Annotated in this window: 58 protein-coding genes and 1 pseudogene (2 of these 59 running past the window's edge); 32 read left to right on the top strand and 27 right to left on the bottom strand. The window is 66.2% G+C overall.

Annotated elements, in window-relative coordinates:
• Positions 1–266: the 5' portion of a delta-9 fatty acid desaturase DesA gene (gene desA / locus IB273_RS22810; protein ID WP_081515215.1), read on the bottom strand. The gene continues 916 nt to the left of window position 1, outside the view; the window shows 266 of its 1182 coding nt (coding positions 1–266); it begins with the start codon at positions 264–266; the stop codon falls past the left edge of the window.
• A gap of 178 nt (positions 267–444) precedes the next feature.
• On the opposite strand from desA, the gene IB273_RS22805 reads away from it, so the two are divergent.
• From IB273_RS22805 to IB273_RS22775, 7 genes are all read left to right on the top strand, one after another.
• Positions 445–2718, top strand: coding sequence for a putative bifunctional diguanylate cyclase/phosphodiesterase (locus IB273_RS22805; RefSeq protein ID WP_192225095.1), 2274 nt, complete (start codon positions 445–447; stop codon positions 2716–2718).
• 140 nt (positions 2719–2858) lie between these two features.
• Positions 2859–3041 carry a sulfur starvation response protein OscA gene (gene oscA, locus IB273_RS22800; RefSeq protein WP_017520779.1) on the top strand — a complete coding sequence of 61 codons (183 nt, stop codon included), beginning with the start codon at positions 2859–2861 and terminating at the stop codon, positions 3039–3041.
• 168 nt (positions 3042–3209) lie between these two features.
• Positions 3210–4220, top strand: coding sequence for a sulfate ABC transporter substrate-binding protein (locus IB273_RS22795; RefSeq protein WP_192225094.1), 1011 nt, complete (start codon positions 3210–3212; stop codon positions 4218–4220).
• A gap of 124 nt (positions 4221–4344) precedes the next feature.
• Positions 4345–5163, top strand: a complete 819-nt coding sequence (gene cysT, locus IB273_RS22790) for a sulfate ABC transporter permease subunit CysT (protein WP_017520777.1) — start codon at positions 4345–4347, stop codon at positions 5161–5163.
• Positions 5164–5173: 10 nt separating this feature from the next.
• Positions 5174–6046 (top strand): sulfate ABC transporter permease subunit CysW, encoded by an 873-nt coding sequence (gene cysW / locus IB273_RS22785; protein WP_081515211.1) that lies wholly within the window; start codon positions 5174–5176, stop codon positions 6044–6046.
• Positions 6047–6060: 14 nt separating this feature from the next.
• Positions 6061–7050, top strand: a complete 990-nt coding sequence (locus tag IB273_RS22780; protein ID WP_045215470.1) for a sulfate/molybdate ABC transporter ATP-binding protein — start codon at positions 6061–6063, stop codon at positions 7048–7050.
• 271 nt (positions 7051–7321) lie between these two features.
• Positions 7322–8071: a sulfite exporter TauE/SafE family protein gene (locus IB273_RS22775; RefSeq protein ID WP_192225396.1), complete on the top strand. Its 750-nt coding sequence runs from the start codon at positions 7322–7324 to the stop codon at positions 8069–8071.
• 101 nt (positions 8072–8172) lie between these two features.
• Here the strand turns inward: IB273_RS22775 and IB273_RS22770 are convergent, their stop codons facing one another.
• Positions 8173–8736 carry a TetR/AcrR family transcriptional regulator gene (locus IB273_RS22770; protein WP_192225093.1) on the bottom strand — a complete coding sequence of 188 codons (564 nt, stop codon included), beginning with the start codon at positions 8734–8736 and terminating at the stop codon, positions 8173–8175.
• A 107-nt stretch (positions 8737–8843) separates the two neighbouring features.
• On the opposite strand from IB273_RS22770, the gene IB273_RS22765 reads away from it, so the two are divergent.
• Both IB273_RS22765 and IB273_RS22760 read left to right on the top strand, forming a co-directional pair.
• Positions 8844–9572 carry an SDR family oxidoreductase gene (locus IB273_RS22765; protein WP_192225092.1) on the top strand — a complete coding sequence of 243 codons (729 nt, stop codon included), beginning with the start codon at positions 8844–8846 and terminating at the stop codon, positions 9570–9572.
• A 35-nt stretch (positions 9573–9607) separates the two neighbouring features.
• On the top strand, positions 9608–10198 hold the full coding sequence (locus IB273_RS22760) for a 2-hydroxychromene-2-carboxylate isomerase (RefSeq protein WP_192225091.1): 591 nt from the start codon (positions 9608–9610) through the stop codon (positions 10196–10198).
• Between the two features lie 307 nt (positions 10199–10505).
• Here the strand turns inward: IB273_RS22760 and IB273_RS22755 are convergent, their stop codons facing one another.
• Positions 10506–10907, bottom strand: a complete 402-nt coding sequence (locus IB273_RS22755) for a hypothetical protein (RefSeq protein WP_192225090.1) — start codon at positions 10905–10907, stop codon at positions 10506–10508.
• A 128-nt stretch (positions 10908–11035) separates the two neighbouring features.
• Here IB273_RS22755 and IB273_RS22750 point away from each other — a divergent pair, with 128 nt between their 5' ends.
• Positions 11036–11839, top strand: a complete 804-nt coding sequence (locus IB273_RS22750) for a helix-turn-helix domain-containing protein (RefSeq protein ID WP_081515206.1) — start codon at positions 11036–11038, stop codon at positions 11837–11839.
• Between the two features lie 6 nt (positions 11840–11845).
• On the opposite strand, the gene IB273_RS22745 is transcribed toward IB273_RS22750, so the two are convergent.
• Positions 11846–12370 (bottom strand): DUF962 domain-containing protein, encoded by a 525-nt coding sequence (locus IB273_RS22745; protein ID WP_081515205.1) that lies wholly within the window; start codon positions 12368–12370, stop codon positions 11846–11848.
• A gap of 74 nt (positions 12371–12444) precedes the next feature.
• Here IB273_RS22745 and IB273_RS22740 point away from each other — a divergent pair, with 74 nt between their 5' ends.
• The 3 genes from IB273_RS22740 to IB273_RS22730 all read left to right on the top strand — a co-directional run bounded on the left by IB273_RS22740 (position 12445) and on the right by IB273_RS22730 (position 14881).
• The gene (locus tag IB273_RS22740; protein ID WP_192225089.1) at positions 12445–13134 is read left to right on the top strand and encodes a Crp/Fnr family transcriptional regulator; all 690 of its coding nucleotides are present in this window, start codon (positions 12445–12447) and stop codon (positions 13132–13134) included.
• A gap of 203 nt (positions 13135–13337) precedes the next feature.
• Positions 13338–13835 carry an outer membrane beta-barrel protein gene (locus IB273_RS22735; protein WP_192225088.1) on the top strand — a complete coding sequence of 166 codons (498 nt, stop codon included), beginning with the start codon at positions 13338–13340 and terminating at the stop codon, positions 13833–13835.
• A gap of 287 nt (positions 13836–14122) precedes the next feature.
• Positions 14123–14881 (top strand): hypothetical protein, encoded by a 759-nt coding sequence (locus IB273_RS22730; protein WP_192225087.1) that lies wholly within the window; start codon positions 14123–14125, stop codon positions 14879–14881.
• Between the two features lie 4 nt (positions 14882–14885).
• On the opposite strand, the gene ppk2 is transcribed toward IB273_RS22730, so the two are convergent.
• Positions 14886–15767 carry a polyphosphate kinase 2 gene (gene ppk2, locus IB273_RS22725; RefSeq protein ID WP_225610278.1) on the bottom strand — a complete coding sequence of 294 codons (882 nt, stop codon included), beginning with the start codon at positions 15765–15767 and terminating at the stop codon, positions 14886–14888.
• A gap of 240 nt (positions 15768–16007) precedes the next feature.
• Positions 16008–16973, bottom strand: coding sequence for a magnesium transporter CorA family protein (locus IB273_RS22720; RefSeq protein ID WP_081515200.1), 966 nt, complete (start codon positions 16971–16973; stop codon positions 16008–16010).
• 89 nt (positions 16974–17062) lie between these two features.
• On the opposite strand from IB273_RS22720, the gene IB273_RS22715 reads away from it, so the two are divergent.
• From IB273_RS22715 to IB273_RS22705, 3 genes are all read left to right on the top strand, one after another.
• Entirely contained in the window at positions 17063–17344 is a 282-nt protein-coding gene (locus IB273_RS22715) for a hypothetical protein (protein WP_081515199.1), read from the top strand.
• An 81-nt stretch (positions 17345–17425) separates the two neighbouring features.
• Complete coding sequence (locus IB273_RS22710) at positions 17426–17659, top strand: TIGR02647 family protein (RefSeq protein WP_081515198.1); 234 nt, start codon at positions 17426–17428, stop codon at positions 17657–17659.
• Positions 17660–17751: 92 nt separating this feature from the next.
• On the top strand, positions 17752–20601 hold the full coding sequence (locus tag IB273_RS22705; protein ID WP_192225086.1) for a class I adenylate cyclase: 2850 nt from the start codon (positions 17752–17754) through the stop codon (positions 20599–20601).
• A gap of 43 nt (positions 20602–20644) precedes the next feature.
• On the opposite strand, the gene rnk is transcribed toward IB273_RS22705, so the two are convergent.
• The 4 genes from rnk to IB273_RS22685 form a co-directional block, all read right to left on the bottom strand.
• Positions 20645–21049, bottom strand: coding sequence for a nucleoside diphosphate kinase regulator (gene rnk / locus IB273_RS22700; protein WP_081515196.1), 405 nt, complete (start codon positions 21047–21049; stop codon positions 20645–20647).
• A gap of 181 nt (positions 21050–21230) precedes the next feature.
• Positions 21231–21437 (bottom strand): DUF1289 domain-containing protein, encoded by a 207-nt coding sequence (locus IB273_RS22695; RefSeq protein ID WP_081515195.1) that lies wholly within the window; start codon positions 21435–21437, stop codon positions 21231–21233.
• A complete protein-coding gene (gene cyaY, locus IB273_RS22690) occupies positions 21415–21750 on the bottom strand; it encodes an iron donor protein CyaY (protein WP_024762102.1) in 336 nt (111 codons plus the stop codon). Before cyaY ends, IB273_RS22695 begins: the two co-directional genes overlap by 23 nt.
• Entirely contained in the window at positions 21747–22808 is a 1062-nt protein-coding gene (locus IB273_RS22685) for an AraC family transcriptional regulator (RefSeq protein WP_081515194.1), read from the bottom strand. Before IB273_RS22685 ends, cyaY begins: the two co-directional genes overlap by 4 nt.
• 153 nt (positions 22809–22961) lie before the next feature.
• On the opposite strand from IB273_RS22685, the gene lptM reads away from it, so the two are divergent.
• The 6 genes and pseudogenes from lptM to IB273_RS22655 all read left to right on the top strand — a co-directional run bounded on the left by lptM (position 22962) and on the right by IB273_RS22655 (position 26610).
• The gene (gene lptM / locus IB273_RS22680) at positions 22962–23102 is read left to right on the top strand and encodes an LPS translocon maturation chaperone LptM (RefSeq protein ID WP_081515193.1); all 141 of its coding nucleotides are present in this window, start codon (positions 22962–22964) and stop codon (positions 23100–23102) included.
• Between the two features lie 145 nt (positions 23103–23247).
• A pseudogene (locus tag IB273_RS22675) lies at positions 23248–23424 on the top strand (diaminopimelate decarboxylase); the annotation flags it as partial.
• A 13-nt stretch (positions 23425–23437) separates the two neighbouring features.
• A complete protein-coding gene (gene dapF / locus IB273_RS22670; RefSeq protein ID WP_081515191.1) occupies positions 23438–24268 on the top strand; it encodes a diaminopimelate epimerase in 831 nt (276 codons plus the stop codon).
• 11 nt (positions 24269–24279) lie between these two features.
• Complete coding sequence (locus tag IB273_RS22665; protein WP_081515190.1) at positions 24280–24981, top strand: DUF484 family protein; 702 nt, start codon at positions 24280–24282, stop codon at positions 24979–24981.
• Between the two features lie 34 nt (positions 24982–25015).
• Entirely contained in the window at positions 25016–25921 is a 906-nt protein-coding gene (xerC, locus tag IB273_RS22660; protein ID WP_151188708.1) for a tyrosine recombinase XerC, read from the top strand.
• Positions 25918–26610 carry an HAD family hydrolase gene (locus IB273_RS22655; protein WP_081515188.1) on the top strand — a complete coding sequence of 231 codons (693 nt, stop codon included), beginning with the start codon at positions 25918–25920 and terminating at the stop codon, positions 26608–26610. Before xerC ends, IB273_RS22655 begins: the two co-directional genes overlap by 4 nt.
• Positions 26611–26793: 183 nt before the next feature.
• On the opposite strand, the gene sutA is transcribed toward IB273_RS22655, so the two are convergent.
• From sutA to glnK, 4 genes are all read right to left on the bottom strand, one after another.
• Positions 26794–27126: a transcriptional regulator SutA gene (sutA, locus tag IB273_RS22650; RefSeq protein ID WP_045215410.1), complete on the bottom strand. Its 333-nt coding sequence runs from the start codon at positions 27124–27126 to the stop codon at positions 26794–26796.
• A 78-nt stretch (positions 27127–27204) separates the two neighbouring features.
• The gene (locus IB273_RS22645) at positions 27205–27630 is read right to left on the bottom strand and encodes a secondary thiamine-phosphate synthase enzyme YjbQ (protein ID WP_081515187.1); all 426 of its coding nucleotides are present in this window, start codon (positions 27628–27630) and stop codon (positions 27205–27207) included.
• Positions 27631–27737: 107 nt separating this feature from the next.
• Positions 27738–29072 carry an ammonium transporter gene (locus IB273_RS22640; RefSeq protein WP_081515186.1) on the bottom strand — a complete coding sequence of 445 codons (1335 nt, stop codon included), beginning with the start codon at positions 29070–29072 and terminating at the stop codon, positions 27738–27740.
• A gap of 42 nt (positions 29073–29114) precedes the next feature.
• Positions 29115–29453 (bottom strand): P-II family nitrogen regulator, encoded by a 339-nt coding sequence (gene glnK / locus IB273_RS22635; RefSeq protein WP_003457590.1) that lies wholly within the window; start codon positions 29451–29453, stop codon positions 29115–29117.
• Positions 29454–29856: 403 nt separating this feature from the next.
• On the opposite strand from glnK, the gene IB273_RS22630 reads away from it, so the two are divergent.
• Together IB273_RS22630 and IB273_RS22625 are read left to right on the top strand one after the other, a co-directional pair.
• Entirely contained in the window at positions 29857–30144 is a 288-nt protein-coding gene (locus IB273_RS22630; protein ID WP_081515185.1) for an accessory factor UbiK family protein, read from the top strand.
• Between the two features lie 38 nt (positions 30145–30182).
• Complete coding sequence (locus tag IB273_RS22625; RefSeq protein ID WP_192225085.1) at positions 30183–31673, top strand: YifB family Mg chelatase-like AAA ATPase; 1491 nt, start codon at positions 30183–30185, stop codon at positions 31671–31673.
• On the opposite strand, the gene IB273_RS22620 is transcribed toward IB273_RS22625, so the two are convergent.
• Positions 31670–32158: a RidA family protein gene (locus IB273_RS22620; protein WP_081515183.1), complete on the bottom strand. Its 489-nt coding sequence runs from the start codon at positions 32156–32158 to the stop codon at positions 31670–31672. The genes IB273_RS22625 and IB273_RS22620 overlap by 4 nt on opposite strands.
• 28 nt (positions 32159–32186) lie before the next feature.
• Positions 32187–32417, bottom strand: a complete 231-nt coding sequence (locus IB273_RS22615) for a DUF1127 domain-containing protein (protein ID WP_081515182.1) — start codon at positions 32415–32417, stop codon at positions 32187–32189.
• A gap of 185 nt (positions 32418–32602) precedes the next feature.
• Between IB273_RS22615 and IB273_RS22610 the strand changes: the two genes are divergently transcribed.
• Both IB273_RS22610 and IB273_RS22605 read left to right on the top strand, forming a co-directional pair.
• Positions 32603–34051, top strand: coding sequence for a PLP-dependent aminotransferase family protein (locus tag IB273_RS22610; RefSeq protein ID WP_192225084.1), 1449 nt, complete (start codon positions 32603–32605; stop codon positions 34049–34051).
• An 82-nt stretch (positions 34052–34133) separates the two neighbouring features.
• Positions 34134–34937: a TlpA disulfide reductase family protein gene (locus IB273_RS22605; RefSeq protein WP_081515180.1), complete on the top strand. Its 804-nt coding sequence runs from the start codon at positions 34134–34136 to the stop codon at positions 34935–34937.
• A gap of 13 nt (positions 34938–34950) precedes the next feature.
• Here IB273_RS22605 and IB273_RS22600 read toward each other — a convergent pair whose 3' ends face one another.
• Together IB273_RS22600 and IB273_RS22595 are read right to left on the bottom strand one after the other, a co-directional pair.
• Entirely contained in the window at positions 34951–36927 is a 1977-nt protein-coding gene (locus IB273_RS22600; protein WP_151188713.1) for a methyl-accepting chemotaxis protein, read from the bottom strand.
• Between the two features lie 426 nt (positions 36928–37353).
• Positions 37354–37830 (bottom strand): Bro-N domain-containing protein, encoded by a 477-nt coding sequence (locus IB273_RS22595; protein WP_192225083.1) that lies wholly within the window; start codon positions 37828–37830, stop codon positions 37354–37356.
• A 606-nt stretch (positions 37831–38436) separates the two neighbouring features.
• On the opposite strand from IB273_RS22595, the gene IB273_RS22590 reads away from it, so the two are divergent.
• A complete protein-coding gene (locus IB273_RS22590; RefSeq protein WP_192225082.1) occupies positions 38437–38922 on the top strand; it encodes a fimbrial protein in 486 nt (161 codons plus the stop codon).
• A 58-nt stretch (positions 38923–38980) separates the two neighbouring features.
• On the opposite strand, the gene IB273_RS22585 is transcribed toward IB273_RS22590, so the two are convergent.
• Together IB273_RS22585 and IB273_RS22580 are read right to left on the bottom strand one after the other, a co-directional pair.
• Positions 38981–40033, bottom strand: coding sequence for a haloacid dehalogenase-like hydrolase (locus IB273_RS22585; RefSeq protein ID WP_412548094.1), 1053 nt, complete (start codon positions 40031–40033; stop codon positions 38981–38983).
• 184 nt (positions 40034–40217) lie between these two features.
• Positions 40218–41126 (bottom strand): AraC family transcriptional regulator, encoded by a 909-nt coding sequence (locus IB273_RS22580; protein ID WP_192225081.1) that lies wholly within the window; start codon positions 41124–41126, stop codon positions 40218–40220.
• A 229-nt stretch (positions 41127–41355) separates the two neighbouring features.
• Between IB273_RS22580 and rclC the strand changes: the two genes are divergently transcribed.
• Positions 41356–41928 carry a reactive chlorine resistance membrane protein RclC gene (gene rclC, locus IB273_RS22575; RefSeq protein WP_192225080.1) on the top strand — a complete coding sequence of 191 codons (573 nt, stop codon included), beginning with the start codon at positions 41356–41358 and terminating at the stop codon, positions 41926–41928.
• A gap of 26 nt (positions 41929–41954) precedes the next feature.
• Positions 41955–42173, top strand: coding sequence for a DUF2790 domain-containing protein (locus IB273_RS22570; protein ID WP_081515174.1), 219 nt, complete (start codon positions 41955–41957; stop codon positions 42171–42173).
• A gap of 18 nt (positions 42174–42191) precedes the next feature.
• Here IB273_RS22570 and IB273_RS22565 read toward each other — a convergent pair whose 3' ends face one another.
• Positions 42192–43112 (bottom strand): LysR substrate-binding domain-containing protein, encoded by a 921-nt coding sequence (locus IB273_RS22565; RefSeq protein WP_081515173.1) that lies wholly within the window; start codon positions 43110–43112, stop codon positions 42192–42194.
• Positions 43113–43251: 139 nt separating this feature from the next.
• Between IB273_RS22565 and IB273_RS22560 the strand changes: the two genes are divergently transcribed.
• The gene (locus IB273_RS22560) at positions 43252–44646 is read left to right on the top strand and encodes a NorM family multidrug efflux MATE transporter (protein ID WP_192225079.1); all 1395 of its coding nucleotides are present in this window, start codon (positions 43252–43254) and stop codon (positions 44644–44646) included.
• Here IB273_RS22560 and IB273_RS22555 read toward each other — a convergent pair.
• Positions 44643–46319, bottom strand: coding sequence for a putative bifunctional diguanylate cyclase/phosphodiesterase (locus tag IB273_RS22555; protein WP_192225078.1), 1677 nt, complete (start codon positions 46317–46319; stop codon positions 44643–44645). The two genes, IB273_RS22560 and IB273_RS22555, sit on opposite strands and share 4 nt — an antisense overlap.
• Positions 46320–46613: 294 nt before the next feature.
• On the opposite strand from IB273_RS22555, the gene rep reads away from it, so the two are divergent.
• Together rep and IB273_RS22545 are read left to right on the top strand one after the other, a co-directional pair.
• A complete protein-coding gene (rep, locus tag IB273_RS22550) occupies positions 46614–48623 on the top strand; it encodes a DNA helicase Rep (protein WP_081515170.1) in 2010 nt (669 codons plus the stop codon).
• Positions 48624–48819: 196 nt separating this feature from the next.
• The gene (locus tag IB273_RS22545) at positions 48820–49395 is read left to right on the top strand and encodes a xanthine phosphoribosyltransferase (RefSeq protein WP_081515169.1); all 576 of its coding nucleotides are present in this window, start codon (positions 48820–48822) and stop codon (positions 49393–49395) included.
• 167 nt (positions 49396–49562) lie between these two features.
• On the opposite strand, the gene IB273_RS22540 is transcribed toward IB273_RS22545, so the two are convergent.
• The 5 genes from IB273_RS22540 to IB273_RS22520 all read right to left on the bottom strand — a co-directional run.
• On the bottom strand, positions 49563–51401 hold the full coding sequence (locus tag IB273_RS22540; protein ID WP_318652504.1) for an acetyl-CoA hydrolase/transferase C-terminal domain-containing protein: 1839 nt from the start codon (positions 51399–51401) through the stop codon (positions 49563–49565).
• 197 nt (positions 51402–51598) lie between these two features.
• A complete protein-coding gene (locus IB273_RS22535) occupies positions 51599–52027 on the bottom strand; it encodes a c-type cytochrome (RefSeq protein WP_081515168.1) in 429 nt (142 codons plus the stop codon).
• Between the two features lie 172 nt (positions 52028–52199).
• Entirely contained in the window at positions 52200–52748 is a 549-nt protein-coding gene (locus tag IB273_RS22530; RefSeq protein ID WP_024762080.1) for a cupin domain-containing protein, read from the bottom strand.
• 163 nt (positions 52749–52911) lie between these two features.
• Positions 52912–53991, bottom strand: coding sequence for an alanine racemase (gene alr / locus IB273_RS22525; protein ID WP_192225077.1), 1080 nt, complete (start codon positions 53989–53991; stop codon positions 52912–52914).
• An 80-nt stretch (positions 53992–54071) separates the two neighbouring features.
• Positions 54072–54222, bottom strand: partial view of a RidA family protein gene (locus tag IB273_RS22520; protein ID WP_081515166.1) — the 3' portion only. The gene runs 203 nt beyond the window's last position; the window shows 151 of its 354 coding nt (coding positions 204–354); its start codon lies beyond the right edge, outside the window; the stop codon is at positions 54072–54074.

Raw genomic sequence — 54222 nt, 5'->3', positions numbered from 1 at the left:
TACACCGGGCTGTGCGGGTCTTCGGCGGTTTCGCACTTGGCGTGGTGCTTGCGGTGGATGGCGGTCCACTCGCGGGTGTTCATGGCCGTGGTCATCCACAGCCAGAAACGGAAGAAATGCTGCAGCGCCGGATGCAGCTCAAGCGCGCGGTGCGCCGAGTAGCGGTGCAGATAGACGGTGACGCTGACGATGGTGATATGCGTCAGGACCAGGGTGACTGCCACCAGTTGCCAGGGCGACAGGTCAAGGAAACCGTTGTACCACATAGGCGATACTGTACCTCGGAAGGGGGTAGAACTACGCCCTGCTGGGCGCGCTGTACCGGGAAAAGACAGCCGCATTATCACCAAGCAGGTCCGGATTACCATCCGGTCTTTTAGATACGAATGTGGCCACGTGGCCATCATTTATACTGCACAGCCAATAAATCCAACCCACTACCGCATGAATCCTCGCCTCAGCGCCTTGCGCATCAGTCTGTTGTACCTGGCCCTGGGCTCCCTCTGGGTGCTGCTCAGTGACCAATGGTTACAAAAGCTGCTCATCGATCCCGCTTCGCTGATGCACTGGATGGAGGTGAAGAAGTACCTGTTCCTGGCTATCACCTCGCTCGTGCTGTTCTTCCTGCTCTGGCGGCACTTTCGCCGGCAGCACGCCGCCTTCGCCGCGCTGGCCGACAAGGAGCAACGCCTGAGCCGCGCCTTCGCGGTGGTCGAGGACGGCATCTGGGACTGGGACCTGGAAACCCAGCGCGTCCATTATTCCTCCGGCTACGCCAACCTGCTCGGCCTGCCCCTGGAGCACCTGAGCGATGACCTGCTGCTGTGGGAAAATCGCCTGCATCCGGAGGACCGCGCGCGCGTCCTGGCCCTTCACCAGGATTGCCTCCAGGGCCTGAGCACGCGTCTGGAGTGCGTCTACCGCATCCGCCACAGCGACGACACCTACCGCTGGGTTCGCAGCAGTGGCCGCCTGACCCGCGGTGAGGACGGCCGCCCGCTGCGCCTGACCGGCGTCAATCGCGACATCACCCATCAGCGCAGCAACGAAGACCACCTGCGCCAGGCCGCCGCGGTATTCGAGGCGACCCAGGAAGGCCTGCTGGTGACCGACGCGCGCGGCGTGATCGTGCACACCAATCCGTCCTTCTCGCGCATTACCGGCTACAGCGCCGAGGACGTGCTCGGCGGCGAGCCTTCGCTGCTCAAGTCCGGCCGCCAGGACGACGCCTTCTACCAGCGCATGTGGGCCGCCCTGCACGAGAACGGCGTGTGGAGCGGCGAAATCTGGAACCGCCGCAAGAGCGGCGAGGTGTACCCGCAATGGCAGCACATCCGCGCCGTGCGTAATGACGAGGGAGAACTGACCCACTACGTCGCTGTGTTCTCCGACCTCAGCAGCCTCAAGCGCTCGCAGCACGAACTGGATTTCCTCGCCCACCACGACCCGCTGACCGGCCTGCCCAACCGCCTGCTGCTGCGCGAGCGCATCGAGCAGGCGCTGGCCCGTGCCGAGCGCGAACAGAGCGGTGGCGCACTGCTGAGCATCGACCTCGACCACTTCAAGCACATCAACGACAGCCTCGGCCACACCATCGGCGACCTGCTCATCCGCGCGGTGGCCAAGCGCCTGGAAGACTGCCTGGACGAACGCTGCTCCCTGGCGCGACTGGGCGGCGACGAGTTCGCCGTGGTTCTCGAAAGCCAGCAGCCGCACCACGCCAGCAGCCTCGCCCAGCGCCTGCTGGAAGCGATGAGCGCGCCCTTCGAGGTCAATGAACAGATCATCTACATGTCGGTGAGTCTGGGCGTCAGCCTGTTCCCCGAGGACGCGCGCAACGTCGACCACCTGCTGCAGCACGCCGACGCCGCGCTGTTCCAGGCCAAGGCCAGCGGGCGCAACCTCTACGCCTTCTATACCCCCGAGCTGACCGCCCGCGCGCGCTCCCACGTGCAGGTGGAATCGGCGCTGCGCCACGCGCTGGACCACGACGAACTGCGCCTGTACTTCCAGCCGGTGCACGACCTGGCCACCGGCCGCATGGTCGGTGTCGAGTCGCTGGTGCGCTGGCAGCACCCGAGCCAGGGACTGATTCCGCCCAGCGAGTTCATCCCGGTGGCCGAGGAAAGCGGCCTGATCACCGCCATCGACGCCTGGGTACTCGACCAGGCCTGCCGGCAGATGCGCCAGTGGCTGGACGCCGGCGCCGACCTGGACTTCATCGCGGTCAACGTCTCCAGCCGGCTGTTCGGTCGTGGCGGCCTGGAAGAGCGTGTGGCCCTGGCGCTGGAGCAGAGCGGCCTGGAGCCGCATCACCTGGAGCTGGAAGTCACCGAAAGCGCGGTGATGGAGAACTTCGACCAGGCCCTGGAGCTGCTCTGCCAACTGCGCCTGCTGGGCGTGCACCTGGCCATCGACGACTTCGGCACCGGTTACTCCTCGCTGATGCGCCTCAAGCGCATGCCGGTGCACAAGCTGAAGATCGACCAGGGCTTCGTCGCCGGCCTGCCGGACGAATCCGAGGACGCCGCCATCGCCTGCGCGGTGATCGCCCTGGGCCAGAGCATGGGCCTGCAGGTGGTCGCCGAGGGCATCGAGCGGCCCGACCAGGCCGCCTTCCTCCTCACCCACGCCTGCGATTTCGGCCAGGGTTACTGGTACGGCGCCCCGCAGCCGGCCGACGTCCTGCTCGCGCAATTGCCGCGCGACCCCGCATGAAATCGCGCTAAAAACTTTCTGATATATAAAAATTCTTAAACAGTATTTTTAAGAATATCCAGCTCCTGCCTAAGATGCGCTCACACCGCACGCGCCGTCGATGAAACGGCCGGTGGTAAACCCACTAGGAGCAGATACCCATGAGCGCAACCCTCCGTAGCCTGGACGGCCAGGACGAAGCCAACATCCTGCGCGAAGTGCAGAGCGCCCTGCGTGGCCTGCGTTTCGGCGCCGTCGAGATCACCGTGCACAACGGCCAGGTCGTGCAGATCGAGCGCAAGGAAAAATTCCGCCTGCAGCAGAGCCCCGGCAAGCCTGCCTGAGCCGACGCGCCCCTTTATCAAGGGACATGACTGGACCACCGGAGCGTCGCCATGACCGCCCTGCCCCACCGGTACTGCAGCAGCCAGCCACGAATGCGTGGCTGAGATCGCCCCCGAAAGACCCTGCCAAACAAACATAAAGAACTGCATTTTTTTCAGGAGCTGCACATGTCCATCCGCCGTTTCGCCCTGGCCGCACTGGCCAGCGCACTGATATCCACTGTGGTCGCAGGCCCCGTCTCCGCCGCGACCCAACTGCTCAACGTTTCCTACGACCCGACCCGCGAGCTGTACCAGGCCTACAACGCCGCCTTCATCAAGCACTGGAAGGCCCAGGGTGGTGACGACCTGACCGTGCAGCAATCCCACGGTGGCTCGGGCAAACAGGCCCGCGCCGTGATCGACGGCCTGAAGGCCGACGTGGTGACCCTGGCCCTGGCCGGCGACATCGACGAACTGAACAAGCTGGGCAAGCTGCTGCCCGCCGACTGGCAGGCCCGCCTGCCCGACAACAGCACCCCCTACACCTCGACCATCGTGTTCCTGGTGCGCAAGGGCAACCCCAAGGGCATCAAGGACTGGGCCGACCTGACCAAGCAGGGCGTGGAAGTCATCACCCCGAACCCGAAGACCTCTGGCGGCGCCCGCTGGAACTTCCTGGCCGCCTGGGCCTGGGCGAAGAAGGAATACGGTAGCGACGAGAAAGCCCAGGAATACGTGCAGAACCTGTACAAGCACGTGCCGGTTCTGGACACTGGCGCCCGCGGCTCGACCATCACCTTCGTCAACAACAACATTGGCGACGTGCTGCTGGCCTGGGAAAACGAAGCCTTCCTGGCCAAGAAGGAACAGGGCGGCGAGAACTTCGAGATCATCGTTCCGTCCGTGTCCATCCTGGCCGAGCCGCCGGTGGCCGTGGTCGACAAGACCGTCGACAAGAAAGGCACCCGCAAGGTCGCCGAGGAATACCTGAAGTACCTGTACAGCGAAGAAGGCCAGCGCATCGCCGCGCAGAACTTCTACCGCCCGCGTGATGCCAAGGTCGCTGCCGAGTTCGCCAACCAGTTCCCGAAACTCAACCTGGTGACCATCGACAAGGACTTCGGCGGCTGGAAAGTCGCGCAGCCCAAGTTCTTCAACGACGGCGGCATCTTCGACAAGATCTACCAGGCGCAGTGATGCGCCACCCGCCCGGCCCTGCGCCGGGCGTCCCGATCCGCGCAGGCCGGTGCACAGCCTGGGCGAAAAGGAAAACCCCCGCCCCATGGCGGGGGCTCAACGCGTTCATGAGAAAGGACAGACAATGTCGCGACGCATCTCCCCGGTCATACCCGGCTTCGGGCTGACTCTGGGCTACACCCTGGTGTATCTCAGCCTGTTGGTGCTGATTCCGCTGGGGGCCATGTTCCTCAAGACGACCCAGCTCTCCTGGGATCAGTTCTGGACCATCATCACCGCGCCGCGGGTAATAGCCGCGCTCAAGCTGAGCTTCGGCACCGCGCTGATCGCCGCCCTGATCAACGGCGTGATCGGCACCCTGCTGGCCTGGGTGCTGGTGCGCTACCGCTTCCCGGGACGCAAGATCATCGACGCGATGATCGACCTGCCGTTCGCCCTGCCCACCGCCGTGGCCGGCATCGCGCTCACCGCGCTGTACGCGCCCAACGGCCTGGTCGGCCGCTTCGCCACCGAGATCGGCCTGAAGATCGCCTACACCCCACTGGGCATCACCCTGGCGCTGACCTTCGTGGTGCTGCCGTTCGTGGTGCGCACCGTGCAGCCGGTACTGGCCGATATCCCGCGTGAAGTGGAAGAAGCCGCCGCCTGCCTGGGCGCCAAGCCGCTGCAGGTGTTCCGCCATGTGCTGCTGCCGGCGCTGCTGCCGGCCTGGCTGACCGGCTTCGCCCTGGCCTTCGCCCGCGGCGTCGGCGAGTACGGCTCGGTGATCTTCATCGCCGGCAACATGCCGATGAAGACCGAGATCCTGCCGCTGCTGATCATGGTCAAGCTGGACCAGTACGACTACACCGGCGCCACCGCCATCGGCGTGCTGATGCTGGTCGTCGCCTTCGTCCTGCTGCTGCTGATCAACCTGCTGCAACGCCGCATCGAAACACCCTGAGGAGCGCGCCATGAGTACCGCAAGCCTTTCCGCCGCGGCCGCTGCCAACGCTGCTCGCCGGGGTAATGTCTGGGGCCGCCGCGCCCTGATCGCACTGGCCTGGCTGGCCTTCGCCCTGTTCCTGCTGCTGCCGCTGTTCGTCGTTCTGAGTGAAGCGCTGAAGCAGGGCTTCGGCACCTTCTTCGAAGCCATCCTGGAACCCGACGCGCTGGCCGCGCTGAAGCTGACGCTGATCGCCGTGGGCATCTCGGTGCCGCTGAACCTGGTGTTCGGCATCGCCGCCGCCTGGTGCGTGACCAAGTTCGAGTTCCCCGGCAAGAGCATCCTGGTGACCCTGATCGACCTGCCGTTCTCGGTCTCCCCGGTGATCGCCGGCCTGATCTACGTGCTGCTGTTCGGCGCCCAGGGCTACTTCGGCGAGTGGCTGTCGGACCACGACATCCAGATCGTCTTCGCCGTGCCCGGCATCGTCCTGGCCACCCTCTTCGTCACCTTCCCCTTCGTCGCCCGCGAACTGATCCCGCTGATGCAGGAACAGGGCACCCAGGAGGAAGAGGCCGCGCGCCTGCTCGGCGCCAACGGCTGGCAGATGTTCTGGCACGTGACCCTGCCGAACATCAAATGGGGCCTGATCTACGGCGTGGTGCTGTGCACCGCGCGGGCCATGGGCGAGTTCGGCGCGGTGTCGGTGGTCTCCGGGCACATCCGCGGCGTCACCAACACCCTGCCGCTGCACGTCGAAATCCTCTACAACGAATACAACCACGTCGCCGCTTTCAGCGTCGCCACCCTGCTGCTGCTGATGGCCCTGGTCATCCTGCTGCTCAAGCAGTGGAGCGAGTCGCGCCTGTCCCGTACCAAAGTCAAAGCTGACGATGAATAAGTGAGAGCCACGCCATGAGCATCGAGATCCGTAACGTCAGCAAGAACTTCAACGCCTTCAAGGCGCTGAACGACATCAACCTCGACATCCACAGCGGCGAGCTGGTCGCCCTGCTCGGCCCGTCCGGCTGCGGCAAGACCACCCTGCTGCGCATCATCGCCGGCCTGGAAACCCCGGACGTGGGCAACATCGTGTTCCACGGCGAGGACGTCTCGCAGCACGACGTGCGCGATCGCAACGTCGGCTTCGTGTTCCAGCACTACGCACTGTTCCGCCACATGACGGTGTTCGACAACGTAGCCTTCGGCCTGCGCATGAAGCCCAAGAAGGAGCGCCCGAGCGAAGCGCGCATCGCCGAGAAAGTCCACGAACTGCTCAACATGGTGCAGCTGGACTGGCTCTCCGACCGCTACCCGGAGCAGCTCTCCGGCGGCCAGCGTCAGCGTATCGCACTGGCCCGTGCACTGGCGGTGGAGCCTAAGATCCTGCTGCTCGACGAACCCTTCGGCGCCCTCGACGCCAAGGTGCGTAAAGAGCTGCGCCGCTGGCTTGCACGCCTGCACGAGGAGATCAACCTGACCTCCGTGTTCGTCACCCACGACCAGGAAGAAGCGATGGAAGTCGCCGACCGCATCGTGGTGATGAACAAGGGCGTGATTGAGCAGATCGGCTCCCCTGGCGAGGTCTACGAGAACCCGGCCAGCGACTTCGTCTACCACTTCCTCGGCGACTCCAACCGCCTGCACATCGGCGGTGACGAGCACGTACTGTTCCGCCCGCACGAAATCTCGCTGTCGCGCTCCGAAGTGGCCGAGCACCGTGCCGCCGAAGTCCGCGACATCCGCCCGCTGGGCGCGATCACCCGCGTGACCCTCAAGGTCGACGGCCAGGACGAGCTGATCGAGGCCGAAGTGGTCAAGGACCACGACAGCCTGACCGGGCTGGCCCGTGGCGAGACGCTGTACTTCAAGCCGAAGGCCTACCAGCCGGTGGCGAATATCTGATCGGGCGGGGCTTCCGCACCATGCTCCTGCGCGGGGGCCTGCCCTCTCCCTAACCCTGGCTGCGCGCCCCGCTCCGAAGGGAGAGGGAACCGTTCGGCGAGCGCTGGAACTCCAGTGCCCGCCGCTTGACGCTGAAGGGTGATGATGCAGAGGACAGCTCCCTCTCCCTTCGGATCGGGGCGCGCAGCCAGAGCTGGGGAGCGGGACCGCGCTTTCCCCTGACTGCCAAACCCTCGTATCCTGCCGACCTTGCTTTCAACAAGGCCCGGCCATATTCGACGCCCTCCCCCAGCACCTCGAACTGATCGTTCTCACCTTCCTCCTCGCCGGCCTGGTGAAGGGCGTGGTGGGCCTCGGCCTGCCCACGGTCGCCGTCGGGCTGCTCGGGCTGGTGATGCCGCCGATGCAGGCAGCCGCGATTCTCGTCGTACCCTCTACCGTCACCAACATCTGGCAGCTCGCCGCCGGGCCGCGCTTCCTCGGGCTGCTCAAGCGGATGTGGGGCATGCTGGTCGGCATAGTCATCGGCACCCTGCTGGTGGGCTGGCTGCTGGCAGGGCGCAACTGGCCGGCGGCGACACCGCTGCTGGGTGTGGCGCTGATTCTTTACGCGCTGCTGGGACTGTCGAACAAGCGCTTCAGCGTGGCACCGAAACACGAGCGCTGGCTGTCGCCGCTGATCGGCGTGATCACCGGCGGCGTCACCGCCGTGACCGGCGTCTTCGTGATTCCCGCCGTGCCGTTCCTGCAGGCTCTCGGGCTGGAGAAGGATGACCTGGTGCAGGCACTGGGATTGTCCTTCACCGTCTCGACCCTGGCCCTGGCGATCACCCTCAGCCAGCACGGCTCGCTGCTGCAGGCGGATGTGCTCGGCCTGTCGCTGATGGCGCTGCTGCCGGCACTGGCGGGCATGTACCTGGGCACCTGGCTGCGCTCGCGGATCAGCCCGCTGGCGTTCCGCCGCTGCTTCTTCGGTGGGCTGCTATTGCTCGGTGCAGACCTTGCCATCCGCGGTCTCTGACCCGCGCTGATTGGCTTGCGTAGGGCGCATAACGCCTACGGCGTTATCCGCCATCCCGGCGGATAACCCGTGCCGGGTTATGCGCCCTACGGGATAGCACCTCACTGCTCGTCGAGATGACGGAGCAAAAACTCCCGGCTCGACTCGATGATCGCCTTCTGCGTCTTCTCGCTGGCAACCATCCGCGCCACCACCAGCGCGCCGACGCATTGCGCCAGCAACGCCCAGGCGTCTTCCGGCGAACCCAGCGTCTCGCCCCAGGCCTGCTGCAACTCCAGCAGCGCATCCTCGGCGCTCTGCCGCACGGACTCATCGGCGCGAGCGATCTCCGCGCCCAGCGCCGGAATCGCACAACCGGCGCCAGCGTCCTGCACGTGGGTAACGCTCAGGTAGCGCTTCAGGCCGCGCTCCAGGCGCGCACGATCGAGCACCTTGCCCTTGGCCGCGAGGCGCTCGACGCTCTGCTGCAACTCGCGCTCGACGATGGCGGCGAACAGTTCGTCCTTCGACCCGAAGTGGTTGTAGAACGCCCCGCCGGACAAGCCCACCGCCTTCATCAGCCCGTCCACCCCGGAGGTGGCGAAGCCGCCCTGCTTGGCGAGCGCGCCGCTGCTATCGAGCAGGCGCTGGCGGGTTTCTTCCTTGTGGGTGGCTGAGTAGCGCATCGGGACGACTCCGGCGAAGCGGTTGACGATGTCTCGCAGATTAACATAACGTTCGTTTACCTAACGACCGTTTACCAACTTTCGCGCACCCCGCAGAGGAAACGAGCATGTCGAACAAGAAAGTCGTCCTGGTCATCGGCGCCGGCGATGCCACCGGCGGCGCCATCGCCCGCCGCTTCGCCCGCGAGGGCTACGTCGCCTGCGTCACCCGGCGCTCGGCCGACAAGCTGCAGCCGCTGGTGGAGCAGATCCGCGCCGAGGGCGGCGAGGCCCACGGTTTCGCCTCCGACGCGCGCAAGGAAGAGGCGGTGATCGAGCTGGTGGAAACCATCGAGCGCGACATCGGCCCCATCGAAGCCTTCGTCTTCAACATCGGCGCCAACGTGCCCTGCAGTATCCTCGAAGAGACCGCGCGCAAGTACTTCAAGATCTGGGAAATGGCCTGCTTCTCCGGCTTCCTCACCGGCCGCGAAGTGGCCAAGCGCATGGTCAAGCGCCAGCGCGGCACGATCCTCTTCACCGGCGCCACCGCCGGCCTGCGCGGCGCCTCGGGCTTCGCCGCCTTCGCCGGAGCCAAGCACGGCATCCGCGCACTGGCCCAGAGCATGGCCCGCGAGCTGGGACCGATGGGCCTGCACGTCGCCCACGTTGTCGTCGATGGCGCCATCGATACCGAATTCATCCGTGAGACCTTCCCCGAGCGCTACGCGCTGAAGGACCAGGACGGCATTCTCGATCCCGAGCATATCGCCGACAGCTACTGGTACCTGCACTCCCAGCCGCGCGATGCCTGGACCTTCGAACTGGACCTGCGCCCCTGGATCGAGCGCTGGTAATCCGCCCATAACGACAACAAGAAAGAGAGCCACTCATGAGCAAGAGCGTCGAGTTCTATTTCGATTTCGGCAGCCCGACTTCCTACCTGGCGTATACCCAGCTGCCAGCGATCTGCGCCGAGGCAGGAGCCGGGCTGGTCTATCGCCCGGTGCTGCTGGGCGGCGTGTTCCAGGCCACCGGCAATGCCTCGCCCATCGCCATCCCGGCCAAGGGCCGCTACACGATGATCGACATGTTGCGCTTCGCCCGCCGCTACGGCGTGCCGCTGAAGATGAACCCGTACTTCCCGATCAACACCCTGACCCTGATGCGCGCCGCCACCGGCGTGCAGCTGCGCCAACCGGAACGCTTCGACGCGCTGCTGGCTTGCGTGTTCAAGGGCATGTGGGTGGACGCGCTGAACCTGGGCGACCCGGCGGTGCTCGGCCCGTTGCTGGCCGAGGCGGGTTTCGACCCCCAGGCGCTGCTGGCGCTGACCGCTGAGCAGGAAGTGAAGGACGCGCTGAAGGCCAACACCGAGGCGGCAATCAAACGCGGGATGTTCGGCGCACCGACCATGTTCGTCGGTGACGAGATGTTCTTCGGCCAGGACCGCCTCGATTTCGTCCGCGAAGCCCTGGCGTAAATCAGTTCGCACCCGAAGAGCTGCCGACGAGCAGCAACGTAGGATGGTGTGGAGCGCAGCGATACCCATCGATTCCGTGCACCGACCGCATGGGTATCGCTTCGCTCCACGCCATCCTACAAAGCGTTATCGACGAAGCCCGGCGTAAGGCGGTTCGCGAGCAAGAACTGGCGTCCCCCTCGCCCCTACGAAGAGCACTCCGGCGCTGACCTGTAGCACCGTAGGGCGCATAACCTGGAACAGGTTATCCGCCGGCTCCTGTCCGGCGGATAACGCTGACGCGTTATGCGCCCTACGGGTTGCGCAGTCACAAGGCCAGGACAGCCGACCGGCGCAGGCCGAAGAACTCCAGCTCCGCCAGCAACAGGACCACCAGCGCCTGGCCGATGACGAAGGCGTAGCCCAGGGCGGTCGGCTGCACGTAGCCGGTCACCAGCAGGGCGATGCTCTCCACCACCCACAGCGCGTTCAGGGCGATGACCGCCCAGACGCCGGTGCGCGACAGAACGCTCTGATTGCTCATCCAGTAGAGCACCAGCGCCAGCGGCAGGAGCACGATGCCGGCCACCAGCAACAGCACGAAGGGCAGGCCCAACAGTTCGCCCAGCGGTTGCGCGGCGAGGGCCATCAGCAGGCCCATGGCGCCACCGGCGATGGCATCGACTTTCAGGGTCAGGCGAAGCAGCGGGGAGGATTGCAGCAGAGTCATGGCGAAGCTCCTTCACGGGTCGCCACCGGTTGGCGGCGTGTGGCTGAAGAATCCGCCCGGGACGTAGGGGCGTCGATTACCTGCCAGGTAATGGCCGTTACCGGGCAGCAGGTCTATCGTTCGAAGCCATGAACAGATCAGCCCACGAAAACCCGGCCCAACCAGTCGGCGCCCTGCTCCGCCAATGGCGCCAGCGCCGCCGGCTCAGCCAGCTCGACCTCGCCTGCGACGCGGAGATTTCCACGCGCCACCTGAGCTTCGTCGAAACCGGCCGCGCCCTGCCCAGCCGCGAGATGCTCCTGCACCTGGCCGAACAGCTGGACATCCCCCTGCGCGAACGCAACCGCCTGCTCAGCGCCGCCGGCTACGCCCCGGTGTACTCGGAGAAGGGCCTGGACGACCCGGCATTGACGGTAGCCCGGCAGGCCATCGATCAGTTGCTCAAGGCCCACGAGCCAAACCCGGCGATGGTGGTAGACCGCCACTGGAACCTGCTGGCGTCCAACCGCACGGTGGACATTTTCCTGATCGGCGTCGACCCGGAACTGCTGCAGCCGCCGATCAACGTGCTGCGCATGAGCCTGCACCCCAAGGGCCTGGCACCGCGCATTCTCAATCTCGGGCCGTGGAAGGCGCATGTGGTGGAGCGCCTGCAGCGCGACTTCGAAGCCAGCGGCGACCCCGCGTTGGCGGCGTTGCGCGACGAAGTGGCAGGCTACCCGGCACCGCCCTACGACGAGGCGGCCAGCGGCGACATGGTGCTGATCCCGGTGCAGCTGCAGACAGAGCTGGGCGTGTGCAGCCTGATCGGCACCATCACGGTGTTCGGCACACCGGTGGATGTGACACTGTCGGAGCTGGCCCTGGAAACCTTCTTCCCGGCCGACCCCGACAGCGCGCGCATCCTGCGCCAGCTCAGCGGTACGGAATAAGGCGGATCAGGCAGTCGCCTTCTTCTCGCGGATGCAGGTGGGGCCGGCGCGCTCTTCCACGGCGTGGCGCACTTCATCGCGCAGGCCCAGCAGGAAGGCCGCTTCGGCGGCGACGAACAGCGGGCCGACGATCAGCCCGGTGAGGTCATCGACGAACGCCGGCTTGCGCCCTTCGTACCAGTGGCCGACGAACTGGATGATCCAGCCCACGACGAACAGGCCGATACCCCAGGTGAGCCAGTAGGCGGTGCTGCCGGCGGCAAAGCCGGCGCCCAGCCACAGCGACAGCGCCAGCAGCGCGGTCATCAGCAGGCCGAAACGCAGGTCCAGGCGCAGGTAGAAGACCACCGAGGCCAGCGCCAGCAACGTGGCGGGCGAGACCAGCAGGCCGGCCAACTCGAAACCGGGGCGCGACAGCAGGGTGGCGATGGCCAGCACGATCATCGGAATCCCGATGAAATGGCTGACGATGTTCCGCCGGTCACGGTGGTAGGCGGCATATTGGGCAAGGTGATCGACCAGAGTTTTCATTGTTGTTCTCCCGCAAGGTACTGGCATGATGGCGATCTGTGCCTTGCCACTCTGTCAGCTAGCCGACATTGCCCATGACCGACGCCAAGCCCTACCTCGCCTGCCTGCAAGATGGCCGCTGGTTCCAGACCCTCCCCGAGGGGCTGCGCCAGGCCCTGTGCGACGCGGCCGTGGTGCGCCGCCTGCCCGCCGGCCAGCGTCTGTTCGCCCGTGGCGATGCGCCGTGCGGCCTGTATTGCGTGGTGGAAGGCGCGATGCGCGTCAGCGTGGTCGGCGAGACCGGCAAGGAAGCCTTACTGGCCCTGGTGGAAGCGCCCAACTGGTTCGGCGAGATCTGTCTGTTCGACGGCCAGCCGCGCACCCACGACGCCTACGCCGAGGGCGCCACCGTATTGCTGCAGGTGCCCCTGGCGCCGCTGCAGGCGCTGCTGGCGCAGCACCCGGAATTCTGGCGAGATTTCGCCCTGCTGATGAGCCACAAGCTGCGCATCACCTTCGCCGTGCTGGAGGAGCTGTCGCTGTTGCCGGCCGCGCCGCGCCTGGCCCGGCGTCTGCTGATGATCGCCGAAGGCTACGGCGAGTCAGCCACCGCCAAGCGCGAGCTGCACCTGCCGCAGGAGCAACTGGCGGCCATGCTGTCGCTGTCGCGGCAGACCACCAACCAGATCCTCAAGGAGCTGGAAGCCCAGGGCATCGTGCGCCTGAGCTATGGCGGCATCGAGATACTGGACCGCGAACGCCTGCGCCAGGCCGCCCACGCCTGACGCTCGCCGACAGCCTCCAGAACGGCAGCCTCTAGAACAAAAGCCAGACGACTCTCGACAAGCTTCGATGGTCGCGCACGCCACCACCCCGCTCTAATGCCCCCGCCGCTGCGCCGGAGTCGAAAAGCCCGCGCCAGAGCGGCACCCAACCCTCCGCAAGACAGCAAGGCGGCCGGCCTCCACGCCGGCCGCAAGGGAATCCTATGCGCCTTTCGAAACTCCTCTGCGCCCTCGCCCTGACCGCCCCGGCCCTGGCGATGGCCGACGACAGCGGCCTCTACGTCGGTGGCGGCGTCACCCGCCTCGAGATCGACGACCGCTCCTTCGATGACCAGGACGACAGCTACAAGCTGTACGCCGGCTACCGCCTGAACAACTACCTGTCTCTGGAAGGCGCGGTGGTCGACTTCGGCAACATGAGCGACGGCAAAAAGCACTTCGACGGCGAATCACTGCAAGCCAACGTGCACCTGGGCTTCCCCATCGGCCAGCGCATCCGCCTGTACGGCATTGCCGGCGTGCATGCCTGGCACGCCGATGACGACGCCGCCGGCAAGTCCGACGACGTGGACCCGCTCTACGGCTTCGGCGGCGAACTGGACGTGATTGGCGGCCTGGGCGTGCGCCTGGAGCAGGAATACCTGGACGTCGGCGACATCGACCTCGACCAGACCACCCTTTCCGCCTACTGGCGCTTCTGACGCCAGCCTGCCCCTCAAGCCCGGCGGAAGGTCCGGCTCTCTCCCCAGAGCAGTCCTCCCCCTCCTGACCTTCCGCCGGCACCTTCACCCGTACAGAGCCCCCCGTACAAAGAATCCCCCGCACCCCGGCGTCGTCCGCACCAGGCATCACCTGCACAAATCACTCTTTCGGTCGGTTGCAGCGGCTTCGTTCGCGGCTAGCCTAGGGATAGCTGCGTTTCTGGCGCCAAAAAGACACACATCCGGCGAATCGCGCGGCTCACAATAACAATAAGGACGCCTCCGCCATGTTCGATATCGTTCGTGGGTTCATGCTGTGCTGTTTCGGACTCTTCGCCCTCGCCGCCCAGGCCAACCTCCCCAGCGAGGAACTGCAGCTGCAGACCCTGCAGGTCTATACCTGCCGCTCGATCAACAGCCTGTTGCTGTTGCGCGGCGAAGGCTTCCAGGAAGGTCACGCCGCCCAGCTGGAGAAGGACCTGGCCACGCTGGACAATACCGTCAAGGCCTACCCCAAGGCTGACGATGCCCTGCGCAAGGCCCATGCGGAGTTCGTTACCCAGATTCGCAACGGCGTTTCCTACGGCCCCAAGGAAGAAGATATGCCCTGGCGCTACAACCAGGACCTGAGCCGCTCCCTGCGCGATCTGCTCACCCAGATCGAACGTTTCGTCCCCGCCACCGCCGACGCCAGCCAGATTCCGTTGTGGGAGCTGCCGGTGCGCGTGGAGTACCTCGCCACCCAGTACCTGGGGCGCGCCTATATCAGCGGCCTGGAGCTGGCCCGCGAGCAGCCGCAGGAATACCTCGGCCAGGACGAGGGCGTACTGGTGCCGCTGCTGACCCAGCGTATCGACCAGCTGCCCGACAGCGACGCGACCAAGAAACTGCGCACCCGCTGGGAGTACCTGAGCAAGGCGCTGCTGGACATGAACAGCAAGAGCAACAGCGGCGTCAGCGCTTCCGGCCGGCCCTGGGCGCCGATCATCGTCGATCGCAACGCCCGCGCGGTCTCCGGCCAGCTCATGCTGATCAGCCAGCAGTAGCGCCTCAGGCCGGGATGCCTTCCGGCTCTGGTATCTGCACCGGGACCATTGCCTGCGCCGGGCGCTCCAGCTCATCGCGGTCCATCAGCGCGGCACGGCCCGTCAGCAGTGCATCCGGGGCACGGGCGATCTTCGGGTTCTTGTCCGGGTAATCCAGGCTGTGCAGGAAGTGCCGCAAGCAATTGAGCCGCGCGCGCTTCTTGTCGTCGGACTTGACCACCACCCAGGGCGCGTCGGCGGTGTCAGTGTGGAAGAACATCGCCTCCTTGGCCTGGGTGTAGTCATCCCAGCGGTCCAGCGACTGAATGTCGATCGGCGACAGCTTCCAGTGCTTGAGTGGATCGTCGCGGCGCGAGACGAAGCGGCGCAGCTGCTCCTCGCGGCTCACCGAAAACCAGAACTTGAACAGGTGGATGCCATTGCGCACCAGCATGCGCTCGAGCTCCGGCGTCTGCTGCATGAACTCCAGGTACTGGCGCGGCGAGCAGAAGCCCATCACCCGTTCGACCCCGGCGCGGTTGTACCAGGAGCGGTCGAAGAAGACGATTTCACCGGCCGTGGGCAGGTGCTGGATGTAGCGCTGGAAATACCACTGGCCGCGCTCGGCGTCGCTGGGCTTCTCCAGCGCCACCACGCGGGCGCCGCGCGGGTTGAGGTGTTCGGTGAAACGCTTGATGGTGCCCCCCTTCCCGGCAGCATCGCGGCCCTCGAAGAGCAGGACGATGCGCTGGCCGGTCTCTTTCACCCAGTTCTGCACCTTCAGCAGCTCGATCTGCAGTTCGGCCTTGGCCTTCTCGTACTCCCTGCGCTGCAGGCGCTTGCGGTAGGGATAACTGGCGGGCAGCTGGGCGGAGCCAGAGTCCTCGTTGCTGCCGCGCGGGGCCATGGCGACGGTCAGCGCGACCGGGCCCTGACTCTGCGCCTGGATCTGCGCGCCGCCCTCGGTGGTCACTTCGGGCAGCGCCGCGGCGGCGGGCTTGCTGGCTTCGGGTTGCGGCAGGCTCTCCTGGGAAATGGGCTGCCGGGGCTTGGGCTGCTGGGCCATGGTCTCCTCCTGTGAGACGTGGGGACGGCCCTCCACTGTGCTACCCGTGCCGCAAGCCTTTCTTGACCCGCATCAACCCGCCTAGAGCCAGCCTTTGTACTTGAACCAGTAGTAGGGAATGATCGCCGAGATGACCATCGCCACCAGCGCCATGGGGTAGCCGGCCAGCCATTGCAGCTCCGGCATGTGCGCGAAGTTCATGCCGTACACCGTGCCCACCAGGGTCGGCGGCAGGAACAGCACGGCAGCGATGGAGAACACCTTGATGATGCTGTTCTGCTCGATGTTGATCAGACCCAGGGTGGCGTCCAGCAGGAAGGTGATTTCCCCGGCCATCTTCGTCTGGTACTCGCTGAGCGAGCGTACATCGCGCTCCACCGACTTCATGCCCAGCTTCACCTCGTCGCTGATCCAGCCGTTGCTGCCCTGACGGAAGTACGACAGCGGCCGGCTGATGCTCAGCAGGCTCTCGTTGAGCTTGGACAGCAGCGAGTTCTTGCGCCCCAGTTGCTTGACAACTTCCTGCAGGTCGGCCTTCTCGCTGGCCGGGCCCTCGCGGAAGATGCTGGTGCCCAGGCTGTCGAGCTGCTTCTGGACGATCTCCAGCACGTCGGCGATGCGGTCCACCACGCTGTCCATCAGGGTCACGAACAGCTGGTCGCTGCGACCCTCGCAGCCGCCGCGCTGGGTGCGCGTCTCGAAGGTACGGAAGGCCAGCAGGTCGGTATAGCGCACCGTCACCAGCCAGTGCGGGGTCAGCACGCAGGTGACTTCCGAGACAGTGGGATTGTGCTCGCGGATGCCACCGACCACGCTGGTGGTCATGTACAGCGCACCGTTGCTCTCGTAGAAGCGCGAGGAATCTTCGATCTCGGCCATCTCCTCGCGGGTCGGCACATCCACCGCGATGATCGACTCCAGCAACTGCTCCTCTTGCGCCGTGGGCTGGAACAGATCGATCCACAGCGTGTCCTTGGGCATGCCGTGGCACTCGCTGCCGTTGTGGCGCACCAGGCGGTCGCCGACAAGGGTGTAATAGGTGATCATGTCGCCCGACGATCCTTTTACGCACCTGAAGTTGCCCCGCAGGTTGGCCAACTTCGGGCGGCTTCACAAGTCCGCCGGAGAGCAATGTGATGACAGACCCAGACGATGGCGAAGAGTCCTTCGCCGAAGACACCCTGATCCAGGCCATCGAGAACCAGATCGAAAGCGAGAGCCCGGCGGCCGCCCGCGCGGTGTTCAACAAGCTGACCCTGGTCGGCTACGAACGCGAGGACGCCCTGCACCTGATGGCCCTGGTGCTCGCCCACGAGATCGAGGCGATGCTGGCCGAGGACCGCCCGTTCAACGGCGAGTGGTACGAACAGGCCCTGCGCGCGCTGCCGACCCTGCCCGATGGCACTGTTGCCGAATGAGACAGCGGCATAACAGCGCTTGCCGAACCGGTCTGACTTGAGACTACACTGAAGCCTCATTGACCATCGGGAGTTAGGCGAATGGCTTTCACGAAAGAAATGGTTGAGGAACTGGACCTGCTGGCGCTCTTTGACCTGGAGAACAGCCAGGCGGGATTGAAAGTCCACCACGATGCTTCCGCCGAAGCCGTGGCGGCTGCCGGCCGGCTTCACGCCAAGGGCCTGATCGACAAGCAGGACGGCGGCTATCTCACCGGTCTGGGGCTTGACGCCGCCGAGCACGCCCAGGTCCTGCTCGGCATCCTGCGCAGCTGACCTCAAGTTCCCCCGCGAGCGGGCGATAAACTGGCACACTTCCGAGCGCCGCATTCCCTGATGCGGCGCCGCTGGCCAGACAGCAGTACGCCATGACGCTCACCCCCGAGATCCGCCCGGACATCGACGACGGCATCGACCGAAAGGTGCTGACGCAGCTGCGTCAACGCTTCCTCAAGGTCAACGCCGCGCGGCTGCATCGGGCCAGCGAAGCGCTTTCCACGCGCCAGCAGCTTGTTCTGAAGCTGTTGCCACTGCTGCTGGACGTGAACCATCCGCTGCTGCCCGGCTACGTGTCGGCCAGCACACCCGCCGGGCTGTCGAACTTCGTCCCGGGCGACGACATCCTCGCCGAAGCCCAGCGCCTGACCCGCTCCTTCAGCTACAAGACCCGACGCGGCAACCCGCCGCTGCCGATCCACGGGCTGTTCCTGATGGGCAGCCTGGGCACCGTCGCCCAGGCCGAGCAGAGCGACCTGGACCTCTGGGTCTGCCACGCCTCCGACCTCACCGAGCGGGAGCTGGCGGAGCTGCGCCGCAAGTGCGAGCTGCTCGAACAATGGGCCGCCACCCAGGGCGCCGAGGTGCACTGCTTCCTCGTCGACCCGCAGCACTACACCCAGGGCGCCCGCGAGGCCCGGCTGACCTCCGACGACTGCGGCACCAGCCAGCACTACCTGCTGCTGGACGAGTTCTACCGCACCGCCATCTGGCTCGGCGGCCGCACGCCGCTGTGGTGGCTGGTGCCGGTCTACGAAGAGAGCCGCTACGCCGAGTACTGCCAGACGCTGCTGAACAAGCGTTTCATCCGCGCCGATGACGTCCTCGACCTCGGCCACCTGGCGCGCATCCCGCCGGGCGAATTCATCGGCGCCGGCATGTGGCAGCTGTTCAAGGGCATCGAGTCGCCCTACAAGTCGGTGCTCAAGCTGCTGCTCACCGAGGTCTACGCCAGCGAACACCCGCAGGTGTCCTGCCTGAGCCTGCGCTACAAACAGGCGATCTACGCCGGGCGCCTGGATGTGGAGGAGCTGGACCCCTACGTCATGCTCTACCGCCGCCTGGAGGAATACCTCAAGGAGCGCGGCGAAACCGAGCGCCTGGAGCTGATCCGCCGCTGCCTCTACCTGAAGGTCGGCAAGAAGCTCAGCCGCCCGCCGCGCCAGGGTCACAAGAGCTGGCAGCGCAAGGTGATGGAGCGCGTCTCGGCGCCCTGGAAGTGGGACAGCCGCGCCTTCGCCCAGCTCGACAGCCGCAGCCAGTGGAAGGTCCGCCAGGTACTGCTGGAGCGCCGCGCGCTGGTCAACGAACTGACCCACAGCTACCGCTTCCTCTCGCAGTTCGCCCGCCTGCAACACGCAGCCAGCGGCATCAACCCGCGGGACATGGGCATCCTCGGCCGGCGTCTGTATGCCGCCTTCGAGCGCAAGGCCGGCAAGGTCGAATTCATCAACCCGGGCATCGCCCCGGACATGGCCGAAGACATCCTCACCCTCGCCCAGCTGCCCGGCGGCGAGGCCGGCAAGCCACCGTACTGGGCGCTGTTCGGCGGCAACCTGTCGCTGCAGGAAATGGCCGACTTCGCCCCGCTGCGCCGCGCCCGCGACCTCATGGAACTGCTCACCTGGAGCCACCGCAACGGGGTGATCGATGCCACCACGCGGCTGTCCCTGCAACCGGGCAGCAGCGACCTGACCGAGTTCGAGCTGCAGAACCTGCTGGGCTGCCTGCAGCAGGCCGTTCCGCTGCCGCTCGACGAGGTGCCGGAAAGCGCCCTGCTGCGCAGCGCGGTGCCTTCGCAGGTATTGCTGCTGGTGAACGTCGGTGTCGACCCGCTGCGCCAGCACAGCCAGATGAACGTGCACATGACCACCGAGCGCACCGACTCGCTCGGCTATTCCGGCGTGCGCGACAACCTGGTGCTGACCCTCGACCAGATCACCCTGAACAGCTGGAACGAACTGCTGGTCAGCCGCTACGCAGGCCCGCACGCGCTGCTCGACTGCCTGCGCGAATTCCTCAACAGCGTGCCCTCCGACGCCCCGCCGCCGCGCCTGCTGGTGCGCTGCTTCTGCCGCAACCGCGCCACGGCCATCGCCCAGCGTGTGGAAGACCTGTTCCGCGACGCCCATGCCCAACTCGCCAGCGGCAAGGGCGGGCGCTACCTGTTGCAGGTGCGCCAGCACTTCCACCTGCTGCACCTGGTGCCGGGCAGCGTCAGCCATCGGGTGATCGACGGGTTGCCGGCGCTGGTCGAGCACCTGGGCGACACCCAGGACGACAGCGGCTTCCTGCAACTGGACCGGCACGCGCTGGAGGGCGACGACCTCGCCATGATCCTGCCACTGGGCCGGGCCAATACCGTTCAGGTGTTCTACCGCCTGGATGAAGGCAGCGCGGAAATCACCATCCTCGACGAGCGCAACGCCCTCTGGCGGCGCCGCCAGGAATACGACACCGAGGAAGGCCTGCTGCTACCGCTGCAGCGCTTCCTGCAATCGGTGCAGTACCGCCGCAACGCGGTGATTTCGCTACTGGAAGCGCAGGGCCCGGTGGGCGCCGACATCCTCTTCTACGAAGTGGTGACCAACGGCCACCAGCGCGCCCAACGCATCGAGCGACGCAACGCGCCACAACCGCTGGAAGCCCTGCCGTTCTACAACGTGCAGGCGATCGTCGAACCGGGCGAAGGCCAGCGCGCGCGCACCACGCTGTTCTGCAACCACCGCGAATTCTCGGAACTGGAGTTCGGCAACGAGCTGTTCCAGGCCGCCGCCCGGCACATCCTCGACCGCCGACGCGGGCAGGAGCGCTACCCCTGCTACATCACCGACCTGGACCTGTCGGCCATGCGTGAGGGCGGGGAACTGCAGACGGTGCACTTCCTGCGTTACAAGCAGAGCCTGGAGCAGGCGCTGAACCGGGCGCTGGCCGAGGCCTGAAGGCCAGCCGGACGCCCGGAGAGGGAGGTTCCCGAAGGGGAACTCAGCGATCGAAGTCGCCGGCCGCTTCCGGCTGGTATTCCACTTCCAGCAGGGTCAGCTTCAGCGTCTTGCCGCTGGGTACCGGCCAGTCGATGCTCTGGCCGGTGGTCAGGCCGAGCAGCGCAGTGCCGACCGGAGCAAGAATCGAGACCTTGCCTTCACCGCCGACGCCAGCCGGGTAGACCAGGGTCAGGTGGTATTCCTTGCCGCTGCCTTCTTCGCGGCAGCGCACGGTGGAGTTCATCGTGACCACGCCCGGCGGTATCTCGTCGTGGCCGACCACCGTGGCGCGGGCCAGTTCGGCCTCCAGCGCCTCGGCCGCGGGGCCGTACTCATCCAGGCTGTCGAGCATGCGCTCCAGACGTTGCAGGTCGAGTCGAGTCACGGTGATGGGAGTCGTGGTCATGATGGTTGGCAGTCTCCTTACAGGAGAGCCCCGGACGCTCGCGCGTTCGGGGCCCTGGGTGTTCTGGCAGTAAAGACGTTCGGGGATCGAACGTAATGAAATCCGAAAAAAGAAAAACCCCGCCCAAGGCGGGGTTTTCCCGGACACTAACACAGCACAGAAAATAAGCAACACCGACCAGTCACCACTTCGGCCGATGGTTGTTTCGGCGCTTTTCGCAGTCCGCCAGAATCGCCAGGCGCCGCTCGCCGTCGGCCTCGTTCCACTCCAGGATCTCGCCCAGGGTGCGCCCGCAGCCGACGCAGATGTCCGCGTCGTCCAGGCAACAGCGCCGGCAGCAGGGCGAGGCGACGCTGGCCCGCGGCTCAGATGCCGGGGAAGTCGACATCCTCACCTGCCTGCTCCAGGGTCGCGCGATTGAGCAGCGCGCCCAGCGGTTCGCGGGTGCTGTCGCAGATCCACAGCGAGCCGGATTCGTCGTAGTCGAAATGGAAGCCGCCGGAGCGCGCCGCCACCCACAGCTGGCGCAGCGCCGGCTGGCGGCTGAGGATCAGCTGGGTGCCGTTCTCGAAGCGCACGGTCAGCACGCCGCTGGAGTTCTCCAGGTCCAGGTCCAGGTCGCTGTCGTCGAAGGCGTCCTCCACCGTTACCTGTACAGCGTCCACCAGGTCATGGAAGCGGGCTTCGCTCAAAGTGCTCATGCATCGTCCTCGGGATCAGTCAAAGGCACCAGTTTACGCCGGTATTCGCCCAGACTCTGCCCCGTCCAGCGCCGGAATGCGCGGGCGAGCGAGCCGGCTTCGCTGAAGCCCAGCAGGTAGGCGATGTCGGCGGTGTCCAGCGCCGGGTCGCGCAGGTAGTGCAGCACCAGTTGCTGGCGGGTTTCGTCCACCAGCTGGCTGAACGACAGGCCGGTGTCGCGCAGCCGCCGCTGCAGGGTGCGCGGGCTCAGCGCCAGGGTCTGCGACAGGCGCTCCAGGTCGGCGCCCTGCTCCGGCAGCTGGCGCGCCAGCTCCAGGCGCGCGCGGTCGAGCACGGTGTCGCCCTTGTTGATTTCCACCAGCAGGCGTTCGGCGTAGGCATCCAGGGTGCGCTGCACCTGGGCGTCGGCCTGGCCGAGCGGTAGCGAAAGCAGGCGCCTGGGGAAGACCAGGGCATTGTCCGGCTGATCGAACAGCACCGGGCAGCGGAAGATGCGCTCGTGCTCGCTGACATCCGCCGGAGCGCTGTGGCTGAAACGCACCTCGAACGGCACCTCGTCCACGCCGCTGACCCAATGGCCGAAACTGACCCAGCCGGCCAGCGTCTCTTCGCTCATCTGTCGTTGCTGTTGCGGCAGCAGCGGCTCCCAGCTGTGCTTCACCAGCGCCTCACAACCGGCGCGCGGCGGCTCGTCGGCCAGCTCGACGCGGCCCAGGTTGCCCACCAGCGAGGCATAGCGCGCCTGGCGGTGCAGGGCGTCGGAGAGCGTCGCGCAACTCATGATCAGGTAGCCGAGCACGCCGTAGTAGCCGGGGCGCACCGCCTCGCCCAGGTGCAGGCCGAGGTTGTCGTCGCCGCTCAGGCGCACGCCGGCGCCCACCAGCTCCAGGTAGGCGCTGGCGGCGATGCGCTGGTCGCGCTGGGCGAGGATCGAGGGCTCCAGGTGCACCGTCGCCAGCAATTGCGCCGGGTCCACGCCCTGGCGCTGCAGATGCTCCACGAGGCCCTGCAGGTAGGCCACCGACACCGAACTGGGCAGGGGATCGCGATAGTCCATCAGGCATTCCATTTTTTGCCCGCCATCATAGGGCCACCGGCCCTTTCGGCGCGAGCCGCAAGCCCCGCCGGGCGGGAGTCCGCTTGAATAGGCAAGCCGGCGGGGGGTCGGTATACTCCGGACCCATTGACGCTTTATTACAAGGATTCCGCCATGAAGCGACTGCTGCTTCCCTTCGTCGCGCTCGCCGTCTTCACCGCCGCGCTGGCCGGCTGTGGCCAGAAAGGCCCGCTGTACCTGCCGGACGACCAGAAGGCCAAGAGCGAGCACAGCAAGGACCGCTACGGTCTCTGAGGGCGTTCCCATGGACGCCTTCGACGTCCGCGACGGGCAACTGTTCGCGGCAGACCTGCCGTCGCCGGCAATCGCCGGGCGCCTCGGCATGCCGCAAAGCGGTAACGGCGAGCTCCTCGCCCGACTCCGCAACCCCGTCCGCGAAGAAGGCGGCCTGCTGGCCGTGCGTTCGGCCGGCGCCTATGGTTTCGTCATGAATTCCAACTACAACACCCGGGGCCGCGCCGCCGAGGTGCTGGTGGATAGCTCGGCCGCGCACTGGGTGCGTCGCCACGGAACACGACCAGAGCTGTTCGCCGGCGAAAGCCTGCTGCCGGACTGAGGCCGAGACGACGATGCTTCTGCGTTTTACCAAGATGCATGGGCTGGGCAATGACTTCATGGTCCTGGACCTGGTCAGCCAGCACGCCCATGTGCAACCACGCCACGTCAAACAGTGGGGCGACCGCAACTTCGGGGTCGGCTTCGATCAGCTGCTGATCGTCGAGCCGCCAAGCACGCCGGACGCCGACTTCCGCTACCGCATCTTCAACTGCGACGGCACCGAGGTCGAACAGTGCGGCAACGGCGCGCGCTGCTTCGCCCGCTTCGTGGTCGACAAGCGCCTGACCGCGAAGAAGACCATCCGCGTGGAAACCAAGGGCGGCATGATCGAGCTGACCATCGCCAACGATGGCCAGGTCACCGTCGACATGGGCCCGCCGCGCCTGCAACCCGAGCAGGTGCCGTTCCAGGCCGGTGCCGAAGCGCTGAGCTACCCCCTCGAAGTGGATGGCCAGCAGTACCAGCTGGCGGCCATCTCCATGGGCAACCCGCACGGCGTGCTGCGCGTGGATGACGTGGACAGCGCTCCGGTGCGCACCCTGGGGCCGAAGCTGGAAATCCACGAAAGCTTCCCGCAGAAGGCCAACATCGGCTTCCTGCAGATCGTCAATCCGCACCAGGCGCGCCTGCGCGTCTGGGAACGCGGCGCCGGCGAGACGTTGGCCTGCGGCACCGGCGCCTGCGCCGCCGCGGTCGCCGGCATCCGCCAGGGCTGGCTGCAATCGCCGGTACAGATCGACCTTCCCGGCGGACGGTTGTCCATCGAGTGGGCAGGACCGGGTCAGCCCGTTATGATGACCGGGCCCGCCGTGCGGGTGTTCGAAGGCCAGGTACGTCTATAACCGGGACGCTTATGACCGATACTCCGCAGGACCCCACCGTTACGCTCGAAGCCGAACAGGTCGCCGACTATCTTCGCCGGCACCCTGAATTCTTCGTCGATCATGACGAGCTGATCCCGGAGATGCGCATTCCGCACCAGCCGGGCGACGCCGTGTCGCTGGTGGAGCGCCAGGTACGCCTGCTGCGCGAGCGCAACATCGAGATGCGCCATCGGCTGTCGCAGCTGATGGACGTGGCCCGCGACAACGACCGGCTGTTCGACAAGACCCGCCGCCTGGTGCTCGACCTGCTCGACGCCACCAGCCTCGAGGAAATCGTCAGCACGACGGAAGACAGTCTGCGCCACGAATTCCTCGTGCCTTACGTCAGCCTGATCCTGTTCAGCGACAACAACCTGCCGGTGGGCCGTTCGGTGAGCAGCGCCGAGGCGCACCAGGCGATCGGCGGCCTGCTGTCGGGCGGCAAGACCGTCTGCGGCGTGCTGCGCCCCCACGAGCTGGCCTTCCTGTTCTGCGAAAGCGAACGCGAGCAGGTCGGCTCCGCCGCCGTGGTGCCGCTGACCTTCCAGGGCCTGCACGGTGTGCTGGCGATCGGCAGCCCCGACCCGCAGCACTACAAGAGCTCGCTGGGCACCCTGTTCCTGGGCTACGTCGCCGAAGTCCTCGCGCGGACCCTGCCGCGCTTCTCCACGCCACTGCGCTCGGTGCGCTGATCCCGCCGGGCCTTCACCGCTGGGAGCTGATCGCTTGTCGCTCGAAGCCGATCTGGATGCCTACCTGGAACACCTGCGCAGCGAACGCCAGGTGTCCGTCCATACCCTCGACGGCTATCGCCGCGACCTGCTGCGCCTCGCCGCGCTCTGCGAAAAGTCCTCGCTGAACGAGTGGCCCGCGCTGCAGGTGCGCGACCTGCGCATGTTCGTCGCCCGCCTGCACCAGCAGGGCCTCGCCAGCCGCAGCCTGGCGCGCCTGCTGTCGGCCACGCGCGGGCTGTACCAGTACCTGATCCGCGAAGGCCGCTGCCGGCACAACCCCGCCGACGGCCTCGCCGCGCCCAAGGGCGCACGCAAGCTGCCGCGTACCCTGGACACCGACCGCACCGCGCAACTGCTCGACGGTGGTGTCGAGGACGATTTCATCGCCCGCCGCGACCAGGCGCTGCTGGAGCTGTTCTATTCCTCGGGCCTGCGCCTCTCCGAACTGGTCGGCCTCGACCTGGAGTGGCTGGACCTCAAGGACGGCCTGGTGCGCGTGCACGGCAAGGGCAACAAGGTGCGCGAACTGCCGGTCGGCCGCGCCGCGCGGCAGGCCATCGAAAACTGGCTGCCGCTGCGCGCCCTCGCCTCGCCACAGGACAACGCCGTGTTCATCGGCCGCAGCGGCAAGCGCCTGACGCCCCGCGCGATCCAGCTGCGCGTGCGCGAAGCCGGCGTGCGCGAGCTGGGCCAGCACCTGCATCCGCACATGCTGAGGCACTCCTTCGCCAGTCATATGCTGGAGTCCTCCCAGGACCTGCGCGCAGTGCAGGAGCTGCTCGGCCACGCCGACATCGCCACCACGCAGATCTACACCCACCTGGACTTCCAGCACCTCGCCACGGTCTATGACCAGGCGCACCCACGGGCACGCCGTAAACCCGGAGCAGAAGAATGAGTATCCGTCTGGTCACCTTCGACCTCGATGACACGCTGTGGGACGTCGCCCCGGTGATGAACAGCGCGGAAGCCACCCTGCGCGACTGGCTGGCAGTGAATGCCACGCAGTTGGGCCCGGTGCCCATCGAACACCTGTGGGCGATCCGCTCGCGGCTGATGGAGCAGGACCCGATGCTCCGGCACCGCCTGAGCGAACTGCGCCGACGCATCCTGTTCCACGCCCTGCTCGACGCGGGTTATCCACAAGCCGAGGCCAGCGACCTGGCCGAAGCCGGGTTCCAGACCTTCCTCCACGCGCGACACCAGGTGGCGCTGTTCCCCGAGGTGCATCCGACCCTGGAGCAACTAGCCAACCGCTTCATCCTCGGCGTGCTCACCAATGGCAACGCCGACGTGCGCCGCCTGGGCCTGGCCGATTACTTCCAGTTCGCCCTGTGCGCGGAAGAACTCGGCGTCGGCAAACCTGATCCACACCCGTTCCAGGAAGCACTCAAGCGCGGCGGCGTGGCGGCGGAACACGCCGTGCACATCGGCGACCACCCCAGCGATGACATCGCCGGCGCGCGTCGCGCGGGCATGAAGGCGATCTGGTTCAACCCGGCGCGCAAGGCATGGGACGGCGAAGAGGCGCCCAGCGCGATCATCCACAACCTCTCCGAGCTGCCCGGCGTTCTAGCAAATCTGTAGGTGCGGACCAGACCCTAGGGCGCATAACCCGGAACGGGTTATCCGCCGATTGCGTCGCGGCGGATAACGCTGGCGCGTTATGCGCCCTACGATTTGTAGGAGCGGCCGCCAGACATACGCGGACATGAAAAAGCCCCGCCGCTCCTCACGGAACGGCGGGGCTTTTTCATGTCGCGTCAGATATCAGATAGGGCGGCTGCCGTATTTGCTATCCGGCTTCTTGGGCGGGTCGGCCACGACGTTCGGCTCGATCTCCTGCACCTTGCCACCGCGAGTGAGGAATTCCTCCATCGCGCGAGCCAGTGCATCACGATCCTTCTGCTTGGCTTCGACCGAGGGCAGTTCCTCTTCTTCCGCAGCGGCCTTGGCTTTCTTGCCACCGCCCTTGGGAGAAGGGGCTTCATCCCCATCGCCGCTGTCTGCTTCGGCGTCGCTGTCGTCCGCTGCGGCGAGTTCCTCGCCATCGTCCTCGTCAGCGCCGTCCAGCTCGTCCTGTTCCAGTTCTTCGTCGCTCATTGTTCAACCTCTGTGGTGCTGCAAAGCACGTTAGTTATAGCCCAGCTGCGCGCTTTGACGAACGCCGCCGGAAAAAATTCATACAAGCTCGCCCTGCCAGGTCGCCACGATCTTTCGCGGCCCGCCGTGGTCGCGGTGCTCGCCCAGATAGATACCTTGCCAGGTGCCCATTGCCAAGCCTCCCTCCTGTATCGGCAGCGTCAGCTGACAGCCCAGCAGGCTCGACTTGAAATGCGCCGGAAGGTCGTCCGGACCTTCGTAGTCATGTTCATAGCCGCTCTCGCCCTGGGGCACCAGGCGATTGAAGAATCGCTCGAAATCGCGGCGCACCGAGGGGTCGGCATTCTCATTGACCGTCAGCGAAGCGGAGGTGTGCTGCAACAGCAGGTGCAGCAGGCCGACCCGGCACTTCGACAACTCCGGCAGCGCAGCCAGGATCTCGTCGGTGACCAGGTGGAAACCTCGCGGGCGAGGGCGCAGGGTGATGGTCTTCTGCTGCCACATGGCGGGCAATCCTTGCGTCGCTAACGGTGATGCGCGCGCATTCTAGCGTGCTGATCGAAAAAACAAAGGGCGCCCGAGGGCGCCCTTCGTCGAACTTGCGCGAACCCTTACAGGTTGTAACCGCGCTCGTTGTGCAGGGAGAGGTCCAGACCCACGGTTTCCTCTTCCTCGGAGACGCGCAGGCCCATGACCAGGTCCAGGACCTTGAGGATCACGAAGCTGACGATACCGGTGTAGACGATGGTGAAGGCCACGCCCTTGAACTGGGTGAACAGCTGCGCGCCGATGTCGGTCACGGTGCCGAAGCCGCCCAGTGCCGGGGCTGCGAACACGCCGGTGAGCAGGGCGCCGACGATACCGCCGACAGCGTGCACGCCGAAGGCGTCCAGGGAATCGTCGTAGCCGACGGCGCGCTTGAGGCTGGTGGCGGCAAAGAAGCAGATCACGCCAGCGGACAGACCGATGACGATGGCGCCCATCGGGCCACAGGTACCGGCAGCCGGGGTGATGGCGACCAGGCCGGCAACCACGCCCGAAGCGATGCCCAGGGCGCTCGGCTTACCGTGGGTGATCCACTCGGCGAACATCCAGCCCAGGGCGGCGGCGGCGGTGGCGATCTGGGTGACCAGCATGGCCATGCCGGCGGTGCCGTTGGCGGCAGCGGCGGAACCGGCGTTGAAGCCGAACCAGCCGATCCACAGCAGGGCGGCGCCGATCAGGGTGTAGCCCAGGTTGTGCGGGGCCATGGCAGCGGTCGGGTAGCCCTTGCGCTTGCCGAGGACGATGCACGCCACCAGGCCAGCGATACCGGCGTTGATGTGCACCACGGTGCCGCCGGCGAAGTCCAGCACGCCCCAGTCCCACATCAGGCCACCGTCACCGCTCCAGACCATGTGGGCGATCGGTGCGTAGACCAGGGTGAACCACAGCGCGGTGAAGATCAGCATGGCCGAGAACTTCATGCGCTCGGCGAAGGCGCCGACGATCAGGGCCGGCGTGATGATCGCGAAGGTCATCTGGAACATCACGAAGACGCTCTCAGGGAACAGCGCGGCGGCGGAAGTCAGGCCGCTGGTGGTCAGGCCGCTGAGGAAGGCCTTGTCCAGTCCGCCGACGAAGGAAGCGAAGTTGACCACGCCCTTTTCCATACCGACGGTATCGAAGGCCAGGCTGTAGCCGTAGACGACCCAGAGGATGCTGATCAGCGCGGTGATCGCGAAGCACTGCATCATGATCGACAGGACGTTCTTGGCGCGCACCATGCCGCCGTAGAACAGCGCCAGGCCAGGGATGGTCATCAGCAGCACCAGGGCGCTGGAAATCAGCATCCAGGCGGTGTCGCCGCTGTTCAGGACGGGGGCCGCAGCCTCGTCGGCCAAGGCCAGACCGGGCATTGCGAGGGGCAATAGGGCGCCTAGCCCTGCGTATTTGCGCAGAGTCATTGTTGTTTCTCCTGGGGCGTGGGGGTTCGGTGTGGGCTTGGCTTAGATCGCGTCGGTGCCGGTTTCGCCGGTACGGATACGAATGGCCTGTTCCAGATTTACGACAAAGATCTTGCCGTCACCGATCTTCCCGGTGTTGGCGGCCTTGGTGATGGCTTCAATAACACGATCCAGCTGGTCATCGGCGATGGCGACGTCGATCTTCACCTTCGGCAGGAAATCGACAACGTATTCCGCGCCACGGTACAGCTCGGTGTGACCCTTCTGCCGGCCGAAGCCTTTGACTTCGGTCACAGTGATGCCCTGCACGCCGATCTCGGACAGCGACTCACGAACGTCGTCCAGCTTGAACGGCTTGATGATGGCTGTGACTAGCTTCATGTAACTCTCTCCCGTGTTTTGGTGGACCCGCCCCAGGAAGAACGAACCCGGAGACAAGTCTAAGCGCAGTGTCTGGCTTTTGTAATGCGCCGGCCGCCCTACCTCAGCACTCCGACTGCCTTGATCGAAGCAATCCACCGCCTCGCCTGCCGCACCGGAACTGCATCGGTGCACGCCATATCTGCCCCAAAGCATGAAGCTTGCCAGTTCGTGAAAATGCCCGTGGCATCAGGCACTTGGCCTGAAACAGGGCTTTCTGGCGAATCGCCAGCGCTGCCCTGGCGCACCGAAAGCGCGCACGCAGAGCGGGCACACTGCTCAAAAAGCGTGCAACCCGGCGCGCCGCAGCCAGCGCCGGCTGCGTGATAGACTGCGCTCTGATTCAATCCGGAACCCATGAACCATGCTGCCGCCCAAAGCCTTCCTCGATGCCATCAGCCAACAAGCCGGACGTCTGTTCGGTGGCGAATCGCCCCTGCCGAAGGCCGAGCTGGAAGCCCAGTTCAAGGTTCTGATGCAGAGCGCCTTCAGCAAGCTCGACCTGGTCAGCCGCGACGAATTCGACAGCCAGATGGTCGTCCTCGCGCGCACCCGCGCCCGTCTCGAGGCGCTGGAAGCGAAGGTCGCGGAGATGGAAGCCAGGCTCTCGCCCGCCGACACCGCCGCACCTGCCCCCGCCGCCGAAGAATAAGTCCCGCCTGGCGGGCGGCATGCGATCAGGAGTGATCCATGTCCCTCGCCATCGTCCATAGCCGCGCCCAGGTCGGTGTGGAAGCGCCCGGCGTCACCGTCGAGGCGCACCTGGCCAACGGCCTGCCGTCACTGACCCTGGTCGGCCTGCCCGAAGGCGCCGTGAAGGAGAGCAAGGACCGCGTGCGCAGCGCCCTGCTCAACTCGGGCTTCGACTTCCCCAACCGCCGCATCACCCTGAATCTCGCCCCGGCCGACCTGCCCAAGGACGGCGGGCGCTTCGACCTGGCCATCGCCCTGGGCATACTCGCCGCCAGCGGCCAGCTGGCCGATGCCGCCGGGCTGGATGGGCTCGAATGCCTGGGCGAACTGGCTCTCTCCGGTACGCTGCGGCCGGTCCCCGGTGTACTGCCCGCCGCGCTGGCAGCCCGTGCTGCCGGACGCGCGCTGGTGGTGCCGAAGGAGAACGCCGAGGAAGCCAGCCTCGCCAGCGGCCTGACCGTCTACGCCGTCGGCCACCTGCTGGAGCTGGCCGCGCACTTCAGCGGCCAGGAACGCCTGCGCCCTTACGAAGCCAACGGCCTGATGCGGGTGACACCGCCCTACCCCGATCTCTCGGAAGTGCAGGGCCAGGCCGCCGCCAAGCGTGCGCTGCTGGTGGCCGCCGCCGGCGCCCACAACCTGCTGTTCAGCGGGCCGCCCGGCACTGGCAAGACACTGCTCGCCAGCCGCCTGCCCGGCCTGATGCCGCCGCTGGATGAAGACGAGGCGCTACAGGTGGCGGCGATCCATTCCGTGGCCGGGCGCGGGCCGCTGACCCACTGGCCGCAGCGGCCTTTCCGCCAGCCGCACCACACCGCCTCAGCGCCAGCACTGGTCGGCGGTGGCAGTCGTCCGCAGCCGGGGGAAATCACCCTGGCCCACGAAGGCGTGCTGTTCCTCGACGAGCTGCCGGAATTCGATCGCAAGGTCCTGGAAGTGCTGCGCGAGCCGCTGGAAGGCGGCGAGATCGTCATTGCCCGCGCCAATGGCCGCGTGCGCTTCCCGGCGCGCTTCCAGCTGGTGGCGGCGATGAACCCCTGCCCCTGTGGCTATCTGGGCGACCCCAGCGGCCGTTGCCGTTGCTCGCCGGAGCAGGTCCAGCGCTACCGGGCCAAGCTCTCCGGGCCGCTGCTGGACCGCATCGACCTGCACCTCACCGTCAGCCGGGAAAGCACCAGCCTCGCACCCAGCGGGCCGAGCACCAGCAGCGCCGAACTGGCTGTGCAGGTCGCCGCCGCGCGCCAGCGCCAGCTTACCCGGCAGGGTTGCGCCAACGCCTTTCTGACCCTGAAGAAGATGCACCAATATTGTGCATTGAGCCCGGAAGACCAGGCCTGGCTGGAGAAGGCCGGCGAGCGCCTGAACCTGTCACTGCGCGCCCTGCACCGGATTTTCAAGGTCGCCCGCACCCTCGCCGACCTGCAGCAGGCAGACGACATTGCCCGCCCGCACCTCGCCGAGGCGCTGCAGTACCGCGCGGGGCACTAGCCCGGCAGGTCGTGCGCGACGGCGAGCAGATTCAGCTCGACCGTGGCGTTCTTCGGCAACTGATAGACGCCAACCGAAGTGCGCGTGTGCACACCGGCCGCGCCCAGCACCTCGTACAGCACCGCCGATGCGCCGTCGGCCACCTCGCTCAGTTGGGTAAAGTGCTCTGCCGACTGTACGAACACGTTGAGCTGCAACACTCTGCGCACCCGGTCGAGATCACCCAGCGCCTGCCGCAGCAAGGCCAGTGCGCGCATCACGCAGACCTTGGCTGCCAGTTGGGCATCGGCCATTGAGACTTCACTGCCCGCCCGGCCGATGACGACGATTTCATCACCCACCCGCGGAATCTGCCCACTGACGTGCACCTGGTTTCCTTCGATGAGGAAAGGCACGTAGTTGCCGCCGATCTTCATTTCACCGCTGAAGTCGTAGCCGAGTTCGGCGGCGATCCTTTCAAACGCAGCAGCGCGCGTCTCGCTCATAAACACTCCCTGATGGGTCAGTTTCCGGTCAGCAGCGCCAGAACGGCCGCATCGCTTCGATCACCGCCTGCTCGCGGGTGACGCCGATATCCTTCAGCTGCGCATCGGACAGCTCCAGCAGCTGCTTGCGGGTACGCACGCGGCGCCAGAACTGCTGCCAGCGGCTTTCCTGCGGAGCGCGCGGAGCTTCACGCACGCCGGGGATCTCCAGCAGTTCCTGTTGGTAAAGGGTCAGCCGCACATCGCTCAGGCCGCTCATGTCGTCACTCCTCCAGTCGAGCTCTTTCGAACGTGGGACTAGCGTGACGAATCGGCGGAAATCATTACAGATTCAACGCGGTTAAGTTTTTTCCATACAGACTCGAGCGAAATCCTTCTGAATGGCGTATTTTTTCCCGATCTGTACTGCATTCCGCCGAGTCTGTCCGGCACGGGAGATCTGTCATGAAACGCTACGCGCAGCTGGCCGCCACCCTCGGCGACCGCATCGAGCAGGGCCTGTACCGTCCCGGCGACCGCCTGCCCTCGGTGCGCGCGCTGAGCGAGGAGCACGGCGTCAGCATCAGCACCGTGCAGCAGGCCTACCGTGTGCTGGAGGACTCCGGGCTGGTTGAGCCCAGGCCGAAGTCCGGCTACTTCGTACCCGAGCGCCGCGAGTTGCCACCGATGCCGGCCATGACCCGCCCGGCGCAACGGCCGGTAGACGTGTCGCAGTGGGACCAGGTGCTGGAACAGGTACGCCGCGCGCCCGGCGGCGATTTCGTTCAGCTCGGGCGTGGCACGCCGGACATCGCCAGCCCCTCGCTCAAGCCGCTGCAGCGGGCGATGGTGCACGCCGCGCGCCGCACCGACCTGCAGAGCCTCGGCTACGAAGGCATCCAGGGCTCGCTGCCGCTGCGCGAGCAGATCGCCCGGCTGATGCTGGATTCCGGTTGCCAGGTGCCGCCCAGCGAGATCGTCATCACCACCGGCTGCCAGGAGGCGCTGGCCATCACCCTGCGCGCCATCTGCGAGCCGGGCGACATCATCGCCATCGACTCACCCAGCTTCCACGGCGCCATGCAGGCGCTCAAGGCCTATGGCCTGAAGGCGCTGGAAATCCCCACCGACCCCACCAACGGCATCAGCCTGGAGGCGCTGGAACTGGCCATGGAACAGTGGCCGGTGAAGCTCATCCTGCTCACCCCCAACTGCAACAACCCGCTGGGCTACATCATGCCCGACGCGCGCAAGCGCGCTTTGCTCACGCTCGCGGCACGCTATGACGTGCCAATCCTCGAGGACGATGTCTACGGCGAGCTGGCCTACGCCTATCCGCGCCCCCGCAGCATCAAGTCCTTCGACACCGACGACCGCGTATTGCTGGCCAGTTCCTTCTCCAAGACCGTGGCGCCCGGCCTGCGCACCGGCTGGGTGGTGCCGGGGCGCTACCTGGACCGCATCCTCCACTTCAAGTACATCGCCAGCGGCACCTGCGCGCCGCAACCGCAGATGGCGCTGGCCGAGTTCGTCGGCGGCGGCCACTACGAGCCGCACATCCGCCGCATGCGCGCGCAGTACCAGCGCCACCGCGACCTGATGACCGAATGGGTCGGCCGCTACTTCCCCGAGGGCGCGCGGGTCACCCGGCCGCGCGGCGGTTTCATGCTCTGGGTCGAGTTCGACCCGCTGTTCGACAGCGTGCGGCTGAACCAGGAGCTGCGCCGCGACAACGTGCAGGTGGCGGCGGGCAACATCTTTTCCGCCTCGGGCAAGTACCGCAACTGCATCCGCATGAACTACTCCCACCGTGACCTGGCGGTGATCGAGGATGCCGTGCGCAAGGTCGGCGCCTGCGCCAAGCGGTTGACCGCCGAGCTGCGCGAGCAACAGGCCGAGCCACTGCCCGCCTGAGACGAAACATTTATCCACAGCCCGGCGCTGCCCCGTGGCGGCGCCCTGCTGTACCTTGGTTTCCTTTTGCCAGGCACCCGCTTTGACCAGTCTCACCCTCGGCCCGCTGGCCCTTCCCCTGCCCCACGTGCTGCTCTACCTCGGCTTCTTCGGCGCCCTGCTGGCCGGCTGGCTGGCCGGGCGCAAGCGCGGCGCCAACCCCGAAGGCGCGCTGTTCGCCATGTTCCTCGGTGGCCTGCTGGTGGCGCGGCTGGCCTTTGTCGCGCGCTACTTCGAGCAGTACGCGGCGACGCCGCTGAGCATCGTCGACATCCGCGATGGCGGCTTTCTCGCCCTGCCGGGAGTGATCGCCGCCGCATTGATCGGCGCGCTGCTGGCCTGGAAGCGGACAGAGCTGCGCCGCCCGCTGGCCGTCGCGGCCGTGGTCGGTGTGTGCCTGTGGGGTGGCGGCAAGGCCGTGACCTCGGCGCTGGACCGCAGCCAGCAGATTCCTGAACTCACGGTGATGGACCTGCGCGGCGCCGCCGTGGACCTGCGCGCACTGGATGGCCGGCCCATGGTGGTGAACCTCTGGGCGACCTGGTGCCCGCCGTGCCGACGCGAGATGCCGGTGCTGGAGGCCGCCCAGCAGCAGCGCAGCGATGTGCGCTTCCTGCTGGTCAACCAGGGCGAGAATGCCGAAGCCGTGCAGCGCTTCCTGCGCGACCAGGGCCTGAGCGAAGCGGCGGTGCTGCTCGACAGCGGCAACCGCCTCGGCCAGGCCACCGGCTCCTACGGCATGCCAACCACGCTGTTCTACGACGCCCAGGGGCGCCTGAAGCACAGCCAGATGGGCGAACTGTCCGCCGCCAGCCTGGAGTACGGGCTGGGCCAGCTCAAGGACTGACCCGCCCGGCGCTTCAGCGGAAGCGCCCGACCTCGTCGCGCAGGCCGGCGGCCAAGCTGTCCAGCTCGCGCACGGTCTGCGCCAGATCGGCCACCACCTGACGCTGTTCGCTGTTGGCCTGGGCGATGCCCTGCAGGTTGCTGCTGAGCAGCGTCGCGGTGCGGCTCTGCTCCTGGGTCGCGGTGGTGATGGCGGCGAACTGCTCGCCGGCCGCGCTGCTCTGCTGGGAGATTTCCGCCAGTGCCGCGGCGACCTTCTCGTTCAATGCCAGCCCGTGCTGCATCAGCTGGCTGCCCTGCTCGATGGTTTCGGTGGCACTGCCGGTGTCCTGCTGGATGGCGCCGATCATCTGCGAGATTTCCGTGGTGGCGGCCTGGGTGCGCGCCGCCAGGCTGCGCACTTCATCGGCGACCACGGCGAAGCCGCGACCCTGCTCGCCGGCACGGGCGGCCTCGATGGCGGCGTTGAGCGCCAGCAGGTTGGTCTGCTCGGCAATCGAAGTGATCACCCCGACGATGCTGCCGATCTCCTGGGAGCGCGCGCCGAGGCGGTTGACCCGCTCCACGGTCTGCTGCAGCGCGCCGGCAATCTGCGCCAGCGAGGCGGAGGCATCGTCCATGGAATGCAGGCCGATGCGCGTCTGCCTGGTGTTTTCGCTGGCCATGCGTTCGGTGCTGCGCATGTTGTCGGCAATGTCCATCGAGGTGGCGCTGAACTCTTCCACCGCGCCGGCCATGCTGTTGATCTCGCCGGACTGCTGCTCCATGCCGGCATAGGCGCCGCTGGAAAGACCCGACAGCGAACGCGAGCAATGCCCCACTTCCTCCGCCGCGCCGCGCACCCGCGAGACCATGCTGGAGAGTGCCTCGCCCATCTGGTTGAAGCTGCGCGCCAGGTCGCCGATCTCGTCACGGCTGGCAACCGACAGGCGCGCGCCCAGGTCGCCGGCGCCCAGTGCATGGGCCTGGCGCACCAGGTCGCCCAGCGGACGCAGGCGGCGTTGCAGCAGCCAGGTGGTGGCGATCACCGCCAGCAGCATGGCGATCAGGCTGCCCATGGCCAGTTGGCCACCGACGCGCCAGGTCACCGCGCGGATCTCGTCCTTGGGCATGCTCGCGACGACGGTCCAGGGGCCGCCGGCGAAGGGCTGCGCCACGCTGTAGAAGTCATCCTGGCCGTCGCTCCAGAAGCGGCCACGGCCGGGGTTGTCCAGCAGGCTGGCGAGGCTGTCGGCGGCGCGCTCGGGGTTGCGCGCGCCGGCCGGCGGCACCAGCCAGTGGTGTTGTTCGTCCAGCAGCGCCAGCGAGCCCCCCTGACCGAGGCGGAAGCGACCGAGGTTGTCGAACTGGCGTTTCTGCGCGTCGGTGTAGTCGAAGCCGACGAACAGCACGGCGATCACCCGCCCGCTGCCGTCGCGCACCGGGGTGTACTGGGTCATGTAGAAGCGATCGAACAGCAGCGCGCGGCCGACGTAGCTCTCGCCACGCATCAGCAGCGGGTAGGCCGGGCTGTTGTGGTCCAGCACGGTGCCCATGGCGCGGCTGCCGTCCTGCTTCATCAGCGAGGTGGTGATGCGCACGAAATCTTCGCCATCGCGCACGAACACGGTGGCGACGCCGGCGGTGAGCTGGCGGAATTCGTCGACCAGGGTGAAGTCGCCATTCAGGCGGGTATCGCCCAGGTACAGCGCCGGGGCTTGCAGCGCGGCGACCGGCACGCGCTCATCGGTGTGCGCTTGCAGGCCGGCAGCGAAGCGCTTCTCGAACAGGCCGGCGAGGCGCTGGGTGCTCTCGCGCAGGGTGCCGTGGAAGGTTTCCAGCTGGTCCGCCAGCAGGCGCGCTTCGCTGGCAAGGTGTTCTTCGCGGGTAGTCAGGGTAGCGCTGTCTAGCGAGCGCAAGGCAAACAGCGTGCTGCCGCTGATCAACAGGATCAGGAGCACGGCCAGGGCCATCGCCAACTGCAGGGCGATGCGGGATCGGGGCTGGTTCATTTTTCTGCTTCTGCACGCAACGGCGGGCCGTCGCCCGTGGTTCGAGGAGCGGCCTGCTTCGGTTCGAGGGGAGTGCCGGCGTGGTTCGCCGGTCTGCACAGGCTATCGGCGGCGCGTGACAATACTTGAGTCATTCACCCGGATTTGGCTTGGGGCGGGGGCTCCAGTCCGGGCAACGGCGCTCCTGCAGTGTGAATCCGGAGTCAGTCCGCAGGATGGTGTGGAGCGCAGCGCCGTAGGGCGCATAACCCGGAACGGGTTATCCGCCGCAAGCCCCACGGCGGATAACGCTGGCGCGTTATGCGCCCTACAGGAGTGACCGGAGGCACGACGCAGGATGGCGTGGAGCGCAGCGATACCCATCGATCTCCGTGCACCGACAGCATGGGTATCGCTGCGCTCCACCCATCCTACGAAAGCGTCCCCTTACACGCGCAGGTGGTTTTCCATCAGGCCGACGGCGTCGCGCCAGCGCAGCCACAGGCTGCCCTGCCAGTCCATCACCGGCAGCGATTCGCCGAGCAGGAGCTGCATGCGCCGGCGCGGCAGGCGGGAGTCGTGGTTGGAGGCGTCGCGCAGGGCGGGCACCACGTCGTTGGTCAGCCATTGGCGCAGGCTGCGGTTTTCCGGGTGGTGGCAGTAGATCAGCAGCAGGGCGTAGAAGCCGCTCTCGCTGACCAGCAGTTCCGGTTCGGTACTGCCGGCAAGGCGCTCGCGGCGGGACTGGTCGTGGTCCAGCCGGCCGATGAGATGGGCGTCGACGGGGCGGTTGATCAGCTTGCTCAGGTCGCGCACCACGAACCACGCCTGCTGCTCGATCAGCAGGGCGCGCAGTTGCCGGTTGTAGCGGACGAACAGGGTCGGGATCAGGCCGTCGTCGGCCGGGGAAATCGAAAGGTTCATGCTGTAGCTCCTTGCTCATTCAAGAAGCCGCCGCCCGAAACTGCCGAAGGAGGGAGGCGGACCGTGCAAGGGTGGAAACCAGCGCAATGTTGTCACAAAGCCGGCCGGACAGAAGTCCGCCTCACACGGCCCGCCATGGACAGCAAAGCGAACCCGGCACCGAAGGGGTGCCGGATTGCTCCTGTATATAGCGACAACAACACTGCACGGGTTTCCACGCCCGGCCACGATGACACTGTGGCAGGGCGGAACGCTAAGCAGTGGACTCGTAGGACCGCAACGCCAGAGGCCTGTGGGACAGTTCTCTGTCGAGAGGCGCATCTGGCAGAGAATCGATAGGACAGCACCGATCCTCCGAAGGGATCGTCCGCAATGCCCTACCCCCTCGCAACCTTCGTCAGAGCATTCCATCGGTAAACGCTGACGGATGTGAATTGGATTTCACTATCACGCGATCAATCGCACCCCATCAGCCGGCACGCCCGACATCGGAACCGGCGGCAGCGCTATAGCCTGACGGGCTGTGGTCAATGCCACGCCAACAGAGCGTGGGCCCGCTGCTTGCGCACGCGCCTCAACGCTCGCTCTGATGAAAGGAAGTATCGAATGAAAAAACTGATTGCCGCCCTGGTTCTTCTGCCCATGACGGCCACGGCCTACGCCTATGACATGGAGGTGAATATCTCCGGCAAGATCGTGGGCAGTACCTGCTCCTTCACCGGGAACAAGAGCATGGATGTCCTCATGCCCGATACCCCCACCGCCTCGCTGAAGAATGCCGGCAGCACGTCCAACACCGTGGAAATGTACCTCCAGCTGCAAAACTGCCCGGCGGTTACGAAGGTCAAATGGGAGCACACCCAGAATGTGGATAGCGAAACGGGCGCCCTGAAAAACACCGCTGACGGCCCGAAAGACCTTTACGTGCAGGTGCTCACTGGAAGTGGCGACACCATCGACCTGACCAAGGACGAGGGACAATTCCTGAGTACAACGCAAGATGTGACCTATCAACTGCGTTACTACACCCCAACCGGCATTACGGAAGGCGGTGATTTCGCAACGCAGGGTTACCTGACCATCATCTACTGATCGCCACAGGGCGCCGTGAAGAACAGGCCGGCTTGTACCGGCCTGTTTCTTGTGGGGCCTACTGGATCTCTTCCGGGGTGACGATCACCCAGTTCTTGTCGGCGGTGACCGGCTGGCCGAGCTTGGCCTGGGCCGCGGCATTCTTCTTGATCATGCCGTTGAGCTGGTCCATGTACTTGGCCTTGCGGTTGATCCACAGGTGCACGCCGTTCTCGGCGGTGCCGTTGAACAGCATGTAGCCATCGCTGCTGGGGGTATCGCCGCCGACCAGGATGGGCTTCTTCCACTGGTCGATGTAGGTGAGGATCGCCGCCTGCTTGCCGGCCATCCAGGTCGCCGGGGTCCACAGGTAGGGGGTTATTTCCAGGTCCAGGTTGGCCTTGGGATCGTACTTGCCTTCGCTGATCTGCTTGCGCGCGGTGGTCAGGGCGCCGCTCTGGCGGTCCTTGAGCAGGGTGGTGACGCCGATGACGTTCTCGGGCTTCACGTTGTAGCCGTACTTGGGATCGCTGGCGACCATGCGCACCAGTTCCTCATGGGCGGCGGTCATCACATAGACCTCGATGCCGTTCTCCATCAGCTTGTTGTACAGCTCGGTCTGGCCGGTGAAGACCTTGGGCGGGTTGATCTCGATGGTCTTGACCACGTCGCCTTCGTAGTAGGTGCTGGGCACCGGCTTGCCGTAGGCCATCAGCTCGTCGACGTAGCCCTTGAGCTCCTTGAGGGTGAAGCCGGAGAACACCTGGGCGACCCAGGGGTAGCAGACCAGGTCGTCGACCTCGCAGAGGCGGTAGTAGTAGCTGTTGAGGCTTTCCTTGTGGCCGTTGACGTCCTTGAAGGGGATCAGCTTGAGCGAGGGGTCGAGCTTCTCGCGGGTCAGCACGCCTTTCATTTCGAGGAAGGGCAGCAGCGATTCCTCGAGGTCGTAGCGGTAGCTGGTGTTGTCCATGTCGAAGACCGCGAAGGCGCCCTTGTTGGCGTTGGCGGCGATCAGGGCGTCGAGCTGCTTGGCGGCCGGCGCCGGCCAGTGTTTCAGTTCGGTGGCGGCGAAAGAGGTGCTGGCGAGGCCGGCCAGGATCAGGCCGGCGAGCAAGGTGCGCATGGGCTTCATGGAATTCCCCCGAGTGGTCTTGTGGGTATGGGGAAGGCCCATGGCGGGCCTTCACTGGACTAGTCCAGCAATGACCCTAGCAAAGCGCTGTTTCAGCTCTGCGACGGCAGCGACGTGAAACGTCGCGAAGGCGGCAGGACTTGTCCATACGCGCCATGCGGCTTGGCTGGCGACGACAGCTGGTCTAGTTCACCGCGCGACGCAGGCGACCGGGGGCGTCGCCGTAGGTTTCCTTGAACTTCTTGGTAAAGGACGCCTGGGACTGGTAGCCGACCTGGGCGGCGATGTCGCTGAGGCTCAGCTGCGAGCTGCTCAACAGGCGGTAGGCCAGTTCCATGCGCACTTTCGTCAGCAGCGCCCAGGGCGACAGCCCGGCCACCTGGGTGAACAGGCGCATGAAGGTGGCGCGGGACATGCTGGCGCGCTCGGCCAGCGCCTCGATGGTCCACTCGTGGGCGGGGTCGTGGAGCATTGCCTGCCAGGCGCGGCTCAGGCGCTTGTCGGCGAGCAGCGCCAGGGTGCCGCTGGTGGGGACGTACTCCTGCAGGTAGACGCGCAGGATCAGGGTGAAGAGGGCCGAGGACAGCGCGTCGACCAGGAAGCGCGCGCCCGCCTGGTTGCCGTCCGCCTCGCCGCGCAGCAGGCCGACCAGCGCGGCCAGTTGCTCGCTCAGGCCCAGCTCCTGGCTGGAGATGTTGAGGAACGCCGGCAGCGCGCCGATCAGCAGCGAGTCGCGCTGGTAGTGGAAGCTGCCGCAGAGGATATCCAGTGCCTCGCCTTCGCTGCCGATGCGGTGTACCGGCAGCAGGCCGTCCTGGCTGACCTGGGCGGGCACCGGGCTGACCTTCGGCCCCTGGCTGCGCAGCAGGTGCGCGCCACCGCGGGGGAAGACCAGGATGTCGCCGGCTTTAAGCTGAAGGACCTGGCCGTCAGGCATTTCTGCCTGGCAACGCCCGGACAACAGGATGTGGTACTGCGCCACGCCGCCCGGTGCCTGTTCATGGTCGAGCGCCCAGTCGCCCTGGAGTTGGCAGCGCAGGTCGAGGCTGCCGCGCAGGCCGGCGAGCTGGATCAGGCGGTCGATGGAGTTCATGGCGTTCCACACGCAGGAAAGGGCCTACAGATTACGCGCGGGATCAGCCAAGTAAACGCGGCTACCCCCTTCTTTCTCGCTTGCGTACTCCCTTGGTGCGGGGCCAGGGGCCGGTGAAAACGCATCCGAGACCCACCGACAAAAACCCGAGCACAACGCGAAAGAAGCGCAGCGGCGCGATTCCGACAATGGGCACTCCTGATTGCAACCGACTCTCAAGGAGTTCCCCATGACCTCTCCCATCACCCAGGGCCTGCAGGCACTCAGCCGCCTCGACCACGTCGGCGCCAACCTGATGCGCGTCGCCATCGCCGTGGTGTTCATCTGGATCGGTGCGCTGAAATTCGTGCCCTACGAAGCCGACAGCATCACGCCCTTCGTCGCCAACAGCCCGTTCATGTCGTTCTTCTACGAGCACCCCGAGGACTACCGCGCGCACCTCACCCACGAGGGCGAGCTGGATGTGCAGAAGCGCGCCTGGCAGACCACCAACAACACCTACGGATTCTCCAAGGGGCTGGGCGTGGTGGAGCTGAGCATCGCCCTGCTGGTGCTGCTCAACCCGCTGTCACGGCGCCTGGGCCTGCTCGGCGGCTTCCTGTCGTTCGGCACGCCGCTGGTGACGCTGAGCTTCCTGATCACCACGCCCGAGGCCTGGGTGTCGGCGCTGGGTGATGCGCAGCACGGCTTCCCCTACCTGTCCGGCGCGGGCCGGCTGGTGCTCAAGGACACCCTGATGCTCGCCGGCGGCCTGCTGGTGATGGCCGACTCCGCCCGCTCGCTGCTGCACGAACGCGCCTGATTCAACTCTTCTGAAGGAAACCTGCCATGAAAGCGCTGATCGCCCTGATCCTCACCACCCTGTTCGTCGCCGCCTGCGGTACCGTGCCGGCCCACGACAGGCCCGACGTGCACCGGGTCATTTCCATCACCGATACCCAGCAGGAATGCGGCATCGTGCCGGTGACCATGGTCTACGAAGACGCCCAGGCCCAGCAGCACGAGTTGCACTACCAGGTGTGGGCCAATGGCTGCAGCGGCGACTGATCCGCCGCGCCGCCGGACTCAGTCGAGCAGCTCCACCGGCGGCAACTGCATGGCCTGCACCTCGGCCTGCAGGAAGTCGCGCAACCGGCGCAGCCGCTCCTGATGCCGACGCGCGCGGGGCCAGACCAGGTAGTAACTCTCGCCGCTGGCCACCGCGGCGGGCCAGGGCAGCGCCAGGCGGCCCTGGTTGGCATCCTCGGCGACCATCACCAGGTCGCCGATGGAAACCCCGTAGCCGCGGGTCGCGGCGACGATACCCAGCTCCAGCGTGTCGAACACCTGCCCGCCCTTGAGTGACACCTTCTCCCCCAGACCCATGCGTTGCAGCCAGCGCCGCCAGTCACGGCGGTCGGGCGTAGGGTGCAGCAGCTCGGCGGCGGCCAGCCGCCCGGCGTCCCAGGGGCCGTCCGCCAGCAGCGCAGGCGCACCGACGGGAATCAGCCATTCGGGGAACAGCAGGGTGGCCTCCCAGTCCGGCGGGAAGTGCCCGGAACTGAGCAGCACCGCGCAATCGAAAGGCTCATGGACGAAATCCACGCGGTCCACGTCCATCCAGGCACTGGTCAGTTGCACCTCGATATCGCTGTGCTGCATGCGGAACCGGCTCAGCCGCGCCAGCAGCCAGCGCATGGTCAGGGTCGAGGGCGCCTTCAGGCGCAGCACACCTTCTTCAGCGCGCAGGCTGGCGCAGGCGCGCTCCAGTGCATCGAAGCCATCGCGCAGTCCGGGCAGCAGCATCCGCGCCGTTTCGGTCAGCTCCAGCTGGCGGCCGCGCCGCTGGAACAGGCGGCAGGCGAAGTGTTCTTCCAGGGTCTTGATGTGCCGGCTCACCGCACTCTGGGTGATCGCCAGTTCCTCGGCGGCGCGGGTGAAGGACGCATGCCGGGCGGCCGCCTCGAAGGCGCGCAGGGCGTAAAGGGGCGGCAACTGGCGGTTCATGGTGGGCTCCAAAAGGCGGCATGCATGAGTATGACTCATGTATGGCATCGCATTTATCCTTTTGTGCCCGGCCCCACAGCAGCCGGAGAATGGAAGGCTCCCCATCGATGCGGCAGTTGCCGCTTGCTGAGCCTGACTCATGAAACGCCTGTACCGTGACGAACTTGCCGCCATCCTTCGCCTCGCCGGCCCGCTGATCGCCGCGCAACTGGCCTACGTGGCCATGGTGTTCACCGACACCGTGATGATGGGCAAGCTCGGCCGCGAGGCGCTGGCCGCCGGCGGGCTGGGCGCGTCGACCTATGCGCTGGTGTCGACCTTCTGCGTCGGCGTGGTGGCGGCCACCGGCAACCTGGTGGCGATCCGGCATGGCGCGAAGGACGCGCGCGGCGTGGTGGAAGCGACCCAGGCCGGCCTGTGGATCGGCGGCGCGCTGGCGCTGCTGGCGGGCCTGCTGCTGTGGAACCTCGGGCCGATCCTGATCGCCTTCGGCCAGGCGCCGGAAACGGTCGCGGGCACCATGAGTTTTCTGCACAGCATCGTCTTCGCCCTGCCCGGCTACATGGCTTTCATGGTGCTGCGCGGCTTCACCAGCGCCATCGAACGGCCGGGCCCGGTCATGGCCATCAGCCTGGTCGGCGCGCTGGCCAACTTCGCCTTGAACTACGCCTTCATCGAAGGCCTGTTCGGCCTGCCGCGCCTGGGGCTGGCGGGCATCGGCATGGTCACTGCGGTGGTGATGAACGCGCTGCCGGTGATCTTCGCCCTGTACCTGCGCTGGCACCGGGCGTATGCGCCCTACCCGCTGCTGACCGGGCTGTCGAAGCCGGACTTCACGGTGATCGGCGAATCCCTGCGCCTGGGCATTTCCATCGGCGGCACCTACGCGGTGGAGTCAGGCATGTTCACCGTGGCGACCCTGTGCATGGGCGTGATCGGCAGCACCGCGCTGGCGGCGCACCAGATCGCCATCCAGTCGGTGTACGTGGCCTTCATGGTGCCCATGGGGATTTCCTACGCGGTGACCTTCCGCATCGGCCAGCACTACGGCGCCGGCCGGCTGGTCGAGGCGCGCCGCGCCGGCCGGCTGGGCATCGGCTTCGGCGCCAGCTGCATGTTCGCCTTCGCCGCGCTGTTCTGGCTCGCGCCGGAGCTGGTCATCGGCCTGTTCATCGACCACCACGACCCGGCCAACCGCGAGGTGGTGCAGTTGGCCGTCAGCCTGCTGGCCATCGCCGCGTGGTTCGAGCTGTTCGACGGCACCCAGTGCATCGCCATGGGCGCGATCCGTGGCCTGAAGGATGCGCGCACCACCTTCCTCGTCGGGCTGGCGGGCTACTGGCTGGTGGGCGTGCCGATGGCGCTGCTGCTGGCCTTCCCGCTGGGCTGGGGGCCGAGTGGCGTGTGGTGGGGGTTGGCCTCCGGGCTGGCCTGCGCGGCCATCGGGCTGACGCTGGCGTTCGAGGCTAAGACCTCGCGTCTGCTGCGCCCGCACACGGCCGGCGCGGGCCTGGCTGTGCTGGCTGACCGCTAGCTGACCGAGTCCTGCAGGCGCAGCGCGCGGTTGGCGCCGAACACCAGGAACCGCGCCAGCTCCGCGAGCGGCAATGGGCGGCTGATCCAGTAGCCCTGCACCTGGTCGCAGCCGAACTGACGCAGCTCGTCCTGCTGGGTGATGGTCTCGACGCCCTCGGCGACCACTTCCAGGTTCAGGTTGTGCGCCAGGTTGATCATGGCCTTCACCAGTTGCAGGTTTTCCGGGCGCTCGTGCATGTCGCCGACGAAGCTCTTGTCGATCTTCAGCAGGGTGATGGGCAGGCTGCTCAGGTGCACGAAGGACGAGAAGCCGGTGCCGAAATCGTCCAGCGAGAAGCGCACGCCCAGGCGACCGAGGGCCTGCATGGTCTGCTGGACCTGGTCGCTGCGGCGCATCACGGCGGTTTCGGTGAGTTCGAATTCCAGCCACTGGGCGTCGACACCGCGCTCGCGGATCAGGCGCTCCAGGGTCGGCAGCAACTGGCTGTCCTGGAACTGGCGGAACGACAGGTTCACCGCCATGTGCAGCGGCGGCAGGCCACGCCCGCGCAGCCATTGCATGTCGCGCAGGGCACGGGAGATGACCCAGTAGCCCAGCGGCACGATCAGCCCGCTTTCCTCGGCCAGCGGCACGAAGTCGCCCGGCGTCAGCAGGCCGCGCTCGGGGTGGCGCCAGCGCACCAGCGCTTCGAGGCCGACGATCTGCCCGCTGTGCAGGTCCAGGCGCGGCTGGTAGTGCAGTTCCAGTTCGTCGCGGCGCAACGCCCGGCGCAGTTCGCTTTCCAGGTCGGCCAGGCTGCGGGCACCGCGGTTGATGCGTTCGTCGAAGACGTGGAAGGTGCAGCCCTGGCGCGACTTGGCCTGCTGCATGGCAATGTGCGCGTGCCACAACAGCGGGTCGGCAGCTTCGCCGGCGCAGGCATGGGCCACACCCAGGCTGCAGCCCAGCAGCAGGCTTTCGCCCTCGACCCAGTAGGGTTCGCCCAGGGATTCGACGATCAGCTCGGCAATCTTCTCCACCCGCGCCGGGTCGCGGCGGGTGTCCAGCAGCAGGGCGAACTCGTCGCTACCCAGGCGGGCAATGTCGTCGCCGTTGTCCAGGTGCGCCTTCAGGCGCGCCACCACCTGCAGGATCAGGCGGTCGCCGGCCTGGTGGCCGAGGGCGTCGTTGACGTGGCGGAAGTTGTCCAGGTCCAGGTGGCCCAGCGCCAGGCCGCGCCCTTCGCTCTCGCTGAGACGGGCGGCGAGCAGGGTCTGGAAGCCCTGGCGGTTGGCGATGCCGGTCAGCGGGTCCTGTTCGGCCAGGCTCTGCAGGGTGTTCTGCAGCGAGGTGCGCTCACGCACGTAACGCAGGGTGCGGCGCAGGACTTCGACGCTGAGGGATTCGGCCACCAGGTAATCGGCAACGCCGACCGGCTCTTGCGCGGGCTCGCGCTCCAGCAGCAGGACCAGCGGCAGGTGGCATTGGTGGGCGGACGGCAATTTGCCGGGCGTGGCGAGCACCAGGCCGACCTGATCTTCATCGAACAGGCTGCTGGCGGCCTGCCAGGACGGGGCCGTGATCAGCGAATAGCCCTGCCCCAACGCGGCCAGATGCCCGCGCAGTAGCTGGGCCCACTGCGGCGCTTCCGCCAGCAGGAGCAGGCGCGTTGGTTCGACCGACGCTGCCAAGCGACCCCCATGTATCTCTAAAAAGGGGAGAAACTCCAGGCACCATCCCTGCGCCCACTTCTCCCGGTTTTGAAGCGACGCCATCCGGACATCCCACGGATGTAGACGAAACTTCAGAGAAACTCTTAAGAGTTTTCTTCAAGTAATGCTGTCACAAGCCTAATACATGTACAGATTTATCCAAAACACATAAGTACGATCGTGTCACAGATCGCCGCTATTCCGAGCGGCACCCCGACGCCCGGCACGGCCTGCTAGAATACGCGCCCGCTCCACTACAGACCCCCGCCTTTCATGTCCCGACTCAATCCCCGGCAGCAAGAGGCCGTGAACTACGTCGGCGGCCCGCTCCTGGTACTGGCCGGCGCCGGCTCCGGCAAGACCAGCGTGATCACCCGCAAGATCGCCTACCTGGTCCAGCAGTGCGGCATCCGCGCCCAGTACATCGTCGCCGTGACCTTCACCAACAAGGCCGCCCGCGAGATGAAGGAGCGCGTCAGCACCCTGCTGCGCCCCGGCGAGGGCAAGGGCCTGACCGTCTCGACCTTCCACAACCTGGGCCTGAACATCATCCGCAAGGAACATGCGGCCCTGGGCTACAAGCCCGGCTTCTCGATCTTCGACGAGAGCGATGTGAAGGCGCTGATGACCGACATCATGCAGAAGGAATATTCCGGCGATGACGGTCTGGACGAGATCAAGGGCCTGATCGGCAGCTGGAAGAACGACCTGATCCTTCCGCAAGAGGCGCTGGAAAAGGCGCGCAACCCCAAGGAACAGACCGCTGCGATGGTCTACCTGCACTACCAGCGCACGCTCAAGGCGTACAACGCGGTGGACTTCGACGACCTCATCCTGCAGCCGGTGAAGCTGTTCCAGGAGCACCCGGAGATCCTCGACAAGTGGCGCAACCGCGTGCGCTACATGCTGGTGGACGAGTACCAGGACACCAACGCCAGCCAGTACCTGCTGGTGAAGATGCTGGTGCAACAGCGCGCGCACTTCACCGTGGTGGGCGACGACGACCAGTCGATCTACGCCTGGCGCGGCGCGCGTCCGGAAAACCTGATGCAGCTCAAGGAAGACTTCCCCTCGCTGAAGGTGGTGATGCTGGAGCAGAACTACCGCTCCACCAGCCGCATCCTCAAATGCGCGAACATCCTCATCGCCAACAACCCCCACGTGTTCGAGAAGCAGCTGTGGAGCGAGATGGGCGAAGGCGACCCGATCCGGGTGATCCGTTGTCGCAACGAGGAGTCCGAAGCCGAGCGGGTGGCGATGGAAATCCTCACCATCCACCTGAAGACGCAGCGGCCCTACAGCGAATTCGCCATCCTCTACCGGGGCAACTATCAGGCGAAGCTGATCGAGCTGAAACTTCAGCACCACCAGATTCCCTATCACCTGTCAGGCGGCACCAGCTTCTTCGGACGCCAGGAAGTGAAGGACCTGATGTCCTATTTCCGCCTGCTGGTGAACCCGGACGATGACAACGCCTTCCTCCGGGTAATCAACGTGCCGCGCCGGGAGATCGGCTCCACCACCCTGGAGAAGCTCGGCAACTACGCCACCGAGCGCGGCTGCTCGATGTTCAACGCCTCCGGCGAGCTGGGCCTGTCCGAACACCTGGACGCCCGCTACATCGAGCGCCTGCAGCGCTTCAAGCGCTTCATCGACAAGGTCCGCGAGCAGTGCGCCGGCAGCGACCCGATCGGTGCGCTGCGCAGCATGGTGATGGACATCGACTACGAGAACTGGCTGCGGCAGAACGCCTCCAGCGACAAGATCGCTGACTTCCGCATGGGCAACGTCTGGTTCCTCATCGAAGCACTGAAGAACACCCTGGAACGCGACGAAGAAGGCGACATGACCATCGAGCAGGCCATCGCCAAGCTGGTGCTGCGCGACATGCTCGAGCGCCAGCAGGAAGAGGAAGAAGGCGCCGACGGCGTGCAGATGATGACCCTGCACGCCTCCAAGGGCCTGGAATTCCCCTACGTGTTCATTCTCGGCGTGGAAGAGGAAATCCTCCCGCACCGCTCCAGCATCGAGGCTGACACCATCGAGGAAGAGCGGCGTCTGGCCTACGTGGGCATCACCCGGGCGAAAAAGAACCTGGCGATGACCTTCGCCGCCAAGCGCAAGCAGTACGGCGAGATCATCGACTGCTCGCCCAGCCGCTTCCTCGACGAGCTGCCGCCCGAGGACCTGGTCTGGGAAGGCCAGGAAGATGCGCCGCAGGAGGTCAAGGTGGCCAAGGGCAACTCGGCGCTGGCGGATATCCGGGCGATGCTCAAGCGCTGAGCCGCTGCACCTGCAGGAGCGCGCCATGCGCGCGATCGCGGGCGTGGCCCGCTCCTACAGGGGGGTTGCCTCTTCCGCCCATCGAAAAACTGTCCATTCGATCAGCAATTGCATTGGTCGGAACGTCGCGCAGAAGACCAATGGCGTTGTAGAATTACGCGCTTCATCAGCGACAGCCGCTTTCGGAAGCACCCCCGTGAACACTCTCAAAGACAAAATTCGCAGCGAAGGCATCGTTCTTTCCGAACAGGTCCTCAAGGTAGACGCCTTCCTCAACCACCAGATCGACCCGGCGCTGATGAAGTTGATCGGCCACGAGTTCGCCGAACGCTTCAAGAACCAGGGCATCACCAAGATCGTCACAATCGAGGCCTCGGGCATCGCCCCGGCGGTCATGGCCGGCCTCGAGCTGGGCATCCCGGTGATCTTCGCCCGCAAGTTCCAGTCGCTGACGCTGAAGAACGACCTGCTGATCTCCAAGGTCTTCTCCTTCACCAAGCAGACCGAAAGCACCATCGCCATCTCCGCCAAGCACCTGACCGCCGCGGACCACGTGCTGGTGGTGGACGACTTCCTCGCCAACGGCCATGCCGCCAAGGCGCTGATCGACCTGATCCAGCAGGCGGGCGCCAGCGTCGCCGGTCTGGGCATCGTCATCGAGAAGTCTTTCCAGGAAGGCCGCGCCCTGCTGGAAAGCGAAGGCTACCGCGTGGAATCCCTGGCTCGCGTGAAGTCCCTGGCCAATGGTCAGGTCGAGTTCCTCGAGGACTGATCCAGCGCGATTCACGAAAAAGGCGGGCGCCGAACAGGGCCCGCCTTTTTTCATGCCCGGAAAATCATGCAGGGGCGGGCCATGCCCGCCATCGCGCGTAAAGCACGCTCCTGCAGGGAAGCTGGAACTGCGGCCGCCTGCCGGCGGATCGCGGGCATGGCCCGCTCCTACAGACTCGTCCGACTGGCTTTCAGGCCGGCCAGCACCAGGCGCTGGTACAACTCCTCGCGCAACCCCTCCGGCTTCGCCAACCCCATGCGCTCCAGGTGCGCGGGGAATGCCTCCGGCTGCGGCGCGTCCAGGGTCGCCTTGCCCAGTTCGAGAATCTCGCTCAGGCGCAGTTTGCTCTTCAGCCAGCCCAGCGCTAGCAGCAGGTCGCGCTCGTGCTCGGTGAAGTCGCAGCCCAGCGGGAATTCCGGCAATAACTGGCGCAACCCCCGGGTCGCTTCGCGCAGGCGCTCCGGGGTGTTGTTGCGGTAGCGCTCGTCCAGTTCGAAATCCTTCGGCAGCTTGCCGGCTTCCTGGGCCTGGGCGATCAGCTCGTCCTGGAAGCGCGAATCAGCGATGGCCAGCAGCGCGGCGATCACTTCGGCGTCGTTCCTGCCGCGCAGGTCGGCCACGCCGTACTCGGTCACCACCATGTCGCGCAGGTGCCGGGGGATGGTGGTGTGGCCGTAGCTCCAGACAATGTTGGAGCTCAGCTCGCCTTCGGATTCGCGCCAGCTGCGCAGCATCAGGATCGAGCGCCCGCCCTCCAGCTCATGGGCCTGGGCGACGAAGTTGTACTGCCCGCCGACGCCGCTGAGCACGCGGCCGTCCTCCAGTTGGTCGGCCACGCCGGCGCCCAGCAGGGTGACGGTGAAGGCGCTGTTGATGAAACGCGCGTCGCGGCGCTGCTCGCGCTTGAGCTCCTCGTCGCGGTAGAGGTTGTTGACGAAGCCGATGCCGGTCATGCCGATCCCGACCAGTTCCTCGCGGGGCATTTCGCGCAGGCGTCGGTAGAAGGCCTGCGGGCCGAGGAAGAAGCCGCCATGCAACCAGACGCCCGGTTCACTGGGCGACGAGCCCGGCCGTGCCGCGACGCGCCGGTTGAGCACGCCTGCCTCGGCCAGCGCCAGCAGGCCGGGAACGAACATTTCGCTGCAGCCGTACAGGCCCTGTTCGAACTCGCCGAGGCCGCCGTCGCGCTCGATCAACCCGGCGTGCCGGGCGGTAGAGTCGAGGCCGTCGAGCAGCGCGCGGTAACCGTCATTGTTGCGCTGGCGGGTGAGCAGCGCCGAGGTCAGGGCGTCGCCCATGGAACCGATGCCGATCTGCAACGTGCCGCCATCGCGCACCAGAGCACTGGCGTGCAGGCCGATGCAATGGTCCTGCAGGCCAACCGGCAGGTTGGGCGTGGAGAACAGCGTGCTGCTGTCGCCCGGCGCATCCACCAGCAGGTCGAAGAAGTCCTCGTCCACCTCGGCGTCGCCGGGCATGTAGGGCAACTGGTCGTGGACCACGCCGATGGTGACGATGGTTTCGCCGGCCGCGCGGCGACGCTGCAGCATCGGCAGCAGGTCGAGGGTGATGTCCGGGTTGCAGGCCAGGCTGAGCTTGCCCGGTCGCGCCGGGTCGCGGGCCACCAGTTGGGCAACGGCGTTGACGCCCTTGGCGTTGATATCGCGCGCCACGTGGCTGTAGTTGCAGCTGATGTAGTTCTGCTGCGCCGGGGCGCTGTCCAGCAGGCTGCCGGGCTGCAGGTAGAACTCCTCGACGCGGATGTTCTCCGGCAGGCTGCCGCTGCGCAGGTCGTGCAGGTAGTCGAGTTCGGGGTAGTCGCCGTAGATGCGCTCGACGAAGGGTTCGAGGAAGCGCCGCTGCAGCTCGCCGCCGGCCTGCGGACGACCGAGTGACAGCGCGGTATAGAGCGTCAGCTGTCGGCGCGGGTTCTCGCGGATGTGCCGGTACAGCGCGTTGGCCAGCTGGTTGGGCTTGCCCAGCCCGAGCGGCAGGCCGAGGCGGATGTGCCCGTCCAGGCGTTGCAGCAGTTCTTCGACGGCAGTTTCGATCGAGCAGGATTGCACCGGGCATCCCTCCTGGTTCGTTTCAACGACAGGAGTTTGGACCGGCTTTGCGCAGAAGTTGCTCCCTCGACGCACCAGGTGACAAATCGCGGGCATGAAAAAGCCGCCCTTGGGCGGCTTTTCGCACAGGTCGGCTATTACAGGCCGGACATGTGGTGAATCGCAGCTTTCAGCTCGTCATCGGAGCAATCAGCGCAAGTGCCCTTGGGCGGCATGGCGTTGACACCCGAGATGGCCTTGGCCAGCAGGCCGTCGAGGCCGCCCTGCTCTTTCGCACGCTTGCCCCAGTCAGCCTTGTCGCCGACTTTCGGCGCGCCCAGCAGGCCGCTGCCGTGGCAGTTGGTGCAGACCTTGCCGACAATCTCTTCACCCGAACGCGGAGCACCGCCACCACCGGCAGAAGCTACGGCGCCAACGCCTTCGCATTCCTTGCCCTGGACGCAGACTTTGCCGACAGGTTCGAGACGCTTGGCAATGGCGTCATCGTTGGTCGCGGCCTGAACGCTCACTGCCCACAGGGCCAGTACGGCAGCTTGGGCTGCCAGGATTTTTCTAATCAGGTTCACCCTTTCACCCTCATCGTGGCTTATCACGCCCGGTCGCGGTGCAGTCACAGTCTCGGGCCGCGCGAGCGGGCGCAAGTATAACGGCAAAGCCGGGAAGCTCGAAACAATTGCGCCACCTAGCCGGCGTTTGCGGCATTAGGTCGCAGCTGATCTGGCCGGTCCTACCGGCTGTTCAAAAATTTGCCGGTGTGGTCGCGCTGATCAGCCGCGCCGGGGCTTCGAACGGATTGCGGAAGCGGTGCGGCTTGGTGCTGTCGAAATAGTAGCTGTCACCGCATTCGAGGACGAAGGTCTCGTCGCCGACGGTCAGCTCCAGGCGACCTTCGACCAGTACGCCGGTCTCTTCGCCTTCGTGGGCGTACATGTCGTCACCGGTGTCAGAGCCTGGCGGGTAGGTCTCGTCGAGCAGGGTGATGGCGCGGCTGGGGTAGTCCTTGCCGATCAGCTTCATGATGATCGAGCCGCTGGACAGGTCGCTGAGTTCGTCTGCCTTGTAGACCACAGGAGTGTTGCTGCTCTGTTCCAGGTCCAGGGAGAAGAACTCCACGAGGGACATCGGAATACCACCCAGCACTTTCTTCAGCGAGCTGATGGAGGGGCTGACGCTGTTCTTCTCGATCATCGAGATTGTGCTGTTGGTAACACCCGCCCGTTTGGCGAGTTCGCGCTGGGACAAACCTTTGAGCTTACGGATGGCTTGCAGACGAGCACCGACGTCCAAGGGTGGGGTCCTCCTTATTCTTGTGATCAGGCAGGCTCTGAAAGGCAGAACCCGCAACGGCTTGAGCCGAGCGGGTTCCAAGTGCCACGTATCATGGCAACACCGTTCAGTATTTACAACAGATCGCCCGCCGATCCTGCGCAAACTTTACGGGCGGTATCCGTCACTCGCCTGCGTAGACCCGCGGGACGCGCTTGAGGTTGCAGAACAGCTGATAGGGGATGCTGCCGCACAGGGCAGCGAGCTGGCTGGCGGGCACGTTCGGGCCCCAGAGTTCCACGCGGCTGCCCAGGCCTGCGCTGGGCAGGTCGGTCAGGTCCACGGTGAGCATGTCCATGGACACGCGACCGATGATGCGGCTGGGCTTGCCGTCGATGAACACCGGCGTGCCGTCCGGCGCATGGCGCGGATAGCCGTCGGCGTAACCCATGGCGACCACCCCGACGCGTACCGGGCGGTCGGCGATGAAGCGCGCGCCATAGCCCACCGGCTCGCCGGCCGGCAGTTCGCGGATGCTGATGACCTGGGATTCCAGGGTCATTACCGGGCGCAGCTGGTCAGCCAGCGGGTGCGCCTGTTCGAAGGGGGTAGCGCCGTAGAGCATGATGCCGGGGCGCACCCAGTCGCTGGGCACGTCGGACCAACCGAGGATGCCGGGAGAGTTGCGCAGGCTGATCTCGTGGCCCTGGCCTGCGGCTTCGCGCACGGCCTGGAAGGCGGCGACCTGCTCCTCGGTGCGCGCGCAGTCCAGCTCGTCGGCCCGGGAGAAGTGGCTCATCAGCACGACCTTGGCCACGTGCGGCAGCGCCTTCAGGCGCGCCAGCGCGGCGGCGTAGTCCTGCGGGAAGAAGCCGACGCGGTGCATGCCCGAGTCCATCTTCAGCCAGACGGTCAGCGGCTTGCTCGGACGGGCGCGCTCGATGGCTTCCAGCTGCCAGGCCGAGTGGACTACGCACCAGAAGTCATGGGCGTCGATCAGTTCCAGCTCGCTGGCTTCGAAGAAGCCTTCGAGCAGCAGGATCGGCGCGCGGATGCCGGCTTCGCGCAGTTCCAGCGCTTCCTCGATGCAGGCCACGGCGAAGCCGTCGGCTTCAGCTTCCAGCGCACGGGCACAGACCACCGCGCCATGGCCGTAGGCATCGGCCTTGACCACTGCCAGCGCTCGAGCGCCGGTCACTTCACGGGCCAGGCGGTAGTTGTGGCGCAGGGCGGCGAGGTCGATCAGGGCACGGGCGGGACGCATGGCGAGGCTCTCTTATGGTGTGTGGAGCAGAAACGACGGACGAAAAAAACCCGGCGCTCCGGCCGGGCCACGCAAAACGATCAGGGCAGTGCGGCGACGATGGAGACCTCGACGAGGATCTCCGGGTAGCACAGCGCCGCCTGGACGGTGGCGCGCGCCGGGGCGCAGCCCTGCGGGACCCACTGGTCCCAGACGCCGTTCATGCCGGCGAAGTCGGCGGCGACGTCTTTC

Source organism: Pseudomonas sp. PDM19 (assembly GCF_014852215.1).
Lineage (GTDB): Bacteria > Pseudomonadota > Gammaproteobacteria > Pseudomonadales > Pseudomonadaceae > Pseudomonas.
The sequence above is the reverse complement of the archived record's forward strand: the minus strand, read 5'-3'. Positions and strand labels throughout refer to the sequence as shown.

What these genes read in the sequence shown, in the direction of transcription:
- IB273_RS22655 (WP_081515188.1), top strand. Translation starts at nt 25,918, where the DNA reads ATGAGTATCCGTCTGGTCACCTTCGACCTCGATGACACGCTGTGGGAC.
- IB273_RS22615 (WP_081515182.1), bottom strand. Translation starts at nt 32,417, where the DNA reads ATGAGCGGCCTGAGCGATGTGCGGCTGACCCTTTACCAACAGGAACTG.
- IB273_RS22580 (WP_192225081.1), bottom strand. Translation starts at nt 41,126, where the DNA reads ATGAACTCCATCGACCGCCTGATCCAGCTCGCCGGCCTGCGCGGCAGC.
- cyaY (WP_024762102.1), bottom strand. Translation starts at nt 21,750, where the DNA reads ATGAGCACTTTGAGCGAAGCCCGCTTCCATGACCTGGTGGACGCTGTA.
- IB273_RS22765 (WP_192225092.1), top strand. Translation starts at nt 8,844, where the DNA reads ATGTCGAACAAGAAAGTCGTCCTGGTCATCGGCGCCGGCGATGCCACC.
- IB273_RS22755 (WP_192225090.1), bottom strand. Translation starts at nt 10,907, where the DNA reads ATGACTCTGCTGCAATCCTCCCCGCTGCTTCGCCTGACCCTGAAAGTC.
- IB273_RS22750 (WP_081515206.1), top strand. Translation starts at nt 11,036, where the DNA reads ATGAACAGATCAGCCCACGAAAACCCGGCCCAACCAGTCGGCGCCCTG.
- IB273_RS22685 (WP_081515194.1), bottom strand. Translation starts at nt 22,808, where the DNA reads ATGGACTATCGCGATCCCCTGCCCAGTTCGGTGTCGGTGGCCTACCTG.
- IB273_RS22645 (WP_081515187.1), bottom strand. Translation starts at nt 27,630, where the DNA reads ATGTGGCAGCAGAAGACCATCACCCTGCGCCCTCGCCCGCGAGGTTTC.
- IB273_RS22630 (WP_081515185.1), top strand. Translation starts at nt 29,857, where the DNA reads ATGCTGCCGCCCAAAGCCTTCCTCGATGCCATCAGCCAACAAGCCGGA.
- rclC (WP_192225080.1), top strand. Translation starts at nt 41,356, where the DNA reads ATGACCTCTCCCATCACCCAGGGCCTGCAGGCACTCAGCCGCCTCGAC.
- IB273_RS22710 (WP_081515198.1), top strand. Translation starts at nt 17,426, where the DNA reads ATGGCTTTCACGAAAGAAATGGTTGAGGAACTGGACCTGCTGGCGCTC.
- glnK (WP_003457590.1), bottom strand. Translation starts at nt 29,453, where the DNA reads ATGAAGCTAGTCACAGCCATCATCAAGCCGTTCAAGCTGGACGACGTT.
- IB273_RS22600 (WP_151188713.1), bottom strand. Translation starts at nt 36,927, where the DNA reads ATGAACCAGCCCCGATCCCGCATCGCCCTGCAGTTGGCGATGGCCCTG.
- sutA (WP_045215410.1), bottom strand. Translation starts at nt 27,126, where the DNA reads ATGAGCGACGAAGAACTGGAACAGGACGAGCTGGACGGCGCTGACGAG.
- alr (WP_192225077.1), bottom strand. Translation starts at nt 53,991, where the DNA reads ATGCGTCCCGCCCGTGCCCTGATCGACCTCGCCGCCCTGCGCCACAAC.
- IB273_RS22740 (WP_192225089.1), top strand. Translation starts at nt 12,445, where the DNA reads ATGACCGACGCCAAGCCCTACCTCGCCTGCCTGCAAGATGGCCGCTGG.
- lptM (WP_081515193.1), top strand. Translation starts at nt 22,962, where the DNA reads ATGAAGCGACTGCTGCTTCCCTTCGTCGCGCTCGCCGTCTTCACCGCC.
- IB273_RS22780 (WP_045215470.1), top strand. Translation starts at nt 6,061, where the DNA reads ATGAGCATCGAGATCCGTAACGTCAGCAAGAACTTCAACGCCTTCAAG.
- IB273_RS22770 (WP_192225093.1), bottom strand. Translation starts at nt 8,736, where the DNA reads ATGCGCTACTCAGCCACCCACAAGGAAGAAACCCGCCAGCGCCTGCTC.
- IB273_RS22795 (WP_192225094.1), top strand. Translation starts at nt 3,210, where the DNA reads ATGTCCATCCGCCGTTTCGCCCTGGCCGCACTGGCCAGCGCACTGATA.
- rep (WP_081515170.1), top strand. Translation starts at nt 46,614, where the DNA reads ATGTCCCGACTCAATCCCCGGCAGCAAGAGGCCGTGAACTACGTCGGC.
- cysT (WP_017520777.1), top strand. Translation starts at nt 4,345, where the DNA reads ATGTCGCGACGCATCTCCCCGGTCATACCCGGCTTCGGGCTGACTCTG.
- IB273_RS22620 (WP_081515183.1), bottom strand. Translation starts at nt 32,158, where the DNA reads ATGAGCGAGACGCGCGCTGCTGCGTTTGAAAGGATCGCCGCCGAACTC.
- IB273_RS22705 (WP_192225086.1), top strand. Translation starts at nt 17,752, where the DNA reads ATGACGCTCACCCCCGAGATCCGCCCGGACATCGACGACGGCATCGAC.
- dapF (WP_081515191.1), top strand. Translation starts at nt 23,438, where the DNA reads ATGCTTCTGCGTTTTACCAAGATGCATGGGCTGGGCAATGACTTCATG.
- IB273_RS22760 (WP_192225091.1), top strand. Translation starts at nt 9,608, where the DNA reads ATGAGCAAGAGCGTCGAGTTCTATTTCGATTTCGGCAGCCCGACTTCC.
- IB273_RS22735 (WP_192225088.1), top strand. Translation starts at nt 13,338, where the DNA reads ATGCGCCTTTCGAAACTCCTCTGCGCCCTCGCCCTGACCGCCCCGGCC.
- IB273_RS22590 (WP_192225082.1), top strand. Translation starts at nt 38,437, where the DNA reads ATGAAAAAACTGATTGCCGCCCTGGTTCTTCTGCCCATGACGGCCACG.
- cysW (WP_081515211.1), top strand. Translation starts at nt 5,174, where the DNA reads ATGAGTACCGCAAGCCTTTCCGCCGCGGCCGCTGCCAACGCTGCTCGC.
- IB273_RS22720 (WP_081515200.1), bottom strand. Translation starts at nt 16,973, where the DNA reads ATGATCACCTATTACACCCTTGTCGGCGACCGCCTGGTGCGCCACAAC.
- IB273_RS22560 (WP_192225079.1), top strand. Translation starts at nt 43,252, where the DNA reads ATGAAACGCCTGTACCGTGACGAACTTGCCGCCATCCTTCGCCTCGCC.
- IB273_RS22695 (WP_081515195.1), bottom strand. Translation starts at nt 21,437, where the DNA reads ATGTCGACTTCCCCGGCATCTGAGCCGCGGGCCAGCGTCGCCTCGCCC.
- IB273_RS22715 (WP_081515199.1), top strand. Translation starts at nt 17,063, where the DNA reads ATGACAGACCCAGACGATGGCGAAGAGTCCTTCGCCGAAGACACCCTG.
- IB273_RS22745 (WP_081515205.1), bottom strand. Translation starts at nt 12,370, where the DNA reads ATGAAAACTCTGGTCGATCACCTTGCCCAATATGCCGCCTACCACCGT.
- IB273_RS22805 (WP_192225095.1), top strand. Translation starts at nt 445, where the DNA reads ATGAATCCTCGCCTCAGCGCCTTGCGCATCAGTCTGTTGTACCTGGCC.
- oscA (WP_017520779.1), top strand. Translation starts at nt 2,859, where the DNA reads ATGAGCGCAACCCTCCGTAGCCTGGACGGCCAGGACGAAGCCAACATC.
- ppk2 (WP_225610278.1), bottom strand. Translation starts at nt 15,767, where the DNA reads ATGGCCCCGCGCGGCAGCAACGAGGACTCTGGCTCCGCCCAGCTGCCC.
- IB273_RS22565 (WP_081515173.1), bottom strand. Translation starts at nt 43,112, where the DNA reads ATGAACCGCCAGTTGCCGCCCCTTTACGCCCTGCGCGCCTTCGAGGCG.
- IB273_RS22730 (WP_192225087.1), top strand. Translation starts at nt 14,123, where the DNA reads ATGTTCGATATCGTTCGTGGGTTCATGCTGTGCTGTTTCGGACTCTTC.
- IB273_RS22665 (WP_081515190.1), top strand. Translation starts at nt 24,280, where the DNA reads ATGACCGATACTCCGCAGGACCCCACCGTTACGCTCGAAGCCGAACAG.
- IB273_RS22570 (WP_081515174.1), top strand. Translation starts at nt 41,955, where the DNA reads ATGAAAGCGCTGATCGCCCTGATCCTCACCACCCTGTTCGTCGCCGCC.
- IB273_RS22585 (WP_412548094.1), bottom strand. Translation starts at nt 40,033, where the DNA reads ATGAAGCCCATGCGCACCTTGCTCGCCGGCCTGATCCTGGCCGGCCTC.
- IB273_RS22625 (WP_192225085.1), top strand. Translation starts at nt 30,183, where the DNA reads ATGTCCCTCGCCATCGTCCATAGCCGCGCCCAGGTCGGTGTGGAAGCG.
- IB273_RS22640 (WP_081515186.1), bottom strand. Translation starts at nt 29,072, where the DNA reads ATGACTCTGCGCAAATACGCAGGGCTAGGCGCCCTATTGCCCCTCGCA.
- IB273_RS22595 (WP_192225083.1), bottom strand. Translation starts at nt 37,830, where the DNA reads ATGAACCTTTCGATTTCCCCGGCCGACGACGGCCTGATCCCGACCCTG.
- rnk (WP_081515196.1), bottom strand. Translation starts at nt 21,049, where the DNA reads ATGACCACGACTCCCATCACCGTGACTCGACTCGACCTGCAACGTCTG.
- IB273_RS22610 (WP_192225084.1), top strand. Translation starts at nt 32,603, where the DNA reads ATGAAACGCTACGCGCAGCTGGCCGCCACCCTCGGCGACCGCATCGAG.